This window comes from Marasmitruncus massiliensis (assembly GCF_900186535.1).
GTDB classification, from domain to species: Bacteria; Bacillota; Clostridia; order Oscillospirales; family Ruminococcaceae; genus Anaerotruncus; species Anaerotruncus massiliensis_A.
The window spans coordinates 1-57671 of sequence record NZ_FYDE01000002.1 but is presented as its reverse complement, the minus strand read 5'-3'; the positions used below and the strand labels follow the sequence as shown (position 1 = coordinate 57671).

At 50.0% G+C, this 57671-nt stretch carries 51 protein-coding genes; 27 read left to right on the top strand and 24 right to left on the bottom strand.

Annotation, left to right across the window (positions count from 1 at the left end; genetic code table 11):
- The first annotated feature begins 241 nt into the window (after positions 1–241).
- On the top strand, positions 242–2335 hold the full coding sequence (locus tag C1A10_RS00675; protein ID WP_101908391.1) for a coiled-coil domain-containing protein: 2094 nt from the start codon (positions 242–244) through the stop codon (positions 2333–2335).
- Positions 2336–2400: 65 nt separating this feature from the next.
- Here the strand turns inward: C1A10_RS00675 and C1A10_RS00670 are convergent, their stop codons facing one another.
- On the bottom strand, positions 2401–2976 hold the full coding sequence (locus C1A10_RS00670; protein ID WP_101908390.1) for a hypothetical protein: 576 nt from the start codon (positions 2974–2976) through the stop codon (positions 2401–2403).
- A gap of 242 nt (positions 2977–3218) precedes the next feature.
- On the opposite strand from C1A10_RS00670, the gene C1A10_RS00665 reads away from it, so the two are divergent.
- The 3 genes from C1A10_RS00665 (at position 3219) to C1A10_RS00655 (ending at position 7269) form a co-directional block, all read left to right on the top strand.
- Positions 3219–4943: a LytS/YhcK type 5TM receptor domain-containing protein gene (locus C1A10_RS00665; protein ID WP_180950925.1), complete on the top strand. Its 1725-nt coding sequence runs from the start codon at positions 3219–3221 to the stop codon at positions 4941–4943.
- Entirely contained in the window at positions 4924–5658 is a 735-nt protein-coding gene (locus C1A10_RS00660; RefSeq protein WP_101908388.1) for a LytR/AlgR family response regulator transcription factor, read from the top strand. Before C1A10_RS00665 ends, C1A10_RS00660 begins: the two co-directional genes overlap by 20 nt.
- 162 nt (positions 5659–5820) lie before the next feature.
- Positions 5821–7269 carry a carbon starvation CstA family protein gene (locus tag C1A10_RS00655; RefSeq protein ID WP_101908387.1) on the top strand — a complete coding sequence of 483 codons (1449 nt, stop codon included), beginning with the start codon at positions 5821–5823 and terminating at the stop codon, positions 7267–7269.
- Positions 7270–7352: 83 nt separating this feature from the next.
- Here C1A10_RS00655 and C1A10_RS00650 read toward each other — a convergent pair whose 3' ends face one another.
- The 9 genes from C1A10_RS00650 to C1A10_RS00610 form a co-directional block, all read right to left on the bottom strand.
- Entirely contained in the window at positions 7353–8165 is an 813-nt protein-coding gene (locus C1A10_RS00650; RefSeq protein ID WP_101908386.1) for a histidinol-phosphatase HisJ family protein, read from the bottom strand.
- Between the two features lie 203 nt (positions 8166–8368).
- Complete coding sequence (ptsP, locus tag C1A10_RS00645) at positions 8369–10075, bottom strand: phosphoenolpyruvate--protein phosphotransferase (RefSeq protein ID WP_101908385.1); 1707 nt, start codon at positions 10073–10075, stop codon at positions 8369–8371.
- Positions 10076–10102: 27 nt separating this feature from the next.
- Positions 10103–11020 carry a class II fructose-bisphosphate aldolase gene (locus C1A10_RS00640; protein ID WP_101908384.1) on the bottom strand — a complete coding sequence of 306 codons (918 nt, stop codon included), beginning with the start codon at positions 11018–11020 and terminating at the stop codon, positions 10103–10105.
- Positions 11021–11061: 41 nt separating this feature from the next.
- On the bottom strand, positions 11062–12129 hold the full coding sequence (locus C1A10_RS00635) for a PTS fructose transporter subunit IIC (RefSeq protein WP_101908383.1): 1068 nt from the start codon (positions 12127–12129) through the stop codon (positions 11062–11064).
- A 25-nt stretch (positions 12130–12154) separates the two neighbouring features.
- Entirely contained in the window at positions 12155–12481 is a 327-nt protein-coding gene (locus C1A10_RS00630) for a PTS fructose transporter subunit IIB (protein WP_101908382.1), read from the bottom strand.
- 23 nt (positions 12482–12504) lie between these two features.
- Positions 12505–12969 carry a PTS sugar transporter subunit IIA gene (locus tag C1A10_RS00625; RefSeq protein WP_242968795.1) on the bottom strand — a complete coding sequence of 155 codons (465 nt, stop codon included), beginning with the start codon at positions 12967–12969 and terminating at the stop codon, positions 12505–12507.
- A 21-nt stretch (positions 12970–12990) separates the two neighbouring features.
- Positions 12991–13251 (bottom strand): HPr family phosphocarrier protein, encoded by a 261-nt coding sequence (locus C1A10_RS00620; protein ID WP_101908381.1) that lies wholly within the window; start codon positions 13249–13251, stop codon positions 12991–12993.
- Entirely contained in the window at positions 13248–15008 is a 1761-nt protein-coding gene (locus C1A10_RS00615; RefSeq protein ID WP_242968794.1) for a BglG family transcription antiterminator, read from the bottom strand. Before C1A10_RS00615 ends, C1A10_RS00620 begins: the two co-directional genes overlap by 4 nt.
- Before the next feature lie 540 nt (positions 15009–15548).
- Positions 15549–18320, bottom strand: coding sequence for an EAL domain-containing protein (locus C1A10_RS00610; RefSeq protein ID WP_180950924.1), 2772 nt, complete (start codon positions 18318–18320; stop codon positions 15549–15551).
- Between the two features lie 824 nt (positions 18321–19144).
- Between C1A10_RS00610 and C1A10_RS00605 the strand changes: the two genes are divergently transcribed.
- Genes C1A10_RS00605 through C1A10_RS00590 form a run of 4 tightly spaced genes read left to right on the top strand, consistent with a single transcriptional unit; the run spans position 19145 to position 23486 of the window.
- On the top strand, positions 19145–19630 hold the full coding sequence (locus tag C1A10_RS00605; RefSeq protein ID WP_101908378.1) for a complex I 24 kDa subunit family protein: 486 nt from the start codon (positions 19145–19147) through the stop codon (positions 19628–19630).
- A complete protein-coding gene (nuoF, locus tag C1A10_RS00600) occupies positions 19623–21503 on the top strand; it encodes an NADH-quinone oxidoreductase subunit NuoF (RefSeq protein ID WP_101908377.1) in 1881 nt (626 codons plus the stop codon). The genes C1A10_RS00605 and nuoF overlap by 8 nt, the downstream gene beginning before the upstream one ends.
- A gap of 3 nt (positions 21504–21506) precedes the next feature.
- Positions 21507–23207, top strand: coding sequence for a [FeFe] hydrogenase, group A (locus C1A10_RS00595; protein ID WP_101908376.1), 1701 nt, complete (start codon positions 21507–21509; stop codon positions 23205–23207).
- 18 nt (positions 23208–23225) lie between these two features.
- Positions 23226–23486 (top strand): (2Fe-2S) ferredoxin domain-containing protein, encoded by a 261-nt coding sequence (locus C1A10_RS00590; protein ID WP_101908375.1) that lies wholly within the window; start codon positions 23226–23228, stop codon positions 23484–23486.
- A 22-nt stretch (positions 23487–23508) separates the two neighbouring features.
- Here the strand turns inward: C1A10_RS00590 and C1A10_RS00585 are convergent, their stop codons facing one another.
- The 4 genes from C1A10_RS00585 to C1A10_RS00570 form a co-directional block, all read right to left on the bottom strand.
- A complete protein-coding gene (locus C1A10_RS00585) occupies positions 23509–23895 on the bottom strand; it encodes a DUF134 domain-containing protein (protein ID WP_101908374.1) in 387 nt (128 codons plus the stop codon).
- Positions 23896–24032: 137 nt separating this feature from the next.
- On the bottom strand, positions 24033–25751 hold the full coding sequence (locus C1A10_RS00580; protein WP_101908373.1) for a hypothetical protein: 1719 nt from the start codon (positions 25749–25751) through the stop codon (positions 24033–24035).
- Between the two features lie 240 nt (positions 25752–25991).
- The gene (locus C1A10_RS00575; RefSeq protein ID WP_101908372.1) at positions 25992–27065 is read right to left on the bottom strand and encodes a hypothetical protein; all 1074 of its coding nucleotides are present in this window, start codon (positions 27063–27065) and stop codon (positions 25992–25994) included.
- Positions 27066–27250: 185 nt separating this feature from the next.
- Positions 27251–29161: a DnaB-like helicase C-terminal domain-containing protein gene (locus tag C1A10_RS00570; protein ID WP_101908371.1), complete on the bottom strand. Its 1911-nt coding sequence runs from the start codon at positions 29159–29161 to the stop codon at positions 27251–27253.
- 495 nt (positions 29162–29656) lie between these two features.
- Here C1A10_RS00570 and C1A10_RS00565 point away from each other — a divergent pair, with 495 nt between their 5' ends.
- From C1A10_RS00565 to C1A10_RS00545, 5 genes are all read left to right on the top strand, one after another.
- Positions 29657–30469, top strand: a complete 813-nt coding sequence (locus tag C1A10_RS00565; RefSeq protein WP_180950923.1) for a ParA family protein — start codon at positions 29657–29659, stop codon at positions 30467–30469.
- A 105-nt stretch (positions 30470–30574) separates the two neighbouring features.
- Positions 30575–30982 (top strand): hypothetical protein, encoded by a 408-nt coding sequence (locus tag C1A10_RS00560; protein ID WP_101908369.1) that lies wholly within the window; start codon positions 30575–30577, stop codon positions 30980–30982.
- 1018 nt (positions 30983–32000) lie between these two features.
- Positions 32001–33311 (top strand): DNA recombination protein RmuC, encoded by a 1311-nt coding sequence (locus C1A10_RS00555; RefSeq protein ID WP_101908368.1) that lies wholly within the window; start codon positions 32001–32003, stop codon positions 33309–33311.
- Positions 33312–33398: 87 nt separating this feature from the next.
- Positions 33399–35315, top strand: a complete 1917-nt coding sequence (locus C1A10_RS00550; protein WP_101908367.1) for an ABC-F family ATP-binding cassette domain-containing protein — start codon at positions 33399–33401, stop codon at positions 35313–35315.
- Positions 35316–35335: 20 nt separating this feature from the next.
- Positions 35336–36277 (top strand): AEC family transporter, encoded by a 942-nt coding sequence (locus C1A10_RS00545; protein WP_101908366.1) that lies wholly within the window; start codon positions 35336–35338, stop codon positions 36275–36277.
- Positions 36278–36301: 24 nt separating this feature from the next.
- On the opposite strand, the gene C1A10_RS00540 is transcribed toward C1A10_RS00545, so the two are convergent.
- On the bottom strand, positions 36302–37555 hold the full coding sequence (locus tag C1A10_RS00540; protein WP_180950922.1) for a patatin-like phospholipase family protein: 1254 nt from the start codon (positions 37553–37555) through the stop codon (positions 36302–36304).
- Between the two features lie 190 nt (positions 37556–37745).
- Here C1A10_RS00540 and C1A10_RS00535 point away from each other — a divergent pair, with 190 nt between their 5' ends.
- Positions 37746–37982 carry a hypothetical protein gene (locus C1A10_RS00535; protein ID WP_101908364.1) on the top strand — a complete coding sequence of 79 codons (237 nt, stop codon included), beginning with the start codon at positions 37746–37748 and terminating at the stop codon, positions 37980–37982.
- Positions 37983–38038: 56 nt separating this feature from the next.
- Positions 38039–38563 carry a zinc ribbon domain-containing protein gene (locus C1A10_RS00530; RefSeq protein WP_101908363.1) on the top strand — a complete coding sequence of 175 codons (525 nt, stop codon included), beginning with the start codon at positions 38039–38041 and terminating at the stop codon, positions 38561–38563.
- 39 nt (positions 38564–38602) lie between these two features.
- Here the strand turns inward: C1A10_RS00530 and C1A10_RS00525 are convergent, their stop codons facing one another.
- Positions 38603–39487, bottom strand: a complete 885-nt coding sequence (locus tag C1A10_RS00525) for a DMT family transporter (RefSeq protein WP_101908362.1) — start codon at positions 39485–39487, stop codon at positions 38603–38605.
- A gap of 140 nt (positions 39488–39627) precedes the next feature.
- Here C1A10_RS00525 and C1A10_RS00520 point away from each other — a divergent pair, with 140 nt between their 5' ends.
- The 12 genes from C1A10_RS00520 to C1A10_RS18165 all read left to right on the top strand — a co-directional run bounded on the left by C1A10_RS00520 (position 39628) and on the right by C1A10_RS18165 (position 50993).
- A complete protein-coding gene (locus C1A10_RS00520; RefSeq protein WP_101908361.1) occupies positions 39628–40707 on the top strand; it encodes an FkbM family methyltransferase in 1080 nt (359 codons plus the stop codon).
- The gene (gene mnmL, locus C1A10_RS00515; RefSeq protein ID WP_101908360.1) at positions 40704–41645 is read left to right on the top strand and encodes a tRNA modification radical SAM protein MnmL/YtqA; all 942 of its coding nucleotides are present in this window, start codon (positions 40704–40706) and stop codon (positions 41643–41645) included. The genes C1A10_RS00520 and mnmL overlap by 4 nt, the downstream gene beginning before the upstream one ends.
- A 25-nt stretch (positions 41646–41670) precedes the next feature.
- Entirely contained in the window at positions 41671–43185 is a 1515-nt protein-coding gene (locus C1A10_RS00510; RefSeq protein ID WP_101908359.1) for an ASKHA domain-containing protein, read from the top strand.
- 3 nt (positions 43186–43188) lie between these two features.
- On the top strand, positions 43189–43797 hold the full coding sequence (locus C1A10_RS00505; RefSeq protein WP_101908358.1) for a GNAT family N-acetyltransferase: 609 nt from the start codon (positions 43189–43191) through the stop codon (positions 43795–43797).
- 315 nt (positions 43798–44112) lie between these two features.
- Positions 44113–44955, top strand: coding sequence for a 5-dehydro-4-deoxy-D-glucuronate isomerase (gene kduI, locus C1A10_RS00500; RefSeq protein ID WP_101908357.1), 843 nt, complete (start codon positions 44113–44115; stop codon positions 44953–44955).
- 65 nt (positions 44956–45020) lie between these two features.
- Positions 45021–46097 (top strand): TRAP transporter substrate-binding protein, encoded by a 1077-nt coding sequence (locus C1A10_RS00495; protein ID WP_101908356.1) that lies wholly within the window; start codon positions 45021–45023, stop codon positions 46095–46097.
- 94 nt (positions 46098–46191) lie between these two features.
- Entirely contained in the window at positions 46192–46689 is a 498-nt protein-coding gene (locus tag C1A10_RS00490) for a TRAP transporter small permease (protein WP_101908355.1), read from the top strand.
- A 5-nt stretch (positions 46690–46694) separates the two neighbouring features.
- Positions 46695–48002, top strand: a complete 1308-nt coding sequence (locus C1A10_RS00485) for a TRAP transporter large permease (protein ID WP_101908354.1) — start codon at positions 46695–46697, stop codon at positions 48000–48002.
- A gap of 72 nt (positions 48003–48074) precedes the next feature.
- On the top strand, positions 48075–48872 hold the full coding sequence (locus tag C1A10_RS00480) for a gluconate 5-dehydrogenase (protein WP_423241407.1): 798 nt from the start codon (positions 48075–48077) through the stop codon (positions 48870–48872).
- A 31-nt stretch (positions 48873–48903) separates the two neighbouring features.
- Positions 48904–49779, top strand: a complete 876-nt coding sequence (locus C1A10_RS00475; RefSeq protein WP_101908353.1) for a dihydrodipicolinate synthase family protein — start codon at positions 48904–48906, stop codon at positions 49777–49779.
- Between the two features lie 134 nt (positions 49780–49913).
- Positions 49914–50417, top strand: coding sequence for a hypothetical protein (locus tag C1A10_RS00470; protein WP_101908352.1), 504 nt, complete (start codon positions 49914–49916; stop codon positions 50415–50417).
- 102 nt (positions 50418–50519) lie between these two features.
- The gene (locus C1A10_RS18165; RefSeq protein WP_145997674.1) at positions 50520–50993 is read left to right on the top strand and encodes a hypothetical protein; all 474 of its coding nucleotides are present in this window, start codon (positions 50520–50522) and stop codon (positions 50991–50993) included.
- Positions 50994–51094: 101 nt separating this feature from the next.
- Here the strand turns inward: C1A10_RS18165 and C1A10_RS00465 are convergent, their stop codons facing one another.
- From C1A10_RS00465 to C1A10_RS00430, 8 genes are all read right to left on the bottom strand, one after another.
- On the bottom strand, positions 51095–51493 hold the full coding sequence (locus C1A10_RS00465; RefSeq protein WP_101908351.1) for a cupin domain-containing protein: 399 nt from the start codon (positions 51491–51493) through the stop codon (positions 51095–51097).
- Between the two features lie 15 nt (positions 51494–51508).
- On the bottom strand, positions 51509–52441 hold the full coding sequence (locus tag C1A10_RS00460) for a transketolase family protein (RefSeq protein WP_101908350.1): 933 nt from the start codon (positions 52439–52441) through the stop codon (positions 51509–51511).
- Positions 52434–53252 (bottom strand): transketolase, encoded by an 819-nt coding sequence (locus tag C1A10_RS00455; RefSeq protein WP_101908349.1) that lies wholly within the window; start codon positions 53250–53252, stop codon positions 52434–52436. Before C1A10_RS00455 ends, C1A10_RS00460 begins: the two co-directional genes overlap by 8 nt.
- A gap of 49 nt (positions 53253–53301) precedes the next feature.
- A complete protein-coding gene (locus tag C1A10_RS00450) occupies positions 53302–54189 on the bottom strand; it encodes a carbohydrate ABC transporter permease (RefSeq protein ID WP_341456873.1) in 888 nt (295 codons plus the stop codon).
- A gap of 15 nt (positions 54190–54204) precedes the next feature.
- Positions 54205–55077, bottom strand: coding sequence for a carbohydrate ABC transporter permease (locus C1A10_RS00445; protein WP_341456872.1), 873 nt, complete (start codon positions 55075–55077; stop codon positions 54205–54207).
- 92 nt (positions 55078–55169) lie between these two features.
- The gene (locus tag C1A10_RS00440) at positions 55170–56480 is read right to left on the bottom strand and encodes an ABC transporter substrate-binding protein (protein ID WP_101908348.1); all 1311 of its coding nucleotides are present in this window, start codon (positions 56478–56480) and stop codon (positions 55170–55172) included.
- Positions 56464–57180 (bottom strand): FadR/GntR family transcriptional regulator, encoded by a 717-nt coding sequence (locus tag C1A10_RS00435; protein ID WP_101908347.1) that lies wholly within the window; start codon positions 57178–57180, stop codon positions 56464–56466. The genes C1A10_RS00440 and C1A10_RS00435 overlap by 17 nt, the downstream gene beginning before the upstream one ends.
- 281 nt (positions 57181–57461) lie before the next feature.
- Positions 57462–57671 (bottom strand): SDR family oxidoreductase (locus tag C1A10_RS00430; RefSeq protein ID WP_145997673.1); only part of this gene is annotated, 210 nt, incomplete at its 5' end.

The following is a 57671-nucleotide window of genomic DNA, read 5'->3' as shown; positions in this document are numbered from 1 at the left end:
CCGGAGGATACATATAAATAGAGTGTGTTTTTATTGTTGCCAATAAAATTGAAAAATTTCCAATTGCTTGCAATAAAACTGGAAAAACTGCGCACCGTATGAATAGAGCTCATACAGCATCTGCATTATTTTACGCCGTGCATAGCGGAAAACACATCTGGTTTCAATGAAGTCGGGTGCAGACTGAACGACATCAGGGGAAAGACAGACGCTTTTTCAATATAAAAGGAGGATTTACAGCATGAAAAAATGGATTGCGCTTGCGCTTTCACTGGCTTTGATCATTATAACAGCCGTCCCCGCGTTTGCCGCGTCATCCTCGATTGTGGGGGAGCTTGTGGACGCTGACGGAAAAATTGCCAGCGACGGTTACGACACCATCCGGCCCGGTTCCGATTACTATTATGTCATCGCGCAGTCGGGTACCGGCTATGACAGCTATGTGGATGACGCGCTCATCAGGTTCTCCCTCAAAAAGAAGGAAGGCGGAAAATACATTACCGACGCAGACCTCGTTGAAAAGAAATTCGGGTCGACGCGGTATATCTGCATTAAATTTTCCGTAAAGGATAATTTTTCCGACGATGAATACAAGGTGGTCCTGGAAGCCAATTTCCGCGCAAAAAAAGACCTTGTCATCACCAACGCCACCAGCTACAACTCAGGACTCGCTTTCCCGGCGTTCCGTGCCGCCACTTCGTCGGACGGCTCGTATACGCAGGAACAGATCAACGCAGCGCAAGCCGCCTACAATAACGCGATCAGTGAGCGAAACACGCTGAACAACGAAATCGCGGCTCTCAAAACCGAAATTGCGGCTCTGGAAAAGCAAATAGAGGACCTGAATCAGCAAAACCAGCAGAGGCAGGCCCAGATCACCGCCGCCCAAACCGCGCTTTCCAACGAACAGACAAAATTAGCGCAACTCAAAACAGAGCAATCAGCCGCGCAGACCAAATATAATAACGCCAAATCGGCATGGGACGCCGCAAAAGAAGCTGCGGATCAAGCGGAACATCAGACCCAACAGAAGGCTCAGCTGGAAGCCGATTTGCAGCAGGCGAATACGGACCTTGCCGCCGCACAGGCACTTCAGGCCAAACTTGGCCCCGAGCAGTTTACAGCGGAGAATCCGAAACCGGACCCCTTTGTTCCAAAGACTTTGATCGACCGGTTCAACGCTGCAAACACGGCTGAACTGATCCAGGCATGGAATAACAGCTTGGTAGATTATACAGCTAAAGCCTTTACGCCGCTGGCGGAGGATAATTCGAACAACGCCGCGGTGGCTGCGGAGTTGAATGCTGAAATCATCCGAGTAAACGGACTAATTGCCGATGCGAATAACCGAATCGCGACAGCAACTGCAGATTTGAACAGCCTTGGCTCCGTGATTGAAATCGGCAACACCGAGTTGCAGGCCGCAGTCAATGCCGAGCAGTCCGCAAAAACAGAACTGAATACGGCAAACAGCAATGTAACAACACAGGAAACTGTTGTTACCGACGCCCAGAAAAAACTTAACGAGTTACAGGCATCCGCCTCCACGCCCGCAGATCTGGCCAATCAGCTTGCCGCCCAAAAAAGTGAACTAGCCAGCAAGCAGGCAGCACTTCCCGCCAAAGAAAAAGCGGTGACTGACACAAAAGCGGCGCTGGACAATATGCTTGCCGGAACTGGAAGCAATGTGCTGAAATCGGGCGATACGTTCACCCACACGTTCAAAATCTGGGTTCAGAACGAGAAAATCGAAGACAGCGACGCGACCTTTACCGCGGGCGAAAAAGGCGTCATTGTCAAGCCGGTCAAGAATGAAATCAATACGGTCACCTGGGAAGACAGTAACCGCACGTTGGCGGTTCTGACCTTCCGGGCAGACAGCGACGTCAGTTTCTACTGTCCGCGCCTGTCTACCCGCTGGAACTCCTTTGACTACGCCGATTATTTTGATGACACCGACGCTTATCTGTTTGATTTTGTCAGCAGCCCCACCATTCCAGCCAGCTCACGGCCCACCCTTTCCCTCTATAATCCATTTGTGGACGACGACGGCGATCTGACCGTCCGCACCAGCCGGATTCGTATCTATGAGATTGTGGACGGTGATCTTGAGGACGTGACCGATCTGTTCACATTTGAAAGAAACGAAGATGACGACTATGTAATGACCATCAAAACCCGCACCCTCGGCACCTATATCGTTTCGGACGGTGAAGCCGACCTGCCTGAAAGGCCGTCGGGGAATTACTCTGATGACGACGACATTGTAGTAGAAGTCCCAAGCGGCGGTTCCGTCACCGGGAATACCAAGCCTGTTCCGTTCACCGGAAGATAATCAGCCAGTCTTCTCCTAATATAAAAATGGGGCGCACTCCGAACTGGAGTGCGCCCCATGCTTTATCAGCTGATGACCGGCAACTTCTTCACAGACTTTTTCGCCTGCTCTTTGGTTTGAATCCATTCCGAATCTACACTTTTTTCCGCCAGCACATAAGTCCCGGGTTTACGGGTAGCGGTTACAAAGCAGGATTTGCCGTCCGAATCTTCCTGGGCTGAAAAATTCTTGGTGACATCTACCAGTTTATCATCATAGACCTGATAGATCTTCACCTTTTCGGGCTTGATGACAGGTTCCCCGTCGTCATCCAGATAGGGATTATAAATCGCGAGTGTAGGTACTGAAGTCGCCGGGATGGAAGGATTGACGACAAAATCAAAATAATAGGCATCCTGACCGTCAAATGCTTCCGCCGCAAGGCACTGATTCAGGCTTGTCAGCACCTTAAAATAAAAGCTGTCAGGGTCATCGTCCGCATGGAAGTTCAGGGCCGCCAGCGTGCGGTCCCCTTTCTCCAGGACAATTGAATTGTTATCGTTTGCGGTGGGCTCGATGATATATCCACTTGCCGCCGATACCGCGAGACTGAATGAAAGTGCGGTCAAAGCCGCAGCAATTCCCGAAATCAACTTTTTCATAGTCCGCCTCCTATGCTGTAATGATTTTATATTATATCATAAAGATTTAAAAAAATGGTGAACATTGGAAAAATCTTTTCCTGTTAAAAAGCTACGGAATTTAAAAAGTGAAACAATCCTGTCATTTTTCATAAAAGTGTCCTGATTCCTGCCAAAATCATAAAAATATGCTTGCCGTTTTAAAAATTTCCGTCTATTCTGTAAAGGGGAGCAATGCATTTTTCGGCAGTGGAGGGATAAAAATGATCATAGATATCTTTAAAAATATTATTTTAAATATGAGCCTGATGGTTCTGATCGCCTATCTGCTTACCAAGCTGCAACTTGTGAAAACATTCATCGCAACCGATACGGCAGACAAAAAGCGTAAACTTGCCATGTCGGTTATTTTCGGGCTTGTCGGCATCCTGTCTACCTATACAGGCATCCGTGTAAACGGGGCAATTGCGAATACACGTGTCATTGGTGTTATCGCGGGCGGAATTTTAGGCGGCCCCATTGTCGGAATCGGCGCAGGCATAATTGCAGGCCTGCACCGGTATCTGACCGATATCGGCGGTTTTACCGCTGTCGCCTGTGCGCTCTCTACGGCTGTGGAGGGATGCATCGGCGGATTATTCTCCAAGTATGTAAAAAAACATGAAAAAGATAGCTGGATGACCATTGCAATGATTACAACGCTTGCTGAATTTATTCAGATGGGCATTATTCTTCTGATTGCAAAACCGTTCCAGGACGCCTGGAACCTTGTACAGATGATTTCTATTCCCATGATCCTGTTCAATTCCGTCGGCGTAGCTATTTTTGTGAAAGTATTTGATTCCGTCTTTATCGAGCAGGACCGGGAAGCAGGCGATCGAATCCGTCTGGTGATGGACATCGCGGACCGCTGTCTGCCCAACCTGCGCAAAGGGCTTTATGACCGCAAAAGCCTGGATGAAGCAACCGAAATTATCCGAAGCCACGCATCCGTCTCCGGCGTGGCGGTAACCGACCGCAGAATGATTCTGAGCATCGCGGGCAGTGAACTGAAACGGCTGCACGTTTATCAGGAGCGTCCCCTGCCGCAGATCGTGCAGGAAGCAATTCGCACAGGCCAAGTGCAGATTGCCGAAGAAGCCGATGCGCGGGATGACTTTTTTGAATGTCTGACTAGGCTGACCGCTGTGTGCGCGCCGCTGACACAGCGGGGGGAAGTTATCGGGGCACTGGTTCTGTTTATCAGCAAATTCAAGCTGTCTCACGAGGTGGAGCAGGAGTTTATCAGCGGGCTTGCCAAGCTGTTTTCCACTCAGCTGGAACTTTCCCAGCTGGAATATCAGAAAAAGCTGCGGCAAAAGGCGGAATTTGAGGCTCTCCAAAGCCAGATCAACCCGCATTTCCTCTTTAACGCCCTGTCCACCATTACCTCGTTCTGCCGCGAAAAACCGGAACGAGCTCGAGAGCTGCTGATTGTTCTGAGCAACTATTTCCGCAAAACGCTGCAGTCGGAGCACTACATGATCAGCCTTTCCGAAGAACTCGAGCATGTCAATGCCTATCTGGAACTGGAAAAGGCACGCTTTGAGGAAAAGCTTGTGATCAGGGAAGATGTGCCCGCGGGCATCTCCTGCATAGTGCCCAGCTTTATTCTGCAGCCGATCGTGGAAAACGCGGTAAAGCACGGGGCCATGTCGACCGCCGGAGTCGGCAAAGTTTATATTACCGCCCGCGACCAATACGGTGTGACGCGCATCGCGGTGCGGGACAACGGTTCCGGCATCCCGGACAGCATTCTAAAAAAATTACGGGGCGGGACGATGGATAAGAATTCTGTCGGACTTGCCAATGTCCAGAAAAGGCTCAAAAGCATCTATGGAGAACCTTACGGCCTGCAAATACGGAGTTCCCGCCGCGGGACGGAAATCATCATCCGTATCCCCCACAAAATAACCGGAGGTGAATTGCTTGAAACTCGCAGTCATTGACGATGAGCGCCCCAGCCGCAGCGAACTGTGTCACCTGATTCTCGAATGCGCGCCGGGTATGCAGATCGACGAAGCCGACAGCGGTCAAAAAGCTTTGGAGCTTGCCGCCCAAAACCATTACGACGCGATGTTTATAGACATTCATCTGGGCGACATGACCGGTACTACCCTTTCCCTGATGGTGCGCAAGCTGCTTCCGCAGGTGCAGATCGTCTTTGCGACAGCTTATGACGAGTATGCCGTTAAAGCGTTCGATATGGACGCCGTGGACTTTATTATGAAACCGTTTGACCCCAAGCGGGTTGCCCGCGCGGTGCAAAAGCTGGAGGCACGGCTGAAAAACGTTTCGCCCGCGCCCCCAGCCCGGGAGGAGCAGCCCGTCTGCAACAAGGTTTCCATCTCTTGTGATAAGCGCCTCGTTCTGCTGGATATTCCCGATATCGCCTATATCGAAACCGACGGCAGGAACTGTGTGGTGCACACGGTAAACGGGGATTACACCTGCACCCAGCCCCTCAGCTATTTTGAAAGACGGCTTGCGTGCGCCCAGTTTTTCCGCATCCATAAGAGCTATCTGATCAACTTGCAGTATGTGGCGGAACTTTGCCCGTGGTTCAATGGGATGTCCTGTGTAAAGCTGAAAGGCTTTGAGTCGCATAACCTTCCGGTCAGCCGCAAGCAGATCAAACCATTGAAAGAACTGTTTGATTGTTAATAGTCCGTTCATATGTTATATGTTATTCAGCCATTATTTTGAACCACTTAAACACGAATCTATGCGTTTTATACAGAAACCGATGCATTTCTCCAAATTCAATGCTAAACTGGTTTTGAAAACAGAGAAAGCTCTGTAAAGTCAGAATGAGGAGGTTTTTGTATGATTACATTTCTGCTTTGCATCTGTCTGCTGATTGTCGGATATTTCACCTACGGCAAAGTCGTCGAAAAGGTGTTCCATCCGGACGATCGCCAGACTCCTGCAATCGCACTGCAGGACGGCGTTGACTATGTCCCGATGAACGACAAAAAGATCTTTCTGATTCAGCTTTTGAACATTGCGGGTCTGGGGCCGATTCTCGGCGCGCTGTCCGGAGCTCTATGGGGACCGGTAGTCTATCTGTGGATTGTTCTGGGCACCATTTTCGCCGGCGGCGTGCACGATTTCATGACAGGTATGCTTTCCATGCGCAACAGCGGCGGGAGCATCTCTGAAATCGTGGGCAAGTACTTAGGAACCGGCATGAAACAGGTTATGCGTGTATTTTCTGTCTTTCTGCTGCTGATGGTAGGCACCGTGTTTGCGGTGGGTCCGGCCGGCCTGTTGGCTATGCTGACCCCGAAATCCTTAGATAAAAACTTTTGGCTTATCGTAGTGTTGATTTACTATTTCCTTGCGACATTGCTTCCAATTGATAAGCTGATTGGACGTATTTATCCGTTCTTCGGCCTTTGCCTGATTATTATGGCAATCGGCGTTGGCGCCGGGCTGATGTTCGAGGGCTATCCCCTTCCGGAAATGACCCTGCAGAACCTGCACCCGAAGGGCACCCCCATTTGGTCGTTTATGTTCATAACGGTTGCGTGCGGAGCGATTTCCGGTTTCCATGCCACGCAGTCTCCGCTGATGGCACGCTGCCTTGCCTCTGAGAAAAAAGGGCGTCAGACTTTCTATGGCGCAATGGTCGCTGAAGGTATCATCGCCATGGTTTGGGCCGCTGCGGGCGTTTGCTTCTATGAAAATACCGGCGGTCTGCAGGCGGTTCTGGCTGACCCGAACATCGGGCCGAACGGCGCGGTTTATCAGATCTGCATGAAGATCCTTGGACCAATAGGCGGCGTTCTTGCAATGATCGGCGTTATTGCCTGCCCGATTACCTCCGGCGATACTGCGTTCAGGAGTGCAAGACTGACCATTGCCGACTGGTTCAACATCGATCAGAAGGCGATTAGACCCCGTCTGACACTGACAATTCCTGTGCTTGCGTTCGGCGCTATCGTAGGCGGTTTTGTGAATTACGCGGTTGTTTGGAGATACTTCTCCTGGAGCAACCAGACGCTTGCTATGATGGCTTTGTGGGCTGCTTCCGTCTATTTATGGCAGGAAAAGAAAAACTATTGGATGGCTGCCATCCCCGCCACCTTTATGTCCGCTGTCAGCGCCACCTATTTCTTTGCCGCAGACGAGTGCCTGCACTTTATGAAACTGGGGCTTCTCTCGCTGGCATACGGTCTTGGATTGCTGATTGCTGCGGTTTTCCTCGCAATCTTCCTGAAAACGACTGTTTTCAATAAAAAGGCAGCAAACCAGCCTTTAGCACAGTCCTAAACCAGATTTACCGAATCAATATAGTCTTCCGGACGTAAGAAGAGTCCCCGGCAATCGCTGGGGACTCTTTCCATTTTGAGTTATTATGGAATCGGAAGGAACCGGGGCTGTCTGTTCTCAAACAACGCCAGCCGCGTAAAGCCGGCCTCTTGCGCAATCGTGAGCGCAGCCGCAAGTCCTTTGCCAACATCCTCGGGACGGTGGGCATCCGAACCAATGGTTAGAATCCTCCCGCCCATGGAATAGAAAAGCCGGATCAGCTCAAACGAAGGCAGCGTTTCCTTCGCCGCCTGCCGCAGCCCCGAGGTATTGATTTCAATCCCCTTTTCCCGCTCAATCAGCCGCTTAAAAATCCGATGCACCTGTTCCCGGTAATCCATCAGATTTACTTTGATCCCGCTGCGCGCGGCATACCTCTTGATTAAGTCCACGTGCCCCATACAGTCAAAATCGCTCTGGTCTGCCAGCTGGTAAAGTTTTTCCAGATTGTCCAGACAAAGCACATTCAAATCAACCGTGTGATAATCTATTTCACCAACGTCGATATTCTGCAGCTTATGTACCGAACCTATGACATAATCGTACGGAAGGTTCCGCAGGATTTTCTGTTCCAGCTCAAGATCCAAATAAGACTGCCCCATTTCCACTCCGGCCCGGATGCGCAGCTGGCTGGAATACTGGGCACGGCAACGGTTCAGCTTATCAAAATAGTTCTCCAGATAGGAATAGGTGTATGGATTGGCGGGAACATTTGGCTGGAACATCTCAAAATGGTCGGTCAGAACAATTTCGTGCAGGCCCTGACGGATCGCGGCAAGGCACATATCCTCCATGGGCGCCCTGCCATCCGGTGAAACATTGCTGTGCATGTGATAATCCGCAACTGCGGTTTGCAACAGAAAGCCCCCCTGTTTCGATCTTTTAAATATTTACTTTGTTCAACTAAACAAAGAATAAGTTCCTTTTTTATTGATTATAACACATGTGCAAAACAAATCCACGGTCCATTTTGAATTTTACAATTTGATTTCCCTTTTATTGTTAAAATATCACAAAAGAGCGATGAAAAGGGAGTTCCTTTTCATCGCTCTTTCCCGATTCAACTGATGTTTTTAAGCAGCTTCTGATAGGTCCGCTGTAACGCCGCTTCAATCTGGTCAGCGTCTTCCAGCTCCAAAATTTGCCGGGCCAGCTGTTCTGTATCCCGCTTTGCCATGTGGCAGATCAAAAAACGTGCTGTTTTCAGCAGAGCCGGCGCCATGCTGAGTTTTCCGATTCCAAGTCCAATCAGCAGAGGCAGGAAGAGCGGGTTTCCGCCCAATTCCCCGCATACGCTGACTTCCGTTCCGGTTTTCAGGCCCGCCGCCGCAGTGTTGGCAATCAGCCGGATAACGGCCGGATGATAGGGACAGTAAAGTTTCTGCACATGGGGGTTCCCACGGTCAGCCGCTGTAACATACTGTGTGAGGTCGTTTGTTCCGATGCTCATGAAATCGCAGCAGGCCGCAAAGCTTTCCGCCATGACGGCGGCGGCGGGCGTTTCAACCATCATCCCAATCTTTACTTTCTCGCAGCAGGGCTGCCCCTTCTCCAGCAGCACGTGTTCTGCCTCACCCAGGCACCGCTTCGCCTCGACCAGCTCTGAAATCTCCGTCACCATTGGGAACATGATTTTGACCTGTTTTCCGGCAGACGCTGTGAGAATTGCTTCCAGCTGCCGCACAAACAGTTCCCGCCTTTCCAGACAGAGGCGAAGCCCGCGGTTTCCGAGGAACGGATTCTGCTCTTTCGGCAGGCGCAGGTAGGGCACCTCTTTGTCGCCGCCGATATCCAGCGTCCGAATAATGACTTCCCTTCCATCCGCCCTTTCCAGAACCGCGCGGTACGCGGCTTCCTGCTCTGCCATAGTTGGCTCAGCGGCACTGTCGGCATAAAGAAATTCCGTTCGGAACAGCCCGATTCCGTCATACTCCTCGTTTTGCAGGGCATCCATGTCCCGGGGACTCCCAATATTCGCACAGAGCCGGACGATCTCACCATCTTTGGTAACAGCCTGACGGCAATCCAACCGGTCAACTTTTTCGCGGAACGCGTGCTGAGAATCTTGTTTCTGCAAGTAGCTCTGAACTGTCTGCGCGTCGGGATCAAGAATTAGTTCGCCGGTTTGTCCGTCCATGACAGCATTCTGATGCTGCCCGAGGGCAGAGAGTACCTGCCGGACGCCGGTAATCGCAGGGATTCCCATTGATTTCGCTAAAATTACGGTGTGGGAGGTTGCTCCCCCCTGCTCGGTGATCAGGCCGCCAAGCCGCTTTTTGTCAAGCAGGAAAGTATCCGCCGGAGTCAGCTCATAAGCGGCGAGAAGTACTTTACTTTCCCCCTCCGGCAGGACCAGGCCGGGTTCTGCGCCTTTCATACGGTTGATCAGCAGGTTCCCGACATTCCGGATATCGTCAGCGCGCTGCCTCAGATAGTCCTGCTTCATGCCGGCAAACCTTTGGGCGACGGCTTCACATTCCGCCCCAATGGCCTGTTCCGGCGGCTCGCCCGCCGCTATCCTGCGCTCCATCGGCTGAAACAAATACGCATCCTCCAGCAGCATCTGATAGGCGGTGAAAATTTTTGCCTGTTCCTCTCCTACCTCTTCCAGCGCACGCTGCCGGAGCTGTTTCATCTGTTCAACGCAGGCTGCCCTGGCAGTGGCAAACGTCATTTCCTCCGCAGGGTCCGACGCCTGTTTGGTATAAAGCACAATAGTTCCTATCGCAATCCCGGGCGCTCCGGGATTCCCTTTTATGGTTTGCATGAACTGACACTCCAAACGGTTGACCCATTATTCGCCTATGCCTGCGGATATCAGCACACGGTTCTCCGAAAAGGTATTTACCGGCGTGAAATTTGCCGCTTTCCCGCAAGAGCCGGTCAGGCGGATATAACGGGAAGTGATTTCCTTTGCTTTCGCCTCGATGTCGATGAGCAGCTGAAGATAGTCGTAATCCGGATTTTTCTCCAGTGCGTCCTGCGTGAAGTCGCGGCAGTAGTTGAAAATATCGGTGCAGATATTGACCTTGTTGATGCCAGCCTCCACCGCCATCCGGATATTTTCGTCCCCTGAGCCCGACCCGCCGTGGAGCGCCAGCGGCACATTGGTCGCTTCCCGTACCTTGCGGATGATATCAAAATTCAGCTTGGGTACAAATCCGGCCGGGTATTTGCCGTGCGCTGTTCCGCAGGCAATTGCCAGACAGTCGACCTGCGTGGCTTCGACAAACCGGACGGCATCTTCGGGCCTGGTGTAGAGGTTTTCCTTGCAGCCGTCCATGTCCGCCGCTTGGCCCACATGGCCGATTTCTCCTTCCACTGCAACCCCCTGCGGATGGCATAGCTCCACGACCTTCTGTGTACGCAGGATGTTTTCCTCCATAGAATAGGCGGACGCGTCGATCATAATGGAGGAAAAGCCATACCGGAACGCGCAGGTGATGTACTGCCATTCCTTCCCATGGTCCAGAATCAGCGCCACCGGCACATTGGTTTTCTCCGCCAGGCGTTTGATCATCGGCACCATTACATCCGCGTTCCCGTGCCGGGACATCTGTCCCTGTCCCAGCAGGATAATCAGCGGAGCCTGCAGCTCATCGGCCGCGGCGATCTCGCCGCGTGCCAGTTCCAGATTCACCGCCGTGCAGGCAGCGACAGCATAATGATGCTTCACAGCGTCATCCAGAATGTGCTTCACCGTCGTATACAATACAAATCCCCCCTGTTTTCCGTTTTTTCCGGTCTGGACAATCAGAAATTCATATCAAGGTCGCCGACAGAGACCTCTTTCTCTCCCGCGGCGGCCGCATCCTCCTTCAGCGTCGGCTTCAGCAGGACAAGGATAGCCGCCGTCACCGCCGAGCCGATCACAAGCGCCAGCAGGAAAAGCATCGGGTGTTCCATAATGGGAACCACAAAGATTCCGCCATGGGGAACCGTGCAGGTCACCCCCCACATCATGCTCAGGCCGCTTGCGACCGCGGAACCCGCCATAGTGGACGGAATGACGCGGAGGGGATCGGCGAGCGCGAACGGGAGTACACCCTCTGTGATGAAGCAAAGTCCCAACGGGAACGCCGCTTTTGCCGCTTCCATTTCTTCCGGCAGGAACTTTTTACGCCTGCTGATGAATGCCGCCAGCGCGACCCCCAGGGCCGGGGTCATACCGCCGATGATTTTCGCGGCGGTCGGGCCATAAATTCCCTCCGCCAGCAGGGCATTGCAGAAAAGGCTCGCGGTCTTGTTGACCGGGCCGCCAAGATCAAAGCCCATCATCGCGCCGATCAGTGCGCCAAGTGTAAATTTGGAACCGCCCTGCATGCCTTTCATCCATTCAACCACTGCCGACTGGAGCGCGGCAATCGGTGCGCCGAGCAACAGATAAAGGACCAGGCCGACCACCAAAGTAACAATCAGTGGGATAATGAGTACCGGGACAAGCCCCGCAATCGCCTTTGGTGCTTTTGCAAATGCCTTTTTAAGCGTTAACACCAGATAGCCAACGAAGAACGCCGCCACAATGCCGCCTAAGAACCCGGCTTTGATGTTGGCGCAGATCATGCCGCAGATCAGGCCAGGCGCAATGCCGGGGCGGTCTGCGATAGAATAAGCAATATAGGCCGTAATCACCGGTACGACCAGTCCCATTCCGGCAGAACCAATCGAGTTAATCATCCATGGGATTGTCCCCTCCGCATCGCCCACAAGGGCGCCGCCCAAAAGCTTTGCGATCGCCATGCAAAGACCGCTCGCCACGACCAGCGGAATCATGTAGGAAACGCCGGTTAAAAGATGCTTTTTAATATCGGACCATTTCATACTCATAACCTCCCGTTCTTCTTCCTCATTTTGCTGCAGCTTGGATGCCCAGTTTCTGTTCGATTTTTTCCAGCATGGATTTCGGGGATTTAATCACCATTTCCGTCGGGACATTAACAACCTTTTTCCCCTCAAAGCGTTCCCGGCCCTTGATGCCGATGTCCGCCGCGATAATGACGACATCCGCCCTGCGGATGTCATCTTTGGTCAGCTCATCCTCAACCCCGATGGTCCCCTGTGTTTCAATTTTGACCCGATGTCCCCGTTCTTTTGCGGCCAAAACCAGCTTCTCCTTCGCAATGTAGGTATGCGCAATGCCTGCGGTACATGCCGTGATTCCAATGATGTACATCTTACTCCTCCTCTCTTTCTTGTTTATCCGCCGAGTATTTCAGACAGTTTCTGCTGACTTGTGCACATAGTCAACTGCTCGCAGACTCCGGGACGCGCGAGCATCCGGGCTACTTGGGACATCAGCTTTACAAAATAGCTGTTTTTATCACGTACGCCCACTGCAAACAGTATGATGACGCGTACCGGCTCGCCGTCAACGGTTTCCCATGCAATCGGTTTTTTCAGCCGGGCAATGGAGATACAGGTTCTGGCAACTACCTCTGATTTGCCATGCGGAATAGCGATCCCCCCTCCGATTCCGGTATGGCCTTCCGATTCCCTCAGATAGACATCCCTGATAAACTCCTCCGCGGAGGTGATGCTCCCATCCCTGTAAAGCATTTCGCAAACCTTCTCCAGTGCCTCCGCCTTGTCAGCTGCTTCTAAATCAAAATCAACGGCGTTCCAGTTGATAACTTCGCCGATCTTCATCTTCTCATCCTCCATCAGGAGCTTCATCCTTCCTTCTTAAACGTACGTGAGAACGTCAAGCAGCTTCTGTAGTGCCTCCTCTTCATCCGGTCCATCCGCTGTAATTTCCACCTCGTCTCCTTGGCAAGCGCCGAGGCACATCACCATTAAAATGCTTTTTCCGTCAAATTCCCCTGAATCGCCTGCTTTTTTCAAAATGATCCTGCTGTCACAGCGGGCAGCCGCGGCGCAGAAATCTGACGCAGGGCGGGAATGAAGCCCTTCTTCGTTTTGAATCACCACTTTTATGGATTTCATTTGGAATTCTCCTCCCTGATCAGTTGGTTTAAAAATTCTGCAAGCTTTTCCGCGTCGTGCAGTTTCTTTAACCCGCGAAGCCTTTCACTATCGTCGATCAATGAAACCAAAGCGGAATAAAATTTGACAATCTGTGCTTTCATATGCAGGACATCTTCCATATTGAATGCTAACAGAAAAATCATCTCTATGCTGGAACCGCCATACCAAGGCATCGGTTTTTCCAGCAGCGCGACCGACACCACCGGCCGCATCACAAATCTGGTAAATCCGTGTGGAATAGCAACTCCGCTACCGATTTCCGTGGAGGTAATCTTCTCGCGGTCAAGCACCGACTGCGTAAACGCCTCTGCGACATAACCTTTTTCCACCAGCTGCCCGCACATTTCCCGCAGCAACTGTTCCTTACCGCGTGTCCGCGGAAAGATGCGGACCAACCGGCTGTCAAACAGACCCCTTTCCCAGATTTCCTGTTGTCTGGAGATCCGGTTCATTTTGCGCCGGCGCACCTTCTGCATCTGGGATTGAATTGCTTTGACGTCATAGGGAAGCAGAAAGTTGTCAACCACTATGACATCCTTTCCCGCAAAAACCGGTGGGACCTGATGGGTTGTAATAATGAAATCACAGCCGCTCGCCTGAATACGTTCTATATCACGCGTTGTGACAACATCTACGATTTCCAGATTTCCGAGTCCCCGTTCAATCCGCTCCTTAAGCAGCTGTGAAATCCCGACTCCGTAATTACACATCATACAGGCCCGGCAGACGACATTTACCCGCTCGACCGCTCCGCCGATATACAGTGCGATAAATCCGATTTCATCTTCATTGACCTCTACCCCCAACTCGTTTTCAAACAGAATACTTGTCGCCCACGCCGCCGCATAGATATTTGGGTAACGTGTTTTAATTTTTTCCAGCAGCGGATTTTCCGACGGGAGCGTGCAGTGCTTGCGAGCAATCGCAGAACGCAGATAAAGGAACAGACTGCTGGCGAGCGATTCATCCGATTTCAGATTTACTTTCAGGATATCTTCCACCAGCGTGATCAGCTTCACCGTAAATTTGCACAGCTTATGGAATGCATTTTCACACTGTAAGTGGGTTTCCACAATTGTAAACCTCTGTATTTCCGAAATTCCGGCAATAAACTCGATGTAATCAAGCTCGGCCTCTGTAAACCGGGTTTTATAGAGTTTCCCCAGCTCTCCAGCCAAAGCCTCTGCAAGCATATGGTTGAACTCGTTTTCCTCGTGGGCCTTGCGTGGAGCCGTGTCACCTTTTGTGTTGTGGCGAAAAACCATAATGGAAAGCAAAAAGAGCATTTGCCGCTGGGAATCATAACTCAGGCTGATACCGAACTGTTCCTCCATCCAGCGCATGGCTTCGATGACGCCTGCCGCGTCAAAGCCGTCCAGAAAACGGCGCAGACGGCCGACGCCCATTTCACCGAACAGATTCCGATCCTGCTGCTCCTCCGGCTGCACCGCAAGAAACACTCTCCACATGGCAAGGCGCCAGTCAAACTCATCGCACAGGATACAGATTCCCTGCCCGCGCCGGCGTTGCAGCAGAATATTACAGTCTGCCAGCCACTGTTCGGCCAACGGGAGCGCCTTCTCCAATCCGGAACGGCTAATATAAAGGGATTGTTCGAGATATCCCATGCTGGTTCTGCGTCTGCGCAGCAAAACGCCGCAAATCTGAAGGATTCTGTCTTCCACACCGTCGCCCGCTTTTGTATCCTCTTTCATTAAGCTTTGCAGCTTTTCCCACTCTGGCGGCGTTATATTTAACCGCATCCCATAACTTGGTTTTGCCGAGAGTGATCCTGTATTGGCTTGCTGCAAAAAGCATTTGATTTCCGTAAGGTCATTTCGGACAGTCTTCGGCGAAACCGCAAGCCGTCCAGAAATAGCTTCGGCAGTAATAAATCCGTCTGTTTCATGCAAAATCCCGAGTATGCTGCATTCACGTTGACTTAGCATGTTTATGCCCTTTCCAATTACTGCGGTCTGTGGCCTTCCGCTGTAATTACATTATATCATAGGAGCCTGCGCTGATAACGTCCGACAGAATGGCAGAATCCCTGCAAAAATCCGCGTATTGATTACCACAATGCCCAACTGCCGTCAGCTATGCATTCCGGTTCCTAATTGATTTGATTATACGATCCCGCCTGTGGAGAATAAACAGAAATATGCAGATAAACCAGATACGCCCTTCCTGTCTTACAGAAAAAAATCCCCCTGAGTTCCGCTTTTCCTACGGAACTCAGGGGGATTGATCTTGTTTCAGGGATTCGCTGGCAGAAAGTCCGGCTGTTCGCGTCCCATTCTTTGCTGTTCCCTTAAATATTGATCGAATTGCCCGATAGGCATCGGCCTCGCATACAGGAACCCCTGCGCCGCGTCGCACCCGATCTCCTGTAAAAACGCTTCCTGCTGCTTGGTCTCCACCCCTTCGCAGATTACCTTGATGTGCAGTTCCCGGGCAAGTTCAACGAGCTTCTGCACGATCAGCCGTTTGGGGCCTGAGTGGTCGCAGTTTTTCATGAACGCGCGGTCGAGTTTCAGCACATCAGCCGGAATTTCCCCCAGCAGGTTCAGTGAGGAATAGCCGCTGCCGAAATCGTCGATGGACAGGCGCAAGCCCAGCTGATGCAGCCGCTCAATTACAGCCAGAAGGTGATCCATATTTTCAAGATATAAACTTTCGGTCATTTCCAGTTCAATCCAGTGCCGGGGAATTCCGTAGCGCCCGATAATATTCTGAACAGTAGATAAATAGTTCGTGTCATTCAGGAGATAGCGCGACTGGTTAACTGAAATGGGCAGAATCTGCTCGTTTTTACGAATCCTGTCCCCCAGCCATTTGCATATCTGTTCCAGCACGTACAAATCCAGCTTTTCAATGAATCCGTTACGCTCAAAAAGCGGGATAAATTCATCCGGAAGCCGTCTGCTTCCGTCCGGCTTCACCCATCGGATCAAAGCTTCCGCCCCGCAGGGGTGCAGTGTGGAAAGCTCTACCTGAGGCTGCAGATAAATTTGGAATTCCCCATTTTTCAGTGCGGCTTCCATCTCAGATTCAATCTGGTTTTCCCGCTGAATCTGTTCGCTCAATTTTTCATTATAAACCGCATAATGCTTCTTGGGCGACTGTTTGACACATCTGTGGGCAATGGTGGCTTTGTCGATCATAAAAGACACCGGCTCGTCAGAATCCTCAATTTTGTAAGCCCCGCACTTGACAATAATGTCGCTGTCCAACTGCAAAGCTTCCTTAAATTCCTGTTGAATATGGTCTACATTCCGTAAAACTTTTCTTGCGGTCTCTATGGTAACCAGCGCCACAAACTGATCATCGCCTATTCGGGCAAGCACTTCCCATGGCCGCAGATATCTTTTTCCGCAATTTGCAATCATGACCAGAAGACGGTCTCCTATTGCTGTTCCATAGCGCTGATTGACCATTTTAAAGTGCATAACGTCCAGTTTCACCAAATAGTAAGAGTTGCCTTTGTTTTCCCGCAGCAGTTTTTGCGCCCGTATTTTAAAATGCTGGAGGTTAAAACTGCCCGTCAATAAGTCCAGAGTTAAAGCCCGTTCAAGTTTTTTTCGATGCATCAGATAAAGCAGCCAAACCCCGATTACAAACAACAGCAGAATCAGCGGTATCGCAATTAAATTCTGCTTTTTCATCTGCTCTTTTCGCACATCGAGCAGCTGCGCCTGCGCGGTCTGATACGCGTGGTTGATTTCCTTTTGTGAAATAAGCAGAATGCATTTATTCAGGACATCTGTCAGCACGGGGTCCGTTTTTGAACTAACAGCGATACTGATCGGCACATCGGTTTCTTTACCCCGGCTAATGATCAGATTATTCAGCCATTGATTCTGTTGAAGCGCTGAGGCCGAAAACGTGTCAATCAGAGTAACGTCCGCTTTCCCCCTGCAAACCGCCTTCAGACATTCCTTCGTATCCTTATACCATATAATCTCTTTGATGCCCTGCTGCTCTAAAAAGAAGTCCTCCATAAATTTCCACGATTGGCTGAGCGCCACCCTTTCCGGCTGCGCTTTTTGCAGACAATTGCCATTCATTGCCTGGATCATCGGGACATTCAGGTACGGAGCTGTTCTATTCCGGTCTCGGCTCAGTCTCTGCGCAGGAGCGACGCTTGCAATCAGATCCACTTCCCCGCTGTTAAGGATACTTTCGGAATTCTGGCCAGCTTTTACCCCTTTGAATTCAAACTGAATTCCTGAAATCTCCGCAATTTTTTGAAGTATTAAGATATTAACCCCCGAGTATTGCGAAATCTGCGGGTTCCAGTATTCATACGGCTCCCAGTCCGTTTTGCTGGCGACCTTCAGGACCGGCCGGTTCCGGACATATTCCGCTTCCTGCCTGGTAAACATCGGTTGCACTGAAGCAGAGCTGTCGCCGTAATACTTTTCATACAGCCGGGATTCAAACGCAGGATCTGTCGTTTTGATTTTGCGGAGCGCGTCGTTGAGGGGGTCGAGCAGTGCCCGATTCCCTTCGGTCACCATAATGTAAAATGGGTCCTGTTCAAAGCTTGCCACCAGCTTGAGGTGGGGCTGATAGGAAAGACTTCCGGTAACCATGGCATCAATTTTTCCTTCATCAATTGCTTTTGCCGCCTCTCGGGTAGACCCGTATTCTACCGGAACATAAGAAAACCCTTTTTTTGCGGCAAACAGTGCAAAGGCGTCGGCCTGATAGCTGTTTTTCAGGATTCCAACGTGTATTCCGTCAAACGACTGATAGTCTTCATAGAAAACCATGTCGTTATCTTCCCGTACATAAAGCACGCTTAGCTCCCATCCAACAGAATATGCGGAGAAATCAAAATCGCGTTCGCGCTCCTTTGAATATTCCGCGCCGAATACAAGGTCAATCTGCCCGTCTTTTAACAGTTCAAAGCAGTTTTCCCAAGTATCATAGTGATACTCGTAATTCCATCCGGCTTGTCGGGCAATCTCGTCCAAATATTCCGCTTCATATCCTTCCATAGAGCCGCCCGCATTTTGTTTCATCAAATCGCCGTAATCAATATACCCAACCCGGACAGTCCGTCCGGAAGCTTTTGCAGGAACCATCAAATAAGGCAAGAAACCAAAAAGGACAAGCAAGAGCAAAGAAAATACGGCTAATCTCTTTATACTGACCATGATGACTCCCTTCCGGCTCCGGTGGTCCCGGACCTTTTCCTGATAAAAAAATCCCCCATCCAAGCGCACTTGAATAGGGGGGTTAGCAATACGATACTGATGCAACCGGTTGCTATCCCTGAAAGATGCCCCTATTGCTGCGTTTCATTAAAATAAATTTCACAGATTTTCCTTCCAAATTTCATCAAAGAATCTATTCGAGGTTTGAATCTATTCACAGATGTATTCACTGTTTTGAATAGATTTATTATAAAAAAGAATCCTATATTTGTCAATTGCTCCTTTATCTTCCTTTGTATAGCTTGTTTTCCGTAAATGAATGTTTTCCTGCATTTTTATCAATAGACATCTTTTGTGATATAAGAAATCATTGATTCATTCTTTTTCTATATGGCTCCCATGTGATTATGCATATTGCTTTAAAAATAGATTTTTAATTTGTGCGGTAATCCATTTTTGATGTTAAAGTTCACAAAATTAGTCTTTATTTATGCAACAAAAATATAAATTTCTCGTAGCTTTTGGCTTGTTTTTCTATTTACAGTATATTTGCCGCCATGCTATAATAGAAATCATAAATGTTGTTTGATATTTGACAAACTTAATGTTTCCCACCAAATTTGCAGTCACTCCGTCAGCCTTTCTGTGCCGATGTGCGCGCAAAATATTTGAATCAAAGGGTGAACAAGATGGAAAATCAGCTCAATTTCGAAAAAGCGGAGGAAATTCTGAATGCCTACGGGCGACAGCCTTCTTCCCTCATTGCCATCATGCAGGATATTCAAAGCGAATACCGTTACCTGCCGCAAAGTATTCTGGAATACATCGCGGCAGGGCTGGATATCAGCATTGCGAAGGTTTTCAGTGTTGCTACCTTCTATGAGAATTTCTCGCTGGAGCCCAAGGGTAAATATGTGATTCGTATCTGTGACGGGACCGCCTGTCATGTCCGCAAATCCATCCCCATTCTGGAAGCTCTCCGCGAAGAACTTGGGCTTTCGGCGAAAAAACATACGACGGACGATATGATGTTCACTGTGGAAACTGTTTCCTGTCTTGGCGCCTGCGGCCTTGCCCCCGTTCTGACTGTGAACGACAAGGTTCACTCCACGATGACGCCCGATAAAGCGATTGCGCTGCTCAATGACCTGAAGGAGGGCAAAGAGGATGCATAATGTACACTCTTATGACGAGCTGGTAAATCTGCGCGAGTTCGCGGCCGGTTCGCTGGAAAAACAGCAGAAAAAAGTGCTGATCTGCGGCGGTACCGGATGCGTGGCGGGCGGTTCGTTACATATTTACGAGCAAATTAAGCAAATGTGTGAAGATAAAGGCCTTGACGTCTGTGTAGAACTGGCACATGAACCGCACGGCGACAATATCGGGCTGAAAAAAAGCGGATGCCACGGCTTCTGTGAAATGGGGCCGCTGCTGAAAATTGAACCTTTGGGTGTGCTTTATACGAAGGTGAAGCCTTCAGACTGCGAAGAGATTGTTGAGAAAAGTGTGCTCGGCGATGAAATCGTTAAGCACCTGCTTTACCAACTGGACGGAAAAAGCTATCAGCATCAGGAAGAAATCCCTTTTTATAAAAAGCAAACCCGTGTTGTGCTGGCAAACTGTGGCCAGTCCGATGCCGAAGACGTGTTGGAGTATATTGCCAAAGGCGGTTATTCCGCATTGGCCAAAGCGCTCTCCTCTATGACAGGAGAAGAGGTCTGCAAACAGATTTCGGAATCCAACCTGCGCGGACGCGGGGGCGGCGGCTTCCCTACCGGCAGAAAATGGGAACAGGTGCGCCGGCAGGCGGAGCCTGTCAAATATATCGTCTGCAACGGCGACGAGGGCGACCCCGGCGCGTTCATGGACCGCTCCATTATGGAGGGCGACCCCCATAAGATGCTGGAGGGTATGATGATTGCCGGCTATGCAGCCGGTGCGCAGGAAGGCTATATCTATGTGCGCGCGGAATATCCGCTGGCTGTCAACCGCCTGAGAACCGCCATTCGCAAGGCTGAAGAAATCGGCCTATTGGGCGAAAATATTCTTGGCTCCGGTTTTAATTTTAAGCTACATATCAACCGGGGCGCGGGCGCGTTCGTCTGCGGCGAAGGCAGCGCTTTGACTACTTCTATTGAGGGAAAACGCGGTATGCCCCGCGTCAAGCCGCCCCGTACTGTGGAGCAAGGACTGTTCGGCAAGCCAACCGTCCTCAACAACGTGGAGACCTTCGCGAATGTTCCGGAAATCATTTTGAACGGCGCGGCCTGGTTTAAATCCATCGGTCCGGAGAATAGCCCGGGTACCAAGGCCTTTGCCTTAACAGGCAATGTCAACAATACCGGCCTGATCGAAGTGCCGATGGGGACAACCCTGCGGGAGGTTATCTTCGATATCGGCGGCGGTGTTAAAAACGGCAAGGCTTTCAAAGCGGTTCAGATCGGCGGACCTTCAGGCGGATGCCTGACAAGTGAGCACCTTGACCTGCCCATGGATTTTGACTCGCTGAAAAAAGTGGGGGCCATGGTTGGTTCCGGCGGCCTTGTCGTGATGGACGACAGCACCTGTATGGTTGAGGTTTCCCGTTTCTTCATGAACTTTACACAGAACGAATCCTGCGGCAAATGTGTCCCCTGCCGCGAGGGCACCAAGCGGATGCTGGAGATTCTGGAGCGGATCGTTCGCGGCGAGGGAACCTCGGAAGACCTCGATCTGCTGTCCGAGCTTGCTGCCACAATTTCCGAAACCGCGCTCTGCGGACTTGGCAAAACTGCCGCCTCCCCTGTGCAGAGCACCCTAAAATACTTCCGTGACGAATATGAGGCGCATGTCATCGAAAAACGCTGTCCCGCGGGCGACTGCAAGGCGCTGCGGGTGATTCAGATTGACCCGGCGCTCTGCAAAGGATGCAGCAAATGCTCCAAAACCTGTCCTGTGGGTGCAATCAGCGGCAAGATTAAAGAACCGTTCAGCATCAATACCAAAACCTGCATCAAGTGCGGCGCCTGCATTGCTGCATGCCCGTTCAAGGCAATCAAGGAGGCTTAAGCAATGAGTAAAGGAATTATGTATATCGACGGCAAGCGGGTTGCCTTTGACGGGGAGAAAAACGTGCTTGCGGTCATCCGCAAGGCAGGCATTGAAATCCCCACTTTCTGCTATTATTCCGAGCTTTCCGTTTACGGCGCGTGCCGGATGTGCGTTGTGGAAAATGAGCGCGGCGGCATCGAGGCCTCCTGTTCCATGCAGCCCAGAGACGGCATGAAAATCCGCACCAATACCGCCCGCCTGCAAAAGCACCGGAAAATGATTTTGGAACTGCTGCTGGCAGCACACTGCCGTGACTGCACTGTCTGTGAAAAAAACGGACGCTGTAAGCTGCAGGAGCTTGCGCTCCAGTACGGAATCCGTAATATCCGGTTTCAGGACACCCGTGAAAAGTTTGAGCTGGACAAAACCAGCCCTTCGATCCTTCGTGATCCAAATAAATGTATCCTCTGCGGGGACTGCGTGCGCGTCTGCGAAGAGGTTCAAGGCATGGGCGTCATTGATTTTGCCTACCGTGGCTCCAAGCTACAGATCATGCCCGCGTTCAACAGAAAACTCAGCGATACCGATTGCATTGGCTGCGGCCAATGCGCGGCCGTCTGCCCTACCGGCGCTATCACCATCAGAGGTGATATCGGCCGCGCCTGGAAAGCCATTCAGGACCCCACCAAGCGCGTGATCGTACAGGTCGCTCCTGCGGTGCGGGTTGCCATCGGCGAGGAATTCGGTATGGAGGCCGGAGAAAACACGATGGGCAAGCTTGTGGCCGCATTGAAGATGATGGGCGTGGACGAAGTGTTTGATACGACGCTTGGCGCTGATCTGACAGTCATGGAAGAGGCCAGTGAGTTCCTAAAACGCCTGGAAAACGGCGGCCCGTTTCCAATGTTTACCTCCTGCTGTCCCGCGTGGGTGCGTTACGTGGAATCACGCAACACAAAATATCTGCCCAATGTCTCCACCTGCAAATCCCCGATGGAAATGTTCGGCGCCACGCTGAAAGCCCATTACAAGACCATGGAAGCCGTGGACGGAAAAGGAGCCGTTGTGATCGCAATCATGCCCTGTACCGCCAAAAAGGGAGAAGCTCAACGGGAAGAATTTAAGCGCGATGGCCTAAATGACATTGATTATGTCTTGACAACGCAGGAAATTAGTACGATGATAAAAGAAAATGGAATCGTGTTTAAGGATCTGGAAAGTGAAGCGACCGATATGCCTTTCGGACTCGGCAGCGGGGCAGGCGTCATTTTCGGTACCACCGGCGGTGTCGCCGAAGCGGTGATCCGACGTTGCTCTGCGGAGAAAAACACCAACATGCTGCGTGAAATTGAATTCTGCGGTGTACGCGGGATGGACTTTGTCAAGGAGGCCACCGTTACAGTCGGAGAAAAAGAGCTGAAAATCGCTGTTGTCCACGGGCTGAAAAATGCACAGGACCTGCTGAAAAAGATCGACGCGGGTGAGGTTTCCTATGACCTGGTGGAGGTCATGGCATGCTGGGGCGGCTGTATTGGCGGCGCGGGCCAGCCGACCGGGCGCTTCGATCAGAGGAAGGCACGCGCACAGGGGCTTTATGACGCCGACCAGCTTTCGCAGATCAAACGCTCGGAGGAAAATCCAATGATTATGGCGCTTTACAACGGCGTGCTGAAAAAGAACCGCCACGAGCTGCTGCACGTCCATTACGGCAAACAGGATTGAGATGAAAGGGGCGTCTCTATGTTAACATTGGAGGTCTGCGTGGGCAGCGCCTGTCATGTAAAAGGTTCCTATAACATCATCAGCAAATTGCAGGAATTGATTTCTGAAAACGGGTTGGAAGACCGGCTGGAGGTCAAAGCGGCATTCTGCTTTGGACGATGCGCGCATGCGGTGTCCGTCCAGTTTGAGGGGGAAGACGAAGTTTTCAGCGTTGCGCCTACTTCCGCTTCCGTTACGCAGTTTTTTGATTCGGAAATCCGAAAACGCCTGAATGGTTGAAAAACGCTCTCGTAAGAAGTTCTTACGGGAGCGTTTTTTCGTCTTTGCTGAGGCGGGGGCATTCCCTGCGCCCACAGCGGCGGCTGGGACAATGGCAGCCTGAGCAGTGGCAGTCTTCCTGCTTGCAAACGGTATAGCTGCCGCCCTCAATTTGCAGGGAGCCGCCTTCGACAAGGAACTGCGCCAGCTTTTTGCGGGCGATCTCATAGATGCGCTGGACGGTTGTACGCGCGACCGCCATCTGCGCGGCGCATTCCTCCTGTGTCAGCCCCAGATAATCAATGAGGCGGACGGCCTCGTATTCCTCCAGCGTCATGGAGAGCGGCACACCGCCCCCGCTGTCCGCGCAGACAAACGATGTGCGCGGCGGCAGGGCGCAGATACGCCTGCATTTCACCGGTCTTGGCATAGGTGTCCCCTCCCCTTTCTATGTCCAGTATAAACGGAAGCGCGCAGGCTGTCAACCGCGCGCAGACAATAAAAACCCCGCCGGCTGTGGAGGCAACCGGCGGGAATTTTCTGTTTTAATAAACCGCTAGGGATTTATTATTTGGATGCTTTCTTGAACGCAACAGCGCCAGCAGCAGCCAGGGAAACAACAGCGGCAACAACGGCTACGCCGACCATGTCGGAAGAACCGGTGTTCGGGATTTCTTTGCCGGTGTCAACGGTAGTATCGGTATCGTCGTCAACGGGCTCTTCATCAACATCATCGATCACATCGAGGTCGAGCTCGGTGTCAGAAATCACATAGGTGCCGAGGGTGCGGGTCTTGATGGACCAGCCGGGAATCTCGGTGGTGCCATCATTGTCCTCGTCATAGGTGAACTGAGAGGTAACATCGATCAGGTTGCCGTCAGCATCTTTCTCGTAGATGAAGCAATCTTCCGGATTGGGAGTATAGTCATCATCTTCATCCCACGGAATACCCAGAGTCAGGGTAGCACGGGAGGTAGCAGGAACGGTCGGATTGCCAACGAAATCGAAGAACCACAGGTCAGCGTTCACAGGATCGCCATAGGTGGAGTAGATTTCAGAGTCAGACTTGGTCTGCAGACGAGCGTAGAATTTAGAAGCATCGTCGTTTGCTTCGAAGTACAGAGCAGCACGGTCATCGCCCCAAACAAGGGTGTTGTCCTCGTTGTCGTCCGGATCGAAGTAAACGCGGTCGCCGGTATCAACATTGGAATCATTGCCTGTTTTCACGTTGTTGATCCAGAAAGTGTAGTTGATCGTAAAGGTCTCGCCAGAAGTCCAAGCATCGCCGTTGGTGACTTCTTTAGAACCAGTGTAGGAAGCAGAATCACCTTTTGCTTTGAATGTGATCTTACCACTGGATTTCAGGTCAGAAGTAGTGGTGGAATCAGCCAGCGTAATCTTCAGGAAAGCAGTACGCTGATTGAGGTTGCTCATCTTCTTGTCGTCAAGAACTTCAACCTTGCTGACATATTTGCTGCCATCATTCTTGTCAACATCAAACTTGAAGTAGTCGGTGTTGGTCAGGGAGTCAAGGCTAACGTCGTAAGAGGCTGCTGAGCCTGCACTGTAGCTATAAGCAACCATTGTCTTAGTGGTTGTAGAATAATAGAACTTTGCATCAGCAGACTGCCACGGAGTACCAGCAGTGATCTTAAGAGTAGAAACACTAGTTTCTGCAAGTGCATCAGTTTCATGGTTTGCAACTTCAGCAGCTAACGCATTATCATACTCTGTTTTGCCAGCTTCAATATAGAAATTTACTGAACCCACAGGTGCAGTAGCTGCGGTATTATCAGGGACCAGAGTAAGATTGCTATTACTATCAGAATAGTACACATCGCCAGTCTCTGCATTAACTGCAGTCCAGTCAGCCAGTTTATTTCCAGCGCCGATTGCAGCTTCAGCTTCTGTCTTATCATCTGCTGCAACTGTTGTTAAAGCAGCAGTAAAGGCAGCATCAGCGCCTGCCTCATAATAGCCATTAGCATCAGTAGGTTCAGTAGTACCAGCAGTGCCATTAACAACTGCATCGCTCATAGTGCTGCCCAACGGGATATACATTGTAATTCCCGGGACAACCCCATCGATTCCGTAGCTAATAGTCCCTGAGGAACCAGTCAGAAACGGAACACTGGGAGTAGTGTCAAACACATCGCTCGAACTACCGACAATGCTATCACCGTCAGAATTGTAGACTGTCGTGGTAACATTCGATGCAGCAAACGCAGGAACCGCCATTGCAACAGTCATTGCACCAGCGAGAACCGCAGAAAGAACTTTCTTCATGTTCAAAAATCCTCCTTACAAGTTTTAAAATCAGTTTTTGATCGAATCGAAAGGAACAACCCTCCAGTAATTCCTTTTGATAATGTTAGTATATCCCAAGAAATTGGTTTTGTCAAGCATTTTTGTAACCTTTTTGTAATCTTTTGTAACCAATTTGTAACTTATTTTCCATAAAATAGAAAAAGGACGGATGTGGAGAGCCATCCGTCCTTTTATTGATTCAATTAGAGAATTCCGAAATTAGAAGCGGCCAGTGCCCGGGTTTTCTTTCACGTCAGTGGGCTCTTCAACAGCAGGCTCTTCTTCCGGAGTGGTAGCAGCGCCGTTGGAGAAGATGTAGGTGCCCAGTGTACGGGTCTTGATGGTGAACACGGAATCGCCGTCATCATTTTCGCCAGCGGTGAATTTCTCGGTCACATCAACCAGAGCGCCGTCAACTACTTCGTAGATCACGACATCTTCAGCAGCAACGGTCTCTTCGCCATCTTCGTCAATGAACGGATTGTAGAGTTCAAGAACCGGACGGCTGGTAGCAGAGATGGTCGGGTTGCCAACGAAGGAACGGATGAACGCATCGGTGCCGGCAAAGTTCTCGGCATAGTCAGCGTTGTCCCATTTGGTGGAGAGCTTCGGATAGTATTTGTTGACATCGGAATCGCCTTCGAAAGTCAGTCTGGCAATGGTGTCATTCTCATCTTCCCAAGTGATTTCATTGTCTTCATTCTTCAAAGGCTTTGCAATGAAGCCGCCTTCACCTGCATCCCAATCGTTGTCGCCTTTCAGCTCAGTGTTGGTGATATAGAGTTTACCAAGCTCAACAGTGAGTTTGTCTCCAGTAGCAACACCGGCAATGTCATCTTTCGCTGTGAAAGTGACAGACGGATTGATCTTGAACTCTTTATCGGTCGTGTCATCATTCAGTTCGATCTTGACAACAACTTCACGGCCATCAGTGTCATCTTCAATATCTTTTTCGGTGACAGAGATCTTCTTGATCATTTTGGTGTCATCGTCGCCCTTATCGGTCTTAATCTTGAAGTAATCATCATCGGTCAGATAACCCTTCAAAGCAGAACCAAGAATAGTAGCAGGGGCAGTAGCACCGTCAGAGAACGTAAGAGCGTTAATATTGATATAGACCGTCTTATCGGGTTTAACAGTATTGGTGTCCAGTTCCACATCAGTATCCGTGTAAACGTTAGTACCGAAAGCAGCAGTAGCAGTATAATCTTTCGCATCAGCCGCAAACGCAGACATGCTAGCCATAGAAGCAACGGTTGCAACCGTCAGAAGGGAAGCAATCAGCTTTTTCATTGGGAATCTCCTCCTAATAATTTAAAATCAGTTTTATTCGAGGGAACTACTCTCCAGATCTTCCCTCGCTTGCAACCAGTATATCCCATCCGGGGCGGCTTGTCAATCACTTTTGTCATAGTTTTGTAACTTTTTGTTACCGCTTTGTAACTTAATTTGCAAAAAATGGAAATTCCTGCCGATTGTCAGCGTTTGAGCCGCGCTCCCTCGGTAAAACAGGAAAACCGCGCGTTGTAGCGGTAGGCCACCTTGGCATACGGCAGGCCGCTGCGGTTTTTGAGCATCACCAGCTCCACCGCCCGCGGGGACGCCGCTTTCGCCGCGTTGACGTCAAAGCCCGGCTCCCCCGCCCCCGCCAGCTGCAGGCCCAGCAGGACGTCGGAGGAATATTCCACCGCGCCGCTCTCCTTGAACGCCTCCATCGAAACGGCGTTGCGGTAGTTCTCTCGGTTGAAACTGGAAACCGCAAACACCGGCACGTCAAAATCGCGGCTGATGCGCTTGAGCTCCACCACCGCGCGGTCGGTGTTCTGCTTGTCGGTGGCGCGCCGGTCGTCGGGCTGCAAAATTTGCAGATAATCTACGATTACCACCGGCTTGCGCCCCCGCAGGCGGATATGCTCATGCACCGCCCGCCGAATTTCCTGCACACCGATGTCCGCGATGCCCTCGCGGATGAACAGCCCCTCCCCCGCTTTCCGGTAGGCCGCCACCGCACTGTCAAACAGCGTTTTCTGCGCGCTTCCTTCTTCCAGACCGCCACGCAAGACCTGCCGCATCGTCAGTGCGTCGGACCGTTCCGCGGTCGGGTCCAGCAGGTAGCTGGTGCGCGAAATGCTCTTCGCCATCAGTTCCATTCGGCTCATTTCCAGCGAAAAATACAGCACGTCCGTTTCCTGCTCCGCTATGTAATCGGCAATCTGGAGCACAAACGACGTCTTTCCCAGCGACGAAATCGCTCCTATTATATAGAGCCCCGCGTACAGGCCGCCGTCCAGCAGGGCGTCCAGTTCGTAAAAGCCGGTCGAATACGCGTTCCGGCTCGCGCGTCTGGCCGTCCAGTCCAGCAGGCTTTCCACCGCGTTCGCCGTATTCGTGCGCTCGTACTGGTAACGGTCGGCGTTTACCGCGCGTTCCAGACAGGCCCGCAGCGCTTCCCTGTCTTTCACAAGCAGCTCGTTCAGGTCTTTGGCCCCTTCCGACAGCTCCAGGGTCCGGCATTCCAGCCCTAACACCGCCAACCCTGCCGAAAGTTCCTCATTCATCCGGCGTCCCGCTTCGTCGGCGTCGCCCGCCGCCAGAAAAGTATAGCTGTTCGCCGCCGCAGGGTTCGCTTCACACAGCGCCAGAAATTTGCGCACATTTGAGACGCCGCAAAGCGCCATCGCCTGAAATCCACATTCCTCCGCTGAAAGTGCATCGAATACCGCTTCGGTTATGAACAGTGCGCCCCCCTTTCCCTCGCCGGAAAGGTAGTCCGCGCCGAACACATCCATTGCGCCCGCGCTGTTTTTATAGCGCGGCTGAAGATTTTCGGAGATGGCGCGCGCACAGTAGCAGGTGCACTTCCCTGCCGTAAAAATCGGCAGTACCGCACGTCCGCTGCTTTCATATAAGTGGTATCGTTCGCAGAGTTCCTGAGATAATCCCCGTTTTGCAAAGTATCCGCCGCCCATACCGTTTTTCACAATTTCCGCCTCCACGTGAGCGGTAAAGTCGGCAACGGGTTCCTTGAGCTCCCGTCGCGCGGCCCTTTGCTCTATCAAGGAGGTTGATGGTTTTTCGCTTTTTCCGAACTCTTCCGGAAACGGTTTACCGAAAATTTCACAGGCTCGTTTCACCTGTCGCGGGAAGCTGTCGCATTCCGGATAATCCATTCGGATAACATCGAACAGGTCATAACTGACGCCGCAGGAAAAGCAGTGAAGCGTACAGTTCTGGCGGTTATAAGACATGCTGGGGTTTAAATCTTCATGTGCCGGATTAATGCAGCGAATCATTCGATTGCGCTTGCCTCCGATCAGGATTCGCTTCTGTGCCATATATTCCGGCAGGAGTTGTTTCAATTCATCGATCAGGTGCTCTTTGTTCTTCATTGCTTGCTCTCTCCTCTTGGTTCAGAATAACATGGATTGTTTCTATTCACAAGTCTATAAACAAATCTATTCGCGATTCTATTCGAAGTGGTATCCGCTTGTTAGTTTTACTTACTTTATTCAAGTACTTGTCCCTGTTTTGACAACTTTTTCATATGAGCAGTAATATAATGGCTTTGCAATTATAAAAAGCCATCTAATATATAATACACTATATATTAGTTAATATATTAATTATTGCATATTTTATATATTAATTTATGCATTAACTATCATATTGTATTTCCTAATAAATTATGTGTTATATGATATATTTTATGATATTATATAAAATAAAATATTTATTATATCAGTCAATAAATAATATCATATATATCCCATTGGATTCGTTATGATGTTTTTTCACATATTCATTTACTTACGAATTATGATATGATATAATAAAACAAATAATAAATTAATCAGCATACTCGTCAACATATGGGAGGTTATCAAATGGGAAAGATCATCACGTTTGGAACATTAAAAGGCGGAGTGGGAAAGACCATGCTCTGCTTCAACATCGGCGGCATTCTTTCTCAACTGGGCAACAGAGTGCTTGTCATCGACAGTGACCTTCAAGGCAACCTGACCAACAATATGGGAATTGACCGCACCAGTGAAAACCTTTGTACAACCTATGACATTTACAGTATCGATGCAGATCCTCCTGAACCGGAACGCCTGGTTTTTAAGCGGCCTATCGACCGCCTGCCAGAGTTGGATATGATCGCCGGATCAATCTTTTTACATAAAGCAGAACTCAAAATTGCATCTGTAGCAGGGCGTGAGCAAATTCTTGCCAATTATCTTTCTGACCATAAAGATTTTTTCAATCAATACGACCACATTCTGATCGATACGAATCCCAGCATGTCGATTGTCAACCAGAATGCTTTTCTGGTTTCAGATGCCATCCTTTTAGTAAGTGACGTATCGATGAACGCAATCGAAGGAGCCCAACTGTTTATCGCGCTTTGGGAAGACGCGCGCCGAAGGCTGCGCAGGGAAGACAACATCAAAGGTTTTATTGTCAACGACTATGACGCCAGAAACCGCCTTTCCAGTGACTTTCTCGAATATCTGCGCACCTCTCCGGATACCGCCGACTTGCGGGAAATCTTGTTTGACACGATCATTCCGCGTAACGTCAAAATTACTGAAAGCGAACTTGCAGCTATCCCAATTTCGCTTTATGACATTCGTTCAAAAGGATGCGACGCGATTGCGTCATTAGTCGACGAAATGCTCGCAAAGAAAATTGTATAATAATAGGTATTAATGATTACGAATAGCGAATCTATTCGTGATTACAACCGTGAATAGATATTTTGCATAAGTTCTATAAGATACTGCATCAAGGAGGACATATTTATGGCTAACAAATTCACAAAAAGCGTTCTTGAACGTCAGGCAAAAGAAGCAAAAGATGCCAAGCTGTATTCGCATTCAGCTGAAACTTCACAATCAGAACCAGAATCGCACACGGCAGAAACGTTCATCCCGCCGGTTATTGATCCAGAACCTAAAAATTCTACTATACAGCCCCCCCCTAAAGCTTCGGAAAATAATGCGCCCAGAAAGCAATCAAAAACATTTGTATCGGGGCAAGTCGATCTATCTGCATTTATCATTCGTGATAACGAACGCAGCGCTAAAAACAAAACATTTTATTTAGACGCAGCAGTAATCGATGCAATTAAAACCGCGGCCACAGCTCAAAAAGTGACCGATAGCAAACTGGTAAATGATATTTTGAAAAAAATCCTTGGCGTAAAATAGAAAGCTAAAGTGCTTTACACATAAGTTAAACTTTTCATGGTACCAACTAACCGAAACTAGGTACCAACCTTATAAATATCATAAATTTATCGAATCTTTCTTCATTTTAAAGGATATTATTAAGACAGAAAAAACGTGAACAGTCCCTATAAAAAGAAAACAGTGAATAGATTAGTACACCACTAACCGAAACTGGGTACCTTTTTTATGAAAATCAATTTACGATCAAATTTCTCCAATTTTCATTAACTTTTTAGCCCTAATGCGAAAATACGATTTTTAAAAAAATGCCAGCATCTGTAAAGCAAATCCCTTTACAGACATAAAAATCCCAATAAAAAGACAATCCATCTTCCTTAGCGCTAACAAGAATACTAACCGAAACTGGGTACCATTACATTTTCATCTCATTCATAACTCATCTAACCATCATATTTCGCAATTTTTCACCTGTTTTCATCACCGTCTAAAAACGATCAAAACTAATATTTATAACACACTCATCCGTTATTTGCAGAAAAAATCGGTCCTATTCAAAATCGAGGTCTATAACTAACCGAAACTGGGTACCGAAAAACTTTTCAATGAAAAAATCCCCTTTTTTCGTATATTTTTCAACTGTTATCATAACATAATCAATCAAAATTATGACTAACCAAAAATGCCAATTATACCAACCAGAAATTGCTACCTGACCATCCGAAACTGCCTACCCAGCCAACCAAAACTGTCCACTAAAAAAAGAAAGAGAAAAGCCTGCAAATACCCAACACCACCTAATTTAGTAGTACAAAATAAACACTGCACAAGATGCTGTATGTACTGTATGTCTTGTACGTACTAAAGGAAAGTTTTCCGAAAAGCTTTCCTTTTAGCATAAAACCCCTTTAAAAGAATAAACGATAGATAAGATTTATAAAAAGCAGTTGAATAAATTACGATCTATGCTATAATAAAAAACTAAAGTATTTACCATAACAGGAATCTTCATACAATAAAAATCAAAGCAGGTGAGAAAATGGAACCCAACAGCCTGATATGGCTGTTGCTTTGCATTGGGTTACTCAGCTTCGCCGCAACAGCAGCGGCACTCATTGCAGTGCTACATATTCAACGAAAACAACCGGATATGCGAACCTTTTATACCGAGATTAGCCGCTTAAGAGAAGACCTGTTAGCAGAACTAAGACAGACAAGGCAGGAAAACAACCAGAATATTTCCAGAACGGTGACAGCGTTGGGGCAGTCGCTTACAGCGAATCAATCCTTAATGACGACTGAATTATCCGGCCGGCAAGAAAGTACCCAGAAATCTGTTATTTTAATGATGCGCAATGTTGATCAGCGGATTCAGGGATTTACTGTACAAAATGAACAACAGCTGACGGGAATACGGAATACTGTGGAAAAAAGGCTGCAGTTTCTACAGGAAGATAATGCCCGGCGGCTGGACGAAATGCGTGCAACAGTCGATGAAAAACTCCAACAGACACTGGAAACCAGGATCGGAAAATCGTTTCAATTGGTCAGTGATCGATTGGAACAGGTTTATCGCGGGTTGGGAGAAATGCAATCTCTGGCAGCGGGAGTGGGGGATCTGAAGAAAGTCCTTTCCAATGTCAAAACACGCGGCATTTTGGGAGAAGTCCAGTTGGGCGCCATTTTGGAGCAGATATTATCTCCGGAACAATACAAGGCAAATGTGGCAACCAAACGCGGAAGCAGAGCAATTGTAGAGTATGCGGTAGTTTTGCCGGGAGACGGGGAACAGCCGGTCTATCTGCCTATCGATGCAAAATTTCCGGCGGATGCTTATACACAGCTGACGGATGCCTATGAGAAAGGAAACGCGGAGGGGATTACTGTTGCTTCCGCGCTTTTGTCGAGCCGAATTAAATCATTTGCAAAAGACATTCGAGACAAATATCTCGACCCCCCTTATACTACGGATTTTGCCATCATGTTTCTTCCATTTGAGGGGCTTTATGCGCAGGTGTTACGCTTAAATCTGCTGGAAATACTGCAACGGGATTATAAAGTGAATATTGCGGGACCGACAACGATGGCGGCCCTGCTCAATAGTTTACAGATGGGCTTCCAGACATTGGCGATTCAAAAACGGTCCAGCGAAGTTTGGGACGTTCTTGGTGCTGTCAAGACGGAATTTGACCGTTTTGGGGAAGTACTGGATATTACGCAGCAGCGGCTGGAACAGGCAAATCATGAACTGGACAAGCTGGTCGGCGTACGCACCCGGATGATCCGGCATAAGTTGGCACAGATATCGGCTGTTTCGTCTGAAAAAACGGAACAGCTGCTGAAAGACTAAGAAAACCGGACTTTTTGAGAAGCGGGGGATAGGCGTAAAGAAAGCGAACATGTTAATAGTAAATGGAGATAAAAGGATTAAAAAAATATGCTGATCAGCTTGGAAAACGCATCAAAACTCTTTGCGGAAAGAGTCATCTTTATGGGTGTCAATCTGAAAATTGAAGAGGGCGATCGCATCGGGCTAGTCGGCGTAAATGGCGTCGGGAAGTCAACCCTTCTGAATGTATTGGAAGGTTCTTTGCCTGTGGATGAAGGCGAACGTGCTGCCAGAAACGGGTTACGGATTGGATTTTTGCGTCAAAACAGCGGTGTAGAAGGGTCTGCATCCATTCAGGAAGAGATGAAGTCGGTTTTCCGCCCGTTATTGGATACGCAGCAGCAGATGAAGCGGCTGGCTGCGCAGATGGGCCAGTTTGCCGATCATACGGATAGGGAATATAGGAGGATCACGGAGGAATATGACCGGCTGCAAATTTATTTTGAAGCCAATGAGGGCTATCAGATTGAAGTAAAAATAAAAACTGTCCTGAATGGAATGGGGTTCGGAGACTGGGATCCGGAAACAGTCTGTTCTACTTTATCCGGTGGGGAAAAAACAAGGCTAGCACTTGCAAAGTTGCTGCTGGCGGAGCCGGAGCTGCTGATGCTTGATGAACCGACAAACCATCTGGATTTTGCAACTCTGCAATGGCTTGAAGAATATCTGCAGAACTATCGAGGCGCACTCGTGGTTGTCTCACATGACCGCTATTTTCTTGATAAAATCTGTACAAAGATCTGGGAACTTGCAAATCTGCGGTTCACTTCTTATAAGGGCAATTACACAAAATATACAAAAACGCGTGAAATGCTGTATGAACGCCAGTTGAAAGAATATGAGATGCAGCAGTCCCATGTTGCGAAGCTGACGGATTATATCGCGCGCAATAAGGTACGTGCTTCCACAGCGGGAATGGCAAAAAGCAAGGAAAAAGAACTTGAACGCATGGAATTGATTAAGCAGCCCCCCAAACCGCTGCATTCTGCACGCATGGCGTTCCGCTTTGAACGGGAACCGGTAAAGGATATCCTGCATGTGCAGGGGTTAACCATGAAGGTGGGAAGCGGGGAAACGGAACGGACATTGTGCAGAAACGCGGATTTTGATCTGCTCCGCGGCGAAAAGGTTGCACTTGTCGGAAGCAACGGTGTCGGAAAGTCCACATTTCTAAAAACGGTATTGGGGCAGCTTCATCCAGAGGAAGGACGGATTCAGTGGGGGCGCAACGTCAAAATTGCGTATTTTGAACAGGAACAGCTGGATCTTCATCCCTATAAAACGGTTTTAGCTGAACTTTGGGACCGGTTTCCCGCGACGTATGAACAGGATATCCGAAACGTTCTGGGAAACCTGCTGTTTACGGGGGACTCTATCTATAAGCAGGTTGGAACCCTGTCCGGCGGCGAAAAGGCAAGACTCAAATTTGCCATTATGATGTACGAGGAAGGAAATGTCCTGCTGCTTGACGAGCCAACCAACCATTTGGACCTTTCCACAAAAGAGGTCTTGGATAAAGCGCTGGTGGACTATGAAGGCACGATTCTGATGGTTTCGCATGACCGCTATCTGCTCAGCCGGATGCCTACACGGATTGTGGAAATGTTTCCCGATCGGTTTGTCAGTTATGACGGCGGCTATGAGGCTTATCTTGAAAAAAGCAGGGAGCTGTCGGTAATAGATAATAAGCCCCCTGCGGAACGGGCAAAAGCAGATAATGAGTATTATCGGAGTAAAAAACAACGCGCGGAAGAAGTAGCGCGAAAAAAACGTCTGATTCAGGTGGAGCAGGAGATATCAGACTTAGAAACGCAGATTGCGCAGGAACAGCAGGAGATGTGTGACCCCTCTGTATCAAGCGATTACCAAAAGGTTGCCTCGATCTGCCAGCAGCTTGAGGAGATGCGGGCGGAGCTTTCCGACCGGATGGAAGAATGGGCAGAACTTTCTGAGGAGTTTGCCTGATCAAGGTAGGGGGAGAACTTATGGCTTGGATTCTGATGCAGCAGGTGGCTGTCATCTTTTTGCTAATGGGCATCGGTATTGTACTCAGAAAAAAGAAGGTCATCAGCATCGAAGCCGCGGGGATGGTTTCCAATCTTGTAATCATTATTGTAATTCCCAGTGTGATTGTGCAGGCGTTTCAGCGGGATTTGGAAAGGGAAATGCTTGTCGGTATGGGAACGGCATTTTTGCTCGCCGTGCTGTTTCATATTATGGCTGTAATCGTTACAAAATGGCTTCCGCGCCCGCGGGACGATAACCGGTATCCCGTGGAGCGGCTGCTTGCAATCTGCTCCAACTGCGGATTTATGGGAATTCCTTTAATGACAGCAGTGATGGGTGATGTGGGAACACTTTACGCCGCCATCTATGTTGCGGCCTTCAATTTGTATCTATGGTCACACGGGGTTATGATTCTGCGGAAAACGAAAAGAATCAGCGCAAAGGAACTGTTCTGCACACCCGGGATGATCGGGGTAGGGGTCGGCGTTACACTGTTTTTCCTGCAGCTGCGCCTGCCCGCTTTATTTACCATTACGCTTAATTATCTAGCGGCAATGAATACGCCGCTGCCGACTATCATTACGGGTGTATTTTTAGCGGATATTTCGTTTACGAAAGCGCTTCGCGATCGGCATGTTTATCTGGCGACGGCGTTGCGGCTGTTAATTCTGCCGATTCTGTTCATCGGGCTGATTTGGGCGATGCGGGTGCCGGCATGGTTCCCGGAAGCACCTATGACCGCTCTGGCCATGGTTATCTGTAGCAGTTGCTCCGGGGCTATTACAACGGCGATGATGCCGGCACGCTATGGCGGGGATGCTTCACACGGAGCGGCGCTGGTAGCCGTATCAACGCTGTTCTCCATTTTGACGATTCCTTTTGTGGCGACGCTGGCTCAATGGCTGTTTACCTTTACATAAAAACCCGGCCGGCGGCCGGGTTTTTCATAGGATTTTGCTGATAACCAGGTACAGCGCGGCGGAAAATTCGTCCGGCAGAACTGCAGCGATTGGTAAAAGGTTGAGCTTTTTTTGCTGTACAATCGCTTCCTGCATACGTTTTGCAAGAAAGACGGTGCGCACTCTACGGTCAAGCAGTTCCAGCGTTTTTGCGCTGAATTCGGGCTGTTCCGGGACGGAAATATCCGAAAGCGCCTGTGTCAGTTTTTCCCGCCAATGGTTCGACGTGTAAAGAATAACGGGGTCCAGATCGAACAGTTCGCCGGCACATTCCATCCCGTCCAGCGCGTAAGCGCGAACACTTGGAGCTTTCATGCCGCGGCGAAGACAGCGTTTTTCAATCGCCCGCAAAGCGACGGAATCCAAGAAGGTCTGCCCGGTGCTTTCCATCCCGAACAATGCCGAGTGGGTGTAAAAGTCCCTATAGTACCGGCGAACTAGTTCCGAAAGACTTCCTTTAACAAATGCAAATGCGCATCCGTCGAATACGCCGAAAGTGCGCATCGTGTCGAGATAACCAAGGCGCATATTCTGACGGGTGGAAGTCGGGTCAAACAGCAGGATGGAACCGAGATTCCAGTAGCAGTGAATCGTCTGAATATCGTATTGGTCAAACTCTTTTTCCCATCGGGTGATTCCGATTGCGTTCATATTGACGGCAATGACCCGTTCGGCTCCACGGTCTACCGCCATTCGGATGGGCATATTGTCATAATAGCCTCCATCGATATATTTTTTGCCGTCGATGGTCTGCGGACGGATGGCGGGGAAGAAAGCGCAGGAAGCAATCAGGTGTTCTGTAAGCCGTCCGGAAGGGATGTCTTCCAGCCAGAAACGGCAGGGTTTCATGCCATTCATGCGTACGGTAACAAAACCGAAATCGACCGGGGACTGCCGTACGGCCTGTTCGTCCAGGAACGAAAGCAGGAGATGTTCCAGCGCTTTTGTGCCGACGCCGCCTTTTGTTGCGGCGGCACGGCTGAACAGGCGAAGTGCCGCCAGCCATTTTCTGCGCGGGGAAAGGGTTTCATCCAAAGGGACGTCGTCAAACACACGGGAGGTTTCGAGTTCCTGCCAAAGGCGGCGGGCCTGTTCCAGATCTCCTTGCGCGATTACAGCGCCGTTGAGCGCACCCACAGAAGTTCCTGTAACGATAGACGGCTTTACATCCAGTTCGCTGAGCGCCTGCCAGACACCGATTTCGTAAGCGCCGCGGCTGCCGCCGCCGGATAATACCAATGCTGTTTTCAGTTGTACCCCACCTACCTTTCCTTTTATAGTATATCAAAAAACAGGATCGGTTTGACGATCCTATTTTTATTTTTGACGATAAAGCATTTGCGCAGACATTGACTTCTGTTTGGTACTATTTTATAATATGTTAATACTTGCTTACTGCACCATTAAAGGTCCGAAAGGAGAGGGCAGCATGAAAGAACAGTTACAATCGGGGCGAAAAGCAACTTTTGTAGTGGAAGTCCAGTTTCAGCAGAATAATACCTTGCAGGGGACAATCCGCTGGCTGGAAGAAAAAAGAAGCCAGCGATTCCGCAGCACACTGGAGCTGATGAAATTGATGGATGACGCGCTTAAGCGGAGCAATGAGAAGAGTATGCCTTCCGAAGAGCTTGAATGGGAGCCGGTTCCTTCGGATATGCCCTTGTAAGTCCTGGAAGATTATGATAGAATAGTGACGAAACTGGTAGGAAATGAGGGCTTGATATGGTGATATGCCCAAAATGCGGACGGCCCGTCAGCGGGCGCGCCCGAAGCTGCGGCTACTGCGGTGAGTCTCTAGTGAATGAATATTTCAGCCAAGCTCAAATGGAAGAAATGAAGCCCGCTTCGGTATCCGCTGGTGCGATTGCCGCAATGGTGCTGGGCGTTTTAGGGGGGCTTGCTCTGTTGGCCGCGCTGATCTTCCGCCTGTTGCCTCTATTTGGTTTTTGGGTTTCGCCGACCACCGATGTTCGCTGGTGGGTTATCACTTTGTTAATGACAATTCTCCCGGTGATTTATCTGATCACGCAGATAACCCTGCGTGGGGAGCGGTTTTCGCTGTTTCCGGATGCGGTTTCGCTGTTTTGTTCTGTAACGGTGCTTTCCATGACTGTACAGCTTTATTTGATGCAGGGGACACAGCCATTTGACGGCCCGGATGCGATTCCTTATCTTTTGACGCTGGGATGCATCCTTATAGCGGTCGCGAGTATATCCGCGATTCTTACCTATCGTAAATCGGAATAAATTCGCCGCGCAGGAATTCTGCGCGGCGTTTTCATCGGGTTAATCTGATGGGAGTTTGTACCTGTTTGGCAGATTCAGAACAATTAGTGAGGCAAATACTGCTGCAACGCCCAATAGGCCGGCTGCGGTAGCAGGCTCATGAAACAGGAAAATGCCGGCAAGCGTTGCGACGACCGGTTCAATCGATGCCATAATCGAGGCTTTTCCGGCAGGGACCTGTTTAAGGCCCCGTGTATAGAGCAGGTAAGGGATTGCGCTGCTGAACAGCCCCAATGCGAGAAGGTACCAGACAGAACCGGGAGAATCCGCCAAAAGTCGGGGGAACTCATCAAGCCCCGCAAAAGGCAGCACTCCGATACAGGCGAACAGGAAGGTATAGGTGGTGACGGTGATCGAATGGTAGCGTTCCAGTGCGTATTTGGCGAAGATGCTGTAAAGGGCATAGCCAAAGCCGGAGCCAAGTCCGGACAGAATTCCGATTGGGGAGATTTGCAGAGAACTTTGCCCGACGCCTGAAACCAACGCACAGCCTGCGAAAGCGAGCACGAGAGCGGACAGCTTACGGCGGGTCAGCTTTTCATGAAAAAGGAGGAGGGACAGGAGCGTCACAAATGACGGCGCGGTGTAAAGCAGAATCGCCGCCGCTGAAAGAGAGCAGAGGCGGATGGTGGTAAAATAGCAGTAGTTAAAAAAGACGATACTGAAAATGCCGGTTCCGACAAAACACCAGCAGTCCCGCAAGCGGATTTTCAGCAGCTTTCGATCGGTCGCCAGCAGAAACAGAGCTAAAATAAAGGCGGTAATCCATGCGCGGCAGGCAACGATCTGCATTGGGCCGAACCCGGGCAGGTTTCTGACAAAAACGCCGATCAGTCCCCAAAGCGCGGCACCGGATACGATATATAAATAAGGAAGGATCTGCATGTTTTGATTCCTCCGTTTCCGCCTGTAATTGTACCACAGTCAGCGGACTTCGTCTATCTTTTACAGGAACTTATTGAGAAATTATATAGAATGTGGCATAATGAAGCTGGCAGAAATTCAAGTGAAAGGCGAATTGGCGGATGCTTCCATTTATCATAGAAGAGCGGACAGTCTGGGAACGGCTGGCCGAGGCCCAAAAGCCGATTGTGCTCTACGGCATGGGATTAGGTGCGGAGAAAATTCTCCGGACTATGAAAACCTGTCATGTAACCGTATCAGATGTTTTTGCGAGCGATGATTTTGTTCGCGGACAGTCTTTTTATGGCTGGCAGGTGAGAACACTTGCCGAGGTGCAGGCGCGCTACAATGATTTTATCATTGTCGTGGCGTTTGCGTTCTGGCAGGACGAGCTGTTGAGGCGGGTGGAAACCCTCAGTAAACGGTATGAGCTTTACGCGCCGCATGTACCGGTTGTGGGGACGGAAGCGGTGGACAGTTCCTACCTTGACAGGCATGAAACGGAGATTCAGGCAGCCTATCGTCTGATGGCGGACGAGCAGAGCCGCAGGGTTTACGCCTCCGTCTGGAATTATAAGCTGAGCGGTAAAATTCTTTATATTCGCGAAGTTACCACGCCGAAAGAGGAGGCGTATGCCCTTATTTGCCCCTCTGCGGATGATGTTTATCTCGATCTCGGCGCGTACGACGGGGATACGATCCGGGAGATGACAGCCTATGCAGGTGGATCACTCCGCCGGGTAATCGCGCTGGAGCCAGACCCGAAGAACTTCCGCAAGCTGTCCGCCTTTGCAGAAACTTATTCCGGTGATCTGCATCTGATCAATGCCGGTGTTTATGACCGGGATACGTCCATCACTTTTGCCAACAAGGCAGGCCGCCACTCCGCTGTCTCCAGAGACGGGAAAGGGATCAAGGCTCCAATGCGCTCCATTGATAGTGTGGCGGGAGAAGAACCGGTTACCATCATTAAGATGGATGTGGAAGGGGAAGAGGCTAAGGCGCTTGCGGGCGGAAAGACGATGCTCCGGCGGGATTGCCCGCGGCTGATCGTATCCGCCTACCACCGCAACGAAGATACCTTCGCGTTGCCGCTGCAAATCCACGCGCTGAATCCCGGCTATCGGATTTATCTTAGGCAGCATCCGTATATTCCTGCGTGGGATAACAATCTCTATGCGGTGAAAGAAGGCTTTGCATGAACCCGTTCCCTTATTCGGACGATAACAAGCACTATCATACCTACAGCTATTATCTGCGGCACAGGTTTGGCGGGAAGGTTTCTCGCATCAGTCTGAACGCAGGGCTGTCCTGCCCGAATCTGGACGGAACCAAGGGTACAGGCGGCTGTTCCTATTGCTCGTCCAGCGGGAGCGGGGAGTTCGGCGGGAAGCCCGGCCAACCGGTTTCAGAGCAGTTTGCGGCGGTTGCAGGGCGGATGGGGGAAAAGTGGGACACGCAGAAGCATATTGCCTATTTTCAGGCGAGGACCAATACGTATGCTCCTGTGGACCGACTGCGTGCCCTGTATGAGGAAGCGCTGGACTGCCCCGGTGTCGTGGGGCTTTCAATTGCGACCCGCCCGGACTGCCTGCCTGACGATGTGTGCGACCTGCTGGGTGAGCTGGCGGAAAGAACCTATCTCACGGTGGAACTGGGCTTGCAGAGCGTCTGGGAGGAAACCGGGAGGCGCATCAACCGTTGCCATACTTGGGAGGATTTTTTAAACGGCTATGAAAAGCTGCGTAAACGTGGAGTCCTGGTCGGCGCTCATATCATCAACGGGCTGCCGGGTGAAACGCCGGAGATGATGCTAAAAACAGCAGAGGAGCTTGCAAAGCTGGAGCTGCATCTTGTCAAAATTCATCTGCTGCATGTGATTCAGGGAACGCGGCTGGCGGAACAGTATCGGTCCGGGGAATTTCCTCTGCTTTCGCGCGGGGAGTATGTGGACATCGTGTGCAGCCAGTTGGAACTGTTTCCGCCGGAATTTGTTCTGGGCAGACTGACAGGGGATGGCGCGCCGGAACAGCTGATCGGCCCGGCGTGGAGCCTGAAAAAGCTTTGCGTCCTCAACGAGATTGACAAGGAATTTGTCCGCCGGGACAGCTGGCAGGGAAAATGTTTTATCGGCAGATGAAATCAGGGGAAGGGGAACGCTGTTTATGGCGGAAGTGACTTTGATACAGGATGGCATCCGTAGACAGTATTTCGTCCCTGCGGGAACGCCGCTGATGCCGCTTTTACAGCGGGAAGCCGGCTTCGCTTTTCCCTGCGGGGGAAACTATACCTGCGGGAAATGCCGGGTCAGGGTGTCCGGAGGCATATCGGAAATGACACCCCGCGAACATGCGCTTTTGAGCGATGCGGCGGAAGGGGCGCGGCTTGCCTGTTTTCTCACTGTTCTGGGAGACTGTGAAGTGGTGGTCGGTTCGCAGGGTTCGGCGCAGATCGTCACTGATGCGGATGCGGTGCGGATACCACTTGACCCCAACTATACGGGGGTTGGCGCGGCATTTGATATCGGTACGACAACTGTTGTCTGCTATCTGTTTTCCTCGGAGCGGGAAAGTCCGCTGGCATCGTTGGCCGGGCAAAACCGGGAGGCCCCCTTTGGTGCGGATGTTATTTCCCGTATTGAGGCCTGCAAAAAGGGTGCAGTTTTACAGCAGCAGGATGTAATACGCAATCAGATGTCGGAAATGCTGGAAACGCTCTGCGGGCGTGAAGGGGTCACACTTTCCGATATCCAAAGGATCGTGGTGACAGGCAACACCGTTATGCTGCATCTGCTGGCGGGGCTTGACCCGTCGGGGCTCGCGGCGGCGCCGTTTACTCCGGAGTCCCTGTTCGGCAGCTGGCAGGGCTGGAAGCTTGACGGATTTTCCAACGCGCAAATTTACCTGCCAGACTGCATTTCCGCATTTGTAGGCGCGGATATTACCTGCAGCATTCTGGCGTCAGGGATGCTGGATAGCGGTGGCGTTTCTCTCTTGTTGGATATAGGCACCAACGGCGAAATGGCACTATTCGACGGAACATGTTTAACCAGCTGTTCGGTAGCGGCAGGGCCAGCGTTTGAAGGAGCCGGTATTTCCTGTGGGAGCGGCGCAGCAAACGGTGCGATTTCCTCGGTATGCATCGGGCAGGACGGTTTGCAGTATGAGGTAATCGGCGGGGGAAAAGCACACAGCATATGTGGGTCAGGCCTCATAGATGCGGCGGCAGCTTTTCTGTCTTTGGGTGCATTGGATGAAACCGGTTTGATTGCGGACGGGGAAACGCTGTCCATTGGAAACAGCGGTCTGAGCCTGACCCAGCAGGATATCCGGCGGCTTCAGCTTGCTAAAGCTGCTGTCGCCGCCGGTATGGAAACACTGTTGCATGAGCGTGAGATTGGCTTTTGCGAAGTCGGGCAGGTTTTTCTCTGCGGGGGCTTTGGAAGTTATCTGGATGCGAAATCGGCCGCGCGCATCGGTTTGCTGCCCAAAGAATTGGTGTCAAAAACCAAAACAATCGGTAATGCTGCCGGAGCGGGCGCCGGCTGCATCCTGCAAAGCGATGCTGCTTTGCAGCGCTCCCGGCAGATTGCACAGCAGGCAAAGACCATCGATCTTTCAGTCAATGCTTATTTTATGGAACGGTATGTGGAAAATATGCTGTTTAAGCAGGGGGATTAAACTATGAAGATTCAATTAAGATTTGCCGATGCTGAAAAAGATGCTTCAAAAGTTCTCGCAATCTATGCGCCTTATATTTTGAATACAACCATCACATTTGAATACGAGGTGCCTTCGCTGGAGGCTTTTCAGCGGAGGATGGAAGGCGTCATGGAACAATTTCCCTGGATTGTGTGTGAGGTGGACGGCGTGGTCGCAGGCTATGCCTATGCCGCCAAACAGTATGAACGGGCGGCTTACGGATGGAACGCCGAGCTTTCCGTTTATCTCTCCCCGGAATTTCAGGGCGCCGGTATCGGCTCTGCGTTGTATCGTGCGCTGATTGGGGTATTGCAGATACAGGGCTACCGGAATGCATCGGTTCGTATTACGATTCCCAATGAAAAGAGCATCGCGTTGCATCAGGCGTTTGGCTTTGAACCGGTGGGGACGTTCCATTCGGTCGGCAACAAATTCGGCCGCTGGCTGGATATGCAATGCCTGACCAAGCAGATTGGGGAATATTCTGAATTTCCAAGCCCGCCGCAACCTGCTTCCATGTTGAACAAAGAAATTACGGATGCCTTATTCTCCGCCTGCACTCAGCAGATACGGGTTTGTGCACGCCGCTGAACTTTAAAATAATTGGATGAAAAAGAGGCCATTTCTGGTGGCCTCTTTTTTGTTCGTTAAATTTTTGTGAAAATACAACAAAATTTTAACGAACATTTCTTGCTTGTATCCAACTTCAAAATTTGAATACAATACGGTAAAATGTATGTAAGAAAATTTGACCGGCGCTTGTTAGCTCGGTTTTTTCTTTGTCAGGCAGTCATTACAGGAAATGTCAGAGGCAATCGCGCACAAGACGCGTCGTGCGCGATTCCTTTCTTTGTGTATGAAGTTGCTTGTTTTGGCAAATAATAACAAGCATAAGGAGTTGTAGCCATGGATATTCGTTATTCCGCAAATCAGAAAGATTTTAAACGCTATACGACCGAGGAAATCAGAAAAGAATTCCTGATAGAAAGCCTTTATCTTCCGGACGAGGTTGTCAGTGCTTATTCCCACGTTGACCGTATGGTAACACTGGGATGCATGCCTGTGAAGGAAACAGTGTCAATCGATAAAGGAATTGATGTATGGAAAAATTTCGGTACGAAATTCTTTCTTGAACGCCGTGAAATCGGTATTTTTAATATTGGCGGCACAGGCAGGATTGTCGCAGACGGGACAGAATATCAGCTGGGGTATCAGGACTGCCTGTATATCACGATGGGGACAAAGGAAGTCCTGTTCAGCAGCGACAGCGCGGATCAGCCGGCGAAATTTTATATGGTAAGCGCACCTGCGCATAAGCCCTGCAAAACTACGTTCATCAGCATTGCCGATGCTGCCAAACGCCCCTGCGGCGACACGGAGACCTCGAATAAGCGGATCATCAATCAGTTTATTCATCCCGACGTTCTGGAAACCTGTCAGCTCTGTATGGGTATGACGGTTCTGGAGCCGGGCAGTGTCTGGAACACAATGCCCAGCCATACCCATGAGCGCCGGATGGAGATCTATATGTATTTTGGCATTCCCGAAAACAATGTGGTTTTCCACATGATGGGGGAAGGTAAAGAAACCCGCCATATTGTCATGCAGAACGAGCAAGCGGTCATCAGCCCCAGCTGGTCGATCCATTCGGGCTGCGGTACCGCCAGTTACACCTTTATCTGGGCAATGGGCGGAGAAAATAAGGAATTCGACGACATGGATACCCTGAAAACAGTCGAATTGAGATAAGTTGTCCAAAACCGGTATTGCCGGTTTTCATAGGATTATGTATTGTTCAAGGAGGAAAATTTTTTATGAAGAAAGTAATTGCGATGGTCCTTTCCACAGCGATTGCATTGTCTCTGGGTGCCTGCACAGGTGCCGGGCAATCCGCATCCGTCAGTTCTGCCGCTTCCGGCGCTGCTTCCGCCGCGGGCGAAGGTCAAACAAGCACAACCGCTCCGGCAGCCGACGCAGTGGTGCTCAAGCTGGCGTTCAACCAGTCTGAAAATCATCCGCAGTACAAGGCGCTGGCTGAAATGGGCGAAAAACTCAAAGAACAGACCAACGGCAAATATGTGATTGAAATCCACCCCAACGAACTGCTTGGTTCCCAGAAAGACGCTTTCGAGCTGGTGCAAAACGGTTCCATTCAAATGGCAATGGTTGCAAACTCCATCGTTGAAAACGTCAACAAAGATTTCGCCGTTCTTGGCCTGCCGTATATCTATGACAGTCAGGAACATCAGAAAAAGGTATTTACCTCCGGTGCGCTGGATGAACTGTTTGCCGACACTTCCGCTGCCAATAACGGGTTTGACGTGCTGACTGCGTTTACCGCTGGTGCCCGTAGTGTTTATACCGACAAACCCATCCACACCCCTGAAGACCTGAAGGGCTATAAAATCCGTGTGATGGAATCCCCGACCTGCATCTCCATGCTCAACTACATGGGCGGCGTCGGCACCCCGATGAGCCAGGGCGAAGTTTACACTGCGATTCAGCAGGGAACAATCAACGGCGGTGAAAACAATGAAATCACCTATGCCGACCTGAAACACTACGAGGTTGCTCCCTATTTCTCCTACACCCAGCACATGATGGTTCCCGACCTGCTCATTATCAATACCGACATCCATAACGCGATGCCGGATGATGTGAAAGAGATTTTCTCCAAGCTGGTCGACGAAACCACCGAGCGTGAATTTGAGCTCTGGAATGAGCAGATTGATGCTGCCAAGCAAACCGCGATTGACGGCGGGGCCACTTTTGTTGAAGACGTTGACATCAAACCGTTCCAGGAAGCATGCAAACCGCTTCATGACGAAGTTGCTGCGACCTCTGAAAACGCAAAGAAGCTTTATGACGCTGTTCGTGCCCTTGCAGAATAATTCAGTTTTATACAGTTTTTAAAGGGAGGGAAGCCTGCCTTGTGACAAGGCAGGCTTCCTACGATATACGATGCTACCGGAGGAGAGGGATTGCATGGCTGCGATAAAGAGAGCGATTGACAAAGCTGTTGAGTGGATCTGTATTTTTTTACTCGGGTTTATGACGATTTTAGTTACTTATCAGGTAATTACCCGTTATTTTTTCAATGCGCCGAGCGCGATCAGTGAGGTACTGGCAAAGTATCTGTTTGTCTGGTTGGTAATGATCTGCGGCGCTTATGTATTCGGGCTGCGCGAACATATGAATATCGCCTTTCTGCGCGATAAACTGCCGCTCAGGACCCGTTTGACTGTGGAAATTTTCAGTGAGATTCTCATTGTTTTATTTGCGCTGACAGTGATGATTGTCGGCGGGTATAAAGGGGCCCTGAAACAGATGATCCAGCTTGATTCCGCGCTGCAGATACCCGTCGGAATCATCTATGCGGTGATCCCGGTCAGCGGCATCCTGATTGTGTTCTACTTTATTTATAACGTTTCCCGGCTTGCAAAACAGTTTGCCGCGGGCGACGGATCAAGGGAAGGGGCGTAAATCCAATGAGTCCTGCATTATCCGCTGCAATTGTTATGGCGGTTTCTGTTTTTGTCATGCTCGCCATGGGCGTTCCGATCAGTATCAGTATTGGCGGCTCTTCTGTTTTAGCCATGCTGCTGATCCTTCCGTTCGACGGCGCGATGATTACCTCCGCACAGAGGATGTTTACCGGTGTCAACTCGTTCTCACTGCTTGCTATCCCGTTTTTTGTTTTGGCAGGCAATATCATGAATAACGGCGGCATCGCCATCAGGCTGATTAACTGTGCGAAAGTGTTTTCGGGGAGGCTGCCCGGCTCTCTGGCGCAGACCAATGTCGTCGCGAACATGCTGTTCGGCGCGGTTTCCGGTTCCGGCGTGGCCGCTGCCGCGGCAATCGGCGGTACCATGACTCCGCTTGAAGAAAAAGAAGGCTATGCCAAAGATTTTATCGCGGCGATCAATATCGCTTCCGCGCCGACCGGAATGCTGATCCCGCCGTCCAACACACTGATCGTCTATTCCACTGTCGCCGGATCGGTATCCATCTCCGCGCTTTTCATGGCAGGCTATCTGCCCGGTATTCTCTGGGGTATTGGCTGTATGATTCTTGTTGCTTTCATGGCGAAAAAACGTGGCTACGTTTCCGCACAGAAATATACTCCCAAAGAAGTGTTGGCGCTGTTTTTGGACGCAATCCCCAGCCTGCTGCTGATTGTAATCGTCATTGGCGGCATCCTCGGCGGCATTTTCACTGCTACCGAAGGTTCCGCAATCGCAGTGGTTTATTCTCTAATCCTTAGCTTTATCTACCGTTCGCTGAAGCTGTCCGATCTGCCAAAGCTGCTGCTGGAATCCGCGAAAACCACAGCCATCGTTATTTTCATGATCGGCGTTTCTTCCATTATGTCCTGGGTGATGTCCTTCACGCAGATCCCCAGCATTATTGCCAACGGATTGCTGAGCTTCACGAATAACCCGACCGTGATCCTGCTGATTATGAACGTCATTCTGCTCGTTGTCGGTACATTTATGGATCCCACACCGGCGGTTTTGATCTTCACACCAATTTTTCTGCCGATTTGCATGAGTTTTGGGATGCATCCGGTGCATTTTGGTGTTATGATGGTAATGAACCTCTGTATCGGTACCATAACGCCGCCCGTCGGACCGATTTTGTTTACTGGCTGTAAGGTCGGCAGCATTTCAATTGAAGGGGTGTTCAAAACCCTGCTGCCTTTCTTCGTGGTTACAATCGCCGCGCTTTTGCTGGTTACCTATCTGCCGGTATTTTCGATGCTGATTCCCAATGCACTGGGACTCATTAAATAAGATAGGAGCAAGGCGCGGTTTTCCGCGCCTTGTTCTTCAACTTAGATTATTCTAATAGGAGGAATTGAAATCATGAATATGAATAGTTTCAGACTGGATGGAAAGGTAGCGCTGGTAACAGGCGCGTCGTATGGGATCGGATTTGCAATCGCGAGCGGGTATGCGGCGGCGGGAGCGAAAATCGTGTTCAACGATATTAAGCAGGAGCTTGTGGATAAAGGACTGGCCGCATACAAAGAGGCGGGAATAGAAGCCCACGGCTATGTGTGCGACGTGACCAGCGAAGAGCAGGTCAACGAGATGGTAGCCAAAATCGAACAGGAAGTCGGTATCATCGACATCCTGGTTAATAACGCGGGCATTATCAAGCGTATCCCGATGCTGGAGATGAGCGCGAAAGAGTTCCGTCAGGTCATTGATGTAGACCTGAACGCGCCGTTTATTGTGTCCAAGGCGGTAATCCCTTCGATGATCAAGAAAGGCCACGGCAAAATCATCAACATCTGCTCAATGATGAGCGAACTGGGGCGCGAGACGGTATCCGCCTATGCAGCCGCAAAGGGCGGGCTCAAGATGCTGACCCGCAACATCGCTTCGGAATACGGCGAATTCAACATTCAGTGCAACGGCATCGGACCGGGCTACATTGCGACCCCGCAGACCGCGCCGCTGCGCGAGCGCCAGGCGGACGGCTCCCGCCACCCGTTTGATTCCTTCATCATCGCCAAGACTCCGGCAGCCCGCTGGGGCACTCCGGAAGATCTGATGGGGCCCGCTGTGTTCCTCGCATCCGACGCTTCCGACTTTGTCAACGGCCATGTGCTTTATGTGGACGGCGGTATCCTTGCCTATATCGGCAAACAACCTTAATGACAACATCTGAAGGGAAGGACAGACAGCGATGAAAGGAATTTATGCGGCATCCATTACCCCGTTTGACAGCGACGGTCATGTAAATTCTACAGCTCTTGTTTCTCTGATGGAATGGAACCTCAAGCAGGGTGCGGACGGCTTTTTTCTTGGCGGGTCCTCCGCGGAATGCTTTCTCCTGAGCGAAAAAGAACGAGTCGAGACCTTTGAGGCGGCCTCCGGCTTGAAGGACAGGACCACGCTGGTAGCACATATCGGCGCGGTTTCTACCGGCGAAGCCATCCGCTACGCAAAGGAAGCCAAGCGCCTTGGGTTCCATCATATTGCCGCCACCCCGCCTTTCTATTACGGCTTTTCCGCCAGGCAGGTTGCCCAATATTACTATGACATCTCCGCCGTGGTTGATATGCCGGTACTGATTTATAACTTTCCCGGAAACACCAACCGCCCGTTTGATCTTGCCAATCCGGATACACAGGCGCTGTTCCGTTCCGGCGCCGTACTGGGCATCAAACACACCAATTTGAACCTCTTCCAGATGGAGCGCATCCGCCACCTGAACCCGGCTCTGACGGTCATGAACGGATTTGATGAGACCATGGTCGCCGGACTTGCACTGGGCGCGGACGGGTCAATTGGCAGCACCTTTAATTTCATGCTGCCGCACTATAAGAAGATCTATGACACGTATCTGTCCGGGGACAGGGAAGGCGCGCTGGCTTTGCAGGTCAAGGCGAACAACATTATGGAAGCGCTGTGCTCGGTTGGCTTAATTCCGGCAATCAAGTATGTTCTGACCACAATGGGCATTGACGCCGGTATCCCACGCCGCCCGTTCCTACCGCTAGAGGACAGCCAGAAAATATTCTTGGATCAGGTTTTAAAAGAAAACCTTGAAAACGACTGATTATTTTCTAATTATATAAAAAACTCTGTTTACTTTAAAGTGAACAGAGTTTTTATTTGTGTGCAATATTTTCCAATTTTTTTAACACCAGATATATAGAAGTATCTATTAATTAAAAGAAAGAGGAGTTATAAATGGCAAAACCAAAGTTGATCGGGGGTATAAGCGCATGTTTCGTTATTTTCTTATTTGCTTTTTTTAATTTACATAGCAGGTCTACTAGCCTCGCCAATTTGCCGGCGGAATATATCCTGAAATCCGATTACAGCGCCTATCAAACGGATTCCAAACTATTGCAGACAAGACCCTGTGAATTGATTGTACTAAAACATGGTGTCGCGAAAAGCCATCAGGTAAAAAATGGACATCTCGCCATTTACCAAACGAAAAACCAGGCTTTTTATCTGAAGAAAGGGGAGCAGCTTTCCTTTCTGTTTCATATCGACCCGGTTCTTCCTAATGGGCACCACGCTTCCATTGGTTATATCCTTGATGATCAGTATCAGGTGTTCGCAAGGGGCGGTTTGAAAGAACAGGCTTATGCAGAGTTTGAAGCACCTGAGGATGGCGAATACAAATTTTTTCTTTGGTGTACGGCTACCGATACTATTCATGTTTCATCGCTGACGATTAAATAGTCGGAAATATTGGGCAGGAATATTAATTTAAGATTGGAAGTGTAAAAAACGAAAAGCAGAATTATCTCGTCAATACTCTCAGTAATATTACTGGCACTAGCAATGAACACAACTGTATTAGCGGAGAATTTTACTGATCAACAATCACAAGGGACTATAACAATACTCTCGACAAGTAAAAATGGAGAAACTAAGACATATAATTATGATTTTTGTGATCTTGTTATTAAAGATAAAAATGGGAATTTAATTACAGGAAATTTCCACCCAAACGTTATTTTAGATCCACATAGCATTCCAGCAGGCAAAACCTATTACTACTATACGCCTGATGGTGATTATTTCGATTTTGTTGCCGACGAAACGATTACTGCAATTATTACTTTTGATAAAAAGGCCAAAATTACCTTTGGTTATCAAAAGCAAAGTAAATCTAAAACAAAAGTAGTCACAAAAACAACTGACTATTTGGTGACATCTTTTGACATTCCAAGTGATGGGTTTTATAGATTTTATATAACAAATCATTCAACTTCATCAGTGTCAGTTGAAAGAGGAACAATTACAAGCCGTTAACTATTTCATTTTATTCCTGCTCGATAAAATCAAAGAAAAGAAGCCCCCTTTCGGGAGCCTCTTTTCTTTATGCTTTTCAGCAAATGGGAGAGAAAGAAAAGCTATTTTACGAGCGCTTTGACCTGTGCAAGCTGTGCGGCATCCAGCGGAAGAATATCGCTGTTTGCCATGCCGGTGGAGGAGTCCTCCACCAAAATCATCTTGGTGTCTTTCTGGGTAACGGTGTTGTGCCAAAGGGCGGAAGGGATGTTGTAAACCTTCATCGGCTGCATCTCCACAGCGCCGATCTCCAGTTTGCCGTCCGTTTCATTGGCATAGAGCAGCGTGCAGCGGCCAGCCAAAAGGACAAACAGCTCGTCGGTTTCGTTGTGGCGCTCCAGGCAGTCAATTCCGGTAATATCGTTTGCAGGTTTCCAGTTCTTGATGCCTACCATCCATTTTTCGTTTTCGAATACACGGGTGAGGCCTTCCCCTTCAAAGGCAAATTCCTGAATTTTCATGATGACAAGCTCCTTTTATTTAATGAGTTTTTTGCAGTTGGCTGCAATATTTTCAGCGGTCAGGCCGTAGGCTTTAAACAGGTCGGCCGGCTTGCCCGATTTTCCGAACTTGTCATTGACGCCGACGCGGGCAAATTTCGCATTGGAATTTCCGGCGAGGACTTCCGCAACTGCGGAGCCGAGCCCGCCGATAATGGAATGTTCCTCAGCGGTCACGACAGCGCCGCACTGTTCAGCCATTTTGAGCACGCAGTCAGCGTCCAACGGCTTGATGGTGTGGAAGTTGACAACCGCCGCCTTGATGCCCTCATCTGCAAGCAGGTCGGCGGCTTTCAGCGCTTCCGGGATCATCAGGCCGGTAGCCAGAATCGCAACGTCAGAACCGTCACGCATGATGTTCGCCTTGCCGGGGATAAATGGGGTGTCCTCCTCCGTGACGCAGTCGCAAACCGGACGCGCGACACGGATATAAACCGGTCCGTTGATTTCCACAGCGGCGCGCACCGCTTTTTGGGTTTCAATCGGGTCGCAGGGGACGAAGATGGTCATGCCGGGGAGCACACGCATCAGTGCGATATCCTCGATCGACTGATGGCTTCCGCCGTCCTCACCGACGCAAAGGCCGGAATGGGAAAGCGCAAGCTTCACATTTGCGTTGACATAAGAGATCGAATTCCTGATCTGCTCATACGCGCGGCCGGCGCCAAACAGCGCAAAGGTGCTGCAGAAAGGGATCAGCCCGGAATGTGCGAAGCCTGCGGCCGCGCACATCATATTTGCTTCCGCGATACCGAAGTTAAAGAAACGTTCCGGATACTGTCCGGCAAATCCGTTGGTCATTGTGGCATGCGCAAGGTCGGCGTCCAGCACCACAATTTTATCATTTTCAGCGCCCAGCTCCACGAGTGTTTCCCCGTAGGCGACTCTCAGCGATTTACTCTCAGCCATTGACTGCTACCCCCAGTTCTTTGATTGCTCTCTCATAATCGTCTTTAGACGGCGCTTTCCCATGCCAGCCGTACTGGTCGGACATAAAGGACACGCCGTGGCCCTTATGGGTTTGGCAGCAGATGAATTTCGGCTTGCCGTTATGCGGCGCCTCGATGGCTCCCACAATCGCCTGAATATCATGCCCGTCAACGGTGATACATTCAAATCCAAACGACTCATATTTCTTTACAATATCCCCTATGCTCATAACCTCGTCATTGGATCCGTCAATCTGCAGGCCATTATGGTCGAGCATAACGGTCAGGTTATCCAGTTTATAGTGCGCGGCAGACATGGCAGCTTCCCAGACAAGACCTTCCTGAGCCTCGCCGTCGCCGATAATGGCATAAATCTGATATGCTTTTTTCTTGAGCTTTGCAGCCATTGCCAGCCCGCCGGCAATGGAAACACCTTGGCCGAGGGAACCGGTGTTCACGTCAACGCCGGGGGTTTTGGTGCAGTCCGGGTGCCCCTGCAGGTGGCTGTTGATCTGGCGAAGATCCCAAAGGTCTTCCCGCGGGAAGAAGCCCATATCCGCGAGAACCGCGTAAAGCGCGGGGCAGGCATGGCCTTTGCTCAAAACAACACGGTCGCGGTCTTCCCACCTGGGGTTCTTTGGGTCCACTTTGATCGTATTATAATACAGCGCCATCAGCATTTCTACGCAGGAGAGGGAGCCGCCCGGATGGCCCGACTGGCAGGTGTAGAGCATCTTGAGGATATCCGCACGCAGCTGTTTGGCTTTTTCTTGTTGTTGTGCAATATTCATTCCTATATAACTCCTTTTTATCGGCACGGCATCGGCGATGCCGGCATGATCAGCCTTTTACCGCACCTGCGGTCAAACCTTCCACAAGTCGTTTCTGTGCAAAGAAGAACATGATACAGACCGGGATAATCGTAATGATACCGCCCGCAGTCAGCAGGTCCCACTGAACGCCGAGCTGACCGATCAGATTTTTCAGCGCTACCGGGATCGTGCGGTTATTTTCGTTTGTAAACATCACCGCAAAGGTATATTCGTTCCAGGACTGCATAAAAATATACACGCCTGTTGCAATCAGGCAGGGGGTCAAAATTGGCAGGATAATTTTGATAAAGGCCTGGGCGCGGTTAGCGCCGTCCACCATAGCGGCTTCCTCCAGTGAAAGAGGAAGGTCGTTGATATAACCGTTGAGCAGCCACACGGAGAACGGGATGGTAAACGTTGTATAAGCCAGCACCAGCGCAGTCGGGGTATATAGGATGCCTAGCTTGCGCATAATGGCATACAACGGGATCAGCAGAAGAACAGAGGGGAACATGTTATTGGTCAGAAACATCACCATGAAGCCTTTTCTGCCTTTGAAGTCATAACGGGAAAACGCATAAGCGGCAAGCATCGAAACGATCAGCGTGACAACCGTGGTAATCACGGCAACAAGCAGGCTGTTGCCCATAGGCCTCAGGAAGTTAAAGTCAACGAACAGTTTTCTGTAGGATTCAAAGGTCAGGTTTTGGGGCCAGTAGGTTACAGCGGCTCCATAGAGTTCCTGCTCCGGTTTCACGGAGGTTACAAAAGTCCAGTAGAATGGGAACAGCAGAAACAGTAAAATTGCTATAATCGGGATATAAAGGCTGAAAATACGAGGCGCCAGCTTTTTTTTGCGCGGAGTATACCGCATGGGGCCCTCACCGGCCGGCGATGTAGTTTGATTTGCAGGCATTGCTGCTCCTCCTTTCTAATCTTTCTTAAACATATTCCTTAAATAAGGTACCGCAACCAGCGACAGCAAGAGCGTCAGCAGAACGGACATCGTGGACGCGTAGCCAAGGTTCAGGGAATTTCCCTTATTAAAGATGTACACGCTCAAAGTCTGCGAAGAATAAGCAGGCCCGCCTTCGGTCATGTTGAAGATAACGTCCACCGAGTTGGCAACCCAGATGATGCGCAGAAGAGTGGTCACAAAAATGGTATTTTTCAAAGAGGGAATTGTAACCTGGAACAGCTTCTGGAAATAGGTAGCGCCGTCAATGTCCGCGGCCTCATACAGTTCGCCGGGGATTCCCTGCAAACCGGCCAGCAGCATCAGCGCGAAGAACGGGATTCCCTGCCAGATAATTGTTACAATGACCGAGGGAAACGCGGTGGTCTGCTGAGCAAGAAAAGGGATATTATCCGATATAATTCCGACCTTCTGCAACAGGTCATTGAGAACACCGTAGTTACCGTCGTAAATCCAGCGCCACATCAGACCGATCAGAACGCCTGGGGTGACCCACGGGATCAGGCTGACCGCACGGGCGATTCCGCGCCCTTTAAAGTTCTTGTTCAGGAGCAGTGCAAGCGCAAAGCCAAAGACAAACTGGAATCCAACGCCGAACACCACCCACAGAATTGTTTTCCAGAGAGATCTCCAGAAAATCGGGTCCTGAAAAACCGCTACATAATTGTCAAAGCCTACAAAACCAATTTGATTGGGGCGGCGCAAATCGTAGTTTTGAAAGCTCATCAGAATCGCATTGACTGCAGGAACAAATACCACGGCCAAAACGATAATTAATGCGGGTGCGATCAACAGGTAAGGCCAAATAGTCATCTTTTTCTTCTGCAAGCGGATCACCTCACTTTAATTTTCGATATGGCAAGGGCAGGCTACAAAGGCTTTTTTGCAGCCTGCCCTTATTATGACAACGATTTAGTGTGTTATGCGTAGAGTGCTTTCTGGAGCTCCTGCATCGCCTGTTCAGCGGTCATCTGGCCGGTGAGGGCAGCGGCGACTGTGTTGGGCCATACGTTGGAAATCCATTCGGTCGTGGTGTCCAGAATCGGGAAGATACCGGCATACGGAGCGCCCTCAATGGAAGCTTTCATAAAGCGGTCTTCCTGGAACTGCGGCAGCTGCTGTACTTCTTTACTGACAGGAACATTGCCGGTAGCGACGCACCAGGTTTCCTGGCCCTTACCGGTAGCAAGATAAGACATCCACTCGAAAGCGGCATCTTTATTCTCGCAGGACTCGAACATCACGTTTTCGGTATCACCCATGGAAGTCCACTGGCCTTTACCCGCAGGGAAGGGGAATGCGGCAACATCATCACCAAAGGTATCTACCATTTCGGCAGAGGAGCCCGTGTGGTGGACGGTCATAGCAGTTTTGCCGCTCTTGAAGTTTGCAATGATCTCATTGAAGCCGTCGGCTGTTGCCGTCGGGGGAACATAGCCCTTGGTGTACAGATCAATGAAGTCCTGCATACCCTGAATGGCTTCCGGCGTGGTGAAATCTTCAAAGTTTCCGCCGCGCGCCTGGACGAAGCTGCCCCAAGGTTCCTGGCCGCCCTTCGAACCGCGCATTCCGAATCCGTATACGTCGGTTTTGCCGTCGCCGTTGGTATCACGGGTCAGTTTTTCGCAGGCGGTAAGGAAATCGTCGTAGGTTTTGGGAACCTCTACGCCGGCTTCTTTGAACATGGAAGGTCTGTAATAAACATAGAGCACCTGGGTATTCCAAGGCATCACATAAATACTGTCTGTGCCGCTGGCCTGCTTCATAACATCATACAGGCTGGGCTCAATGAGGTCTTTGTCTGCCCAGTTTGCAACATAGTCATCAAGATTGGCAAGCAGGTTATTGGCAGTGAAAAGCGGGGTAGCGGTCAGCTTCCAGGATGCGGTGTCAGGACCGCCGCCACCCATAACCGCGGTGAAGAGGTTCTCACTGTATTTTCCGCCGTCCCAGGGATATTCCTCGGCGACAACAGTAATATTTTTGCCGTTGGTTGCGTTGAAGTCTTTCACCATTTCCTGCATAACAGCGGAATATTCGCTGTTATCGGCCCAATACCAGTGCGTGATGGTAACAGGCTCGTTGGCTGTTGCCTCGGATGAAGCTGCAGAGGAAGCAGGAGTTGCGGAAGAGGCAGGAGCGGATGAACCGCCAGCATCCTTGCCGCCGCAAGCGGCCAGCGTTCCGGCACACAACACCAGAGCCAAAGCTGTGCTAATTAGTTTTTTCATTAGTTTCTCCTCCTAAATTTAGTTTCGCGTCTCTTGCGGTCAGGGATATATGCTTCTCGGTTTCCCGTTTGGCAACATCGGGTAGCCGATTTTTGATGGCGCTGAGTATTTTGATATGACTTTCCATTGCGCGTTCCTGGCTGCCTTGGATGGTTACTGTCTCATAATAGCCTTCCCGAATCGATTCGCAGATAATCGGAAGAAATCGATGAAGTACCTCATTTTGTGTGCATTGTGCAACAATTGAATGGAATTTAATGTCCAGCGAAGCATGCACCGCTTTGGGGTCAGGAGCGTCCCGCATCTGCTGCACCACCTGTTCCAGCATGGTGATATCCCGTTCGGTTGCCCGCTGCGCCGCCAGATAGGCGACCTGAGGCTCAATAATCATACGAGTTTCCAGCAGGTTTTGAAGCAGCTTGTGCTGGTCGGCAAAATGAAGCCCAAGGGGATCTTTGCCGACACCGGGCCTTCTGGTGATGAAAGTTCCTTTGCCGCGCCGAATCTCCACCACATTTTCTGCCACCAGCAGTTTTACCGCTTCGCGGATTGTAGAACGGCTAACGCCGAACATGCTGATCAATTCACTTTCGCTTGGGAATCGATCCCCGGGCTGCCTGTTGCTGTTGATAATAATTTCACGCAGACGGTCGGCCGCCCGGGCCGGCAGCTCTTTTTGAGCAGCGATATGTTCGGTCAAAATGCCACCTCCTTGATCTAATCAGACGTCAGACCAGTTGCCTTATTGAGAAAGCAAGAGAAATGACATTCTCTTGCTAATCAGACGTCAGACCAGTTAAAACACACTTAAACATTGCTTTAAACTTAGTATAAAGATTTTTTTGCGTTTTGCAAGAGGATTTCACATAAAACGTGATAATGAATTAACTTTTCTCATGGTATTTATGCATTTTGACGAATTCTTCGATTACGTAAAACGGGGTCCGGACAGTACTGTCCGGACCCCGTTTTAAAACATGATTACTTCGGTTGTTTGCCGATATAGGCAAGGATACCGCCGTCCACATAAAGCACATGGCCGTTGACAAAATCGGAAGCGTCGGATGCGAGGAACACAGCGGGCCCCATCAGATCTTCCGGAGTGCCCCAGCGGGCTGCCGGAGTCTTGGCGATGATGAAGGAATCAAACGGGTGGCGGGAGCCGTCCGCCTGGCGCTCGCGCAGCGGCGC

What these genes read in the sequence shown, in the direction of transcription:
- C1A10_RS00550 (WP_101908367.1), top strand. Translation starts at nt 33,399, where the DNA reads ATGCTGATCAGCTTGGAAAACGCATCAAAACTCTTTGCGGAAAGAGTC.
- C1A10_RS00565 (WP_180950923.1), top strand. Translation starts at nt 29,657, where the DNA reads ATGGGAAAGATCATCACGTTTGGAACATTAAAAGGCGGAGTGGGAAAG.
- C1A10_RS00630 (WP_101908382.1), bottom strand. Translation starts at nt 12,481, where the DNA reads ATGTACATCATTGGAATCACGGCATGTACCGCAGGCATTGCGCATACC.
- C1A10_RS00675 (WP_101908391.1), top strand. Translation starts at nt 242, where the DNA reads ATGAAAAAATGGATTGCGCTTGCGCTTTCACTGGCTTTGATCATTATA.
- C1A10_RS00575 (WP_101908372.1), bottom strand. Translation starts at nt 27,065, where the DNA reads ATGAAAAAGCTGATTGCTTCCCTTCTGACGGTTGCAACCGTTGCTTCT.
- C1A10_RS00450 (WP_341456873.1), bottom strand. Translation starts at nt 54,189, where the DNA reads ATGCCTGCAAATCAAACTACATCGCCGGCCGGTGAGGGCCCCATGCGG.
- nuoF (WP_101908377.1), top strand. Translation starts at nt 19,623, where the DNA reads ATGCATAATGTACACTCTTATGACGAGCTGGTAAATCTGCGCGAGTTC.
- C1A10_RS00665 (WP_180950925.1), top strand. Translation starts at nt 3,219, where the DNA reads ATGATCATAGATATCTTTAAAAATATTATTTTAAATATGAGCCTGATG.
- C1A10_RS18165 (WP_145997674.1), top strand. Translation starts at nt 50,520, where the DNA reads ATGAACACAACTGTATTAGCGGAGAATTTTACTGATCAACAATCACAA.
- C1A10_RS00455 (WP_101908349.1), bottom strand. Translation starts at nt 53,252, where the DNA reads ATGAATATTGCACAACAACAAGAAAAAGCCAAACAGCTGCGTGCGGAT.
- C1A10_RS00465 (WP_101908351.1), bottom strand. Translation starts at nt 51,493, where the DNA reads ATGAAAATTCAGGAATTTGCCTTTGAAGGGGAAGGCCTCACCCGTGTA.
- C1A10_RS00495 (WP_101908356.1), top strand. Translation starts at nt 45,021, where the DNA reads ATGAAGAAAGTAATTGCGATGGTCCTTTCCACAGCGATTGCATTGTCT.
- C1A10_RS00555 (WP_101908368.1), top strand. Translation starts at nt 32,001, where the DNA reads ATGGAACCCAACAGCCTGATATGGCTGTTGCTTTGCATTGGGTTACTC.
- C1A10_RS00545 (WP_101908366.1), top strand. Translation starts at nt 35,336, where the DNA reads ATGGCTTGGATTCTGATGCAGCAGGTGGCTGTCATCTTTTTGCTAATG.
- C1A10_RS00620 (WP_101908381.1), bottom strand. Translation starts at nt 13,251, where the DNA reads ATGAAATCCATAAAAGTGGTGATTCAAAACGAAGAAGGGCTTCATTCC.
- C1A10_RS00440 (WP_101908348.1), bottom strand. Translation starts at nt 56,480, where the DNA reads ATGAAAAAACTAATTAGCACAGCTTTGGCTCTGGTGTTGTGTGCCGGA.
- ptsP (WP_101908385.1), bottom strand. Translation starts at nt 10,075, where the DNA reads ATGCAAACCATAAAAGGGAATCCCGGAGCGCCCGGGATTGCGATAGGA.
- mnmL (WP_101908360.1), top strand. Translation starts at nt 40,704, where the DNA reads ATGAACCCGTTCCCTTATTCGGACGATAACAAGCACTATCATACCTAC.
- C1A10_RS00595 (WP_101908376.1), top strand. Translation starts at nt 21,507, where the DNA reads ATGAGTAAAGGAATTATGTATATCGACGGCAAGCGGGTTGCCTTTGAC.
- C1A10_RS00635 (WP_101908383.1), bottom strand. Translation starts at nt 12,129, where the DNA reads ATGAAATGGTCCGATATTAAAAAGCATCTTTTAACCGGCGTTTCCTAC.
- C1A10_RS00525 (WP_101908362.1), bottom strand. Translation starts at nt 39,487, where the DNA reads ATGCAGATCCTTCCTTATTTATATATCGTATCCGGTGCCGCGCTTTGG.
- C1A10_RS00485 (WP_101908354.1), top strand. Translation starts at nt 46,695, where the DNA reads ATGAGTCCTGCATTATCCGCTGCAATTGTTATGGCGGTTTCTGTTTTT.
- C1A10_RS00655 (WP_101908387.1), top strand. Translation starts at nt 5,821, where the DNA reads ATGATTACATTTCTGCTTTGCATCTGTCTGCTGATTGTCGGATATTTC.
- C1A10_RS00615 (WP_242968794.1), bottom strand. Translation starts at nt 15,008, where the DNA reads ATGAAAGAGGATACAAAAGCGGGCGACGGTGTGGAAGACAGAATCCTT.
- kduI (WP_101908357.1), top strand. Translation starts at nt 44,113, where the DNA reads ATGGATATTCGTTATTCCGCAAATCAGAAAGATTTTAAACGCTATACG.
- C1A10_RS00605 (WP_101908378.1), top strand. Translation starts at nt 19,145, where the DNA reads ATGGAAAATCAGCTCAATTTCGAAAAAGCGGAGGAAATTCTGAATGCC.
- C1A10_RS00470 (WP_101908352.1), top strand. Translation starts at nt 49,914, where the DNA reads ATGGCAAAACCAAAGTTGATCGGGGGTATAAGCGCATGTTTCGTTATT.
- C1A10_RS00505 (WP_101908358.1), top strand. Translation starts at nt 43,189, where the DNA reads ATGAAGATTCAATTAAGATTTGCCGATGCTGAAAAAGATGCTTCAAAA.
- C1A10_RS00480 (WP_423241407.1), top strand. Translation starts at nt 48,075, where the DNA reads ATGAATATGAATAGTTTCAGACTGGATGGAAAGGTAGCGCTGGTAACA.
- C1A10_RS00560 (WP_101908369.1), top strand. Translation starts at nt 30,575, where the DNA reads ATGGCTAACAAATTCACAAAAAGCGTTCTTGAACGTCAGGCAAAAGAA.
- C1A10_RS00670 (WP_101908390.1), bottom strand. Translation starts at nt 2,976, where the DNA reads ATGAAAAAGTTGATTTCGGGAATTGCTGCGGCTTTGACCGCACTTTCA.
- C1A10_RS00625 (WP_242968795.1), bottom strand. Translation starts at nt 12,969, where the DNA reads ATGGAGGATGAGAAGATGAAGATCGGCGAAGTTATCAACTGGAACGCC.
- C1A10_RS00590 (WP_101908375.1), top strand. Translation starts at nt 23,226, where the DNA reads ATGTTAACATTGGAGGTCTGCGTGGGCAGCGCCTGTCATGTAAAAGGT.
- C1A10_RS00580 (WP_101908373.1), bottom strand. Translation starts at nt 25,751, where the DNA reads ATGAAGAAAGTTCTTTCTGCGGTTCTCGCTGGTGCAATGACTGTTGCA.
- C1A10_RS00460 (WP_101908350.1), bottom strand. Translation starts at nt 52,441, where the DNA reads ATGGCTGAGAGTAAATCGCTGAGAGTCGCCTACGGGGAAACACTCGTG.
- C1A10_RS00535 (WP_101908364.1), top strand. Translation starts at nt 37,746, where the DNA reads ATGAAAGAACAGTTACAATCGGGGCGAAAAGCAACTTTTGTAGTGGAA.
- C1A10_RS00530 (WP_101908363.1), top strand. Translation starts at nt 38,039, where the DNA reads ATGGTGATATGCCCAAAATGCGGACGGCCCGTCAGCGGGCGCGCCCGA.
- C1A10_RS00585 (WP_101908374.1), bottom strand. Translation starts at nt 23,895, where the DNA reads ATGCCAAGACCGGTGAAATGCAGGCGTATCTGCGCCCTGCCGCCGCGC.
- C1A10_RS00610 (WP_180950924.1), bottom strand. Translation starts at nt 18,320, where the DNA reads ATGAAACAAAATGCGGGCGGCTCTATGGAAGGATATGAAGCGGAATAT.
- C1A10_RS00510 (WP_101908359.1), top strand. Translation starts at nt 41,671, where the DNA reads ATGGCGGAAGTGACTTTGATACAGGATGGCATCCGTAGACAGTATTTC.
- C1A10_RS00475 (WP_101908353.1), top strand. Translation starts at nt 48,904, where the DNA reads ATGAAAGGAATTTATGCGGCATCCATTACCCCGTTTGACAGCGACGGT.
- C1A10_RS00490 (WP_101908355.1), top strand. Translation starts at nt 46,192, where the DNA reads ATGGCTGCGATAAAGAGAGCGATTGACAAAGCTGTTGAGTGGATCTGT.
- C1A10_RS00520 (WP_101908361.1), top strand. Translation starts at nt 39,628, where the DNA reads ATGCTTCCATTTATCATAGAAGAGCGGACAGTCTGGGAACGGCTGGCC.
- C1A10_RS00570 (WP_101908371.1), bottom strand. Translation starts at nt 29,161, where the DNA reads ATGAAGAACAAAGAGCACCTGATCGATGAATTGAAACAACTCCTGCCG.